This window comes from Nonomuraea sp. B208 (genome assembly GCF_057536035.1).
The window spans coordinates 842,774-900,444 of the sequence record NZ_BAAJOU010000028.1 but is presented as its reverse complement, the minus strand read 5'-3'; the positions used below and the strand labels follow the sequence as shown (position 1 = coordinate 900,444).

The 57,671-nt window shown below is 70.7% G+C and carries 46 protein-coding genes and 3 rRNA genes (2 of these 49 running past the window's edge); 12 read left to right on the top strand and 37 right to left on the bottom strand.

Annotated features, from left to right (window positions below; all coding sequences use genetic code 11):
* Together AC27IY_RS40440 and uvrA are read right to left on the bottom strand one after the other, a co-directional pair.
* Positions 1-37 carry the beginning of a Rieske (2Fe-2S) protein gene (locus AC27IY_RS40440; RefSeq protein ID WP_487181192.1) on the bottom strand. Its footprint begins 464 nt before the window's first position, so the window shows 37 of its 501 coding nt (coding positions 1-37); its start codon is at positions 35-37; the stop codon falls past the left edge of the window.
* Positions 38-173: 136 nt separating this feature from the next.
* A complete protein-coding gene (gene uvrA / locus AC27IY_RS40435) occupies positions 174-3,014 on the bottom strand; it encodes an excinuclease ABC subunit UvrA (RefSeq protein ID WP_344215830.1) in 2,841 nt (946 codons plus the stop codon).
* 369 nt (positions 3,015-3,383) lie between these two features.
* Here uvrA and AC27IY_RS40430 point away from each other — a divergent pair, with 369 nt between their 5' ends.
* The gene (locus AC27IY_RS40430; protein ID WP_364453131.1) at positions 3,384-4,040 is read left to right on the top strand and encodes an MBL fold metallo-hydrolase; all 657 of its coding nucleotides are present in this window, start codon (positions 3,384-3,386) and stop codon (positions 4,038-4,040) included.
* 174 nt (positions 4,041-4,214) lie between these two features.
* Here the strand turns inward: AC27IY_RS40430 and pssA are convergent, their stop codons facing one another.
* The 12 genes from pssA to AC27IY_RS40370 form a co-directional block, all read right to left on the bottom strand.
* Positions 4,215-5,039 (bottom strand): CDP-diacylglycerol--serine O-phosphatidyltransferase, encoded by an 825-nt coding sequence (gene pssA, locus AC27IY_RS40425; protein WP_344215837.1) that lies wholly within the window; start codon positions 5,037-5,039, stop codon positions 4,215-4,217.
* On the bottom strand, positions 5,026-5,667 hold the full coding sequence (locus AC27IY_RS40420; protein WP_344215904.1) for a phosphatidylserine decarboxylase: 642 nt from the start codon (positions 5,665-5,667) through the stop codon (positions 5,026-5,028). Before AC27IY_RS40420 ends, pssA begins: the two co-directional genes overlap by 14 nt.
* 109 nt (positions 5,668-5,776) lie before the next feature.
* Positions 5,777-6,757, bottom strand: a complete 981-nt coding sequence (locus AC27IY_RS40415; protein ID WP_487181227.1) for a TerC family protein — start codon at positions 6,755-6,757, stop codon at positions 5,777-5,779.
* A gap of 215 nt (positions 6,758-6,972) precedes the next feature.
* Entirely contained in the window at positions 6,973-8,274 is a 1,302-nt protein-coding gene (locus tag AC27IY_RS40410) for a glycosyltransferase family 4 protein (protein WP_487181190.1), read from the bottom strand.
* A gap of 276 nt (positions 8,275-8,550) precedes the next feature.
* Complete coding sequence (gene murJ / locus AC27IY_RS40405) at positions 8,551-10,161, bottom strand: murein biosynthesis integral membrane protein MurJ (protein ID WP_487181189.1); 1,611 nt, start codon at positions 10,159-10,161, stop codon at positions 8,551-8,553.
* Between the two features lie 112 nt (positions 10,162-10,273).
* On the bottom strand, positions 10,274-11,128 hold the full coding sequence (locus AC27IY_RS40400; protein WP_449951441.1) for a hypothetical protein: 855 nt from the start codon (positions 11,126-11,128) through the stop codon (positions 10,274-10,276).
* A 1-nt stretch (position 11,129) separates the two neighbouring features.
* Entirely contained in the window at positions 11,130-12,107 is a 978-nt protein-coding gene (locus tag AC27IY_RS40395; protein ID WP_344215847.1) for a copper transporter, read from the bottom strand.
* Entirely contained in the window at positions 12,104-13,300 is a 1,197-nt protein-coding gene (gene steA / locus AC27IY_RS40390; RefSeq protein ID WP_344215906.1) for a putative cytokinetic ring protein SteA, read from the bottom strand. Before steA ends, AC27IY_RS40395 begins: the two co-directional genes overlap by 4 nt.
* A 73-nt stretch (positions 13,301-13,373) precedes the next feature.
* Positions 13,374-15,092, bottom strand: coding sequence for a DNA repair protein RecN (gene recN, locus AC27IY_RS40385; protein ID WP_423470406.1), 1,719 nt, complete (start codon positions 15,090-15,092; stop codon positions 13,374-13,376).
* Between the two features lie 95 nt (positions 15,093-15,187).
* Complete coding sequence (locus tag AC27IY_RS40380; protein WP_364453147.1) at positions 15,188-16,090, bottom strand: NAD kinase; 903 nt, start codon at positions 16,088-16,090, stop codon at positions 15,188-15,190.
* Entirely contained in the window at positions 16,087-16,899 is an 813-nt protein-coding gene (locus AC27IY_RS40375) for a TlyA family RNA methyltransferase (protein ID WP_487181188.1), read from the bottom strand. Before AC27IY_RS40375 ends, AC27IY_RS40380 begins: the two co-directional genes overlap by 4 nt.
* Entirely contained in the window at positions 16,896-17,189 is a 294-nt protein-coding gene (locus AC27IY_RS40370; protein ID WP_487181187.1) for a hypothetical protein, read from the bottom strand. The genes AC27IY_RS40375 and AC27IY_RS40370 overlap by 4 nt, the downstream gene beginning before the upstream one ends.
* 127 nt (positions 17,190-17,316) lie before the next feature.
* Between AC27IY_RS40370 and AC27IY_RS40365 the strand changes: the two genes are divergently transcribed.
* Positions 17,317-17,673 (top strand): SCP2 sterol-binding domain-containing protein, encoded by a 357-nt coding sequence (locus AC27IY_RS40365; RefSeq protein ID WP_344215853.1) that lies wholly within the window; start codon positions 17,317-17,319, stop codon positions 17,671-17,673.
* A gap of 228 nt (positions 17,674-17,901) precedes the next feature.
* On the opposite strand, the gene AC27IY_RS40360 is transcribed toward AC27IY_RS40365, so the two are convergent.
* The gene (locus AC27IY_RS40360; RefSeq protein ID WP_449951431.1) at positions 17,902-18,876 is read right to left on the bottom strand and encodes an HAD-IIA family hydrolase; all 975 of its coding nucleotides are present in this window, start codon (positions 18,874-18,876) and stop codon (positions 17,902-17,904) included.
* A gap of 246 nt (positions 18,877-19,122) precedes the next feature.
* Positions 19,123-19,545, bottom strand: coding sequence for a tetratricopeptide repeat protein (locus AC27IY_RS40355; RefSeq protein WP_344215857.1), 423 nt, complete (start codon positions 19,543-19,545; stop codon positions 19,123-19,125).
* Between the two features lie 95 nt (positions 19,546-19,640).
* On the opposite strand from AC27IY_RS40355, the gene AC27IY_RS40350 reads away from it, so the two are divergent.
* Positions 19,641-21,236 carry a DUF1015 family protein gene (locus AC27IY_RS40350; protein ID WP_487181186.1) on the top strand — a complete coding sequence of 532 codons (1,596 nt, stop codon included), beginning with the start codon at positions 19,641-19,643 and terminating at the stop codon, positions 21,234-21,236.
* A gap of 694 nt (positions 21,237-21,930) precedes the next feature.
* Here AC27IY_RS40350 and AC27IY_RS40345 read toward each other — a convergent pair.
* Positions 21,931-22,368, bottom strand: a complete 438-nt coding sequence (locus AC27IY_RS40345) for a single-stranded DNA-binding protein (RefSeq protein WP_487181185.1) — start codon at positions 22,366-22,368, stop codon at positions 21,931-21,933.
* 111 nt (positions 22,369-22,479) lie between these two features.
* Here AC27IY_RS40345 and AC27IY_RS40340 point away from each other — a divergent pair, with 111 nt between their 5' ends.
* On the top strand, positions 22,480-23,406 hold the full coding sequence (locus tag AC27IY_RS40340) for an MBL fold metallo-hydrolase (RefSeq protein WP_344215863.1): 927 nt from the start codon (positions 22,480-22,482) through the stop codon (positions 23,404-23,406).
* Between the two features lie 506 nt (positions 23,407-23,912).
* Here the strand turns inward: AC27IY_RS40340 and AC27IY_RS40335 are convergent.
* Entirely contained in the window at positions 23,913-25,058 is a 1,146-nt protein-coding gene (locus AC27IY_RS40335) for a hypothetical protein (RefSeq protein ID WP_423448993.1), read from the bottom strand.
* Between the two features lie 1,615 nt (positions 25,059-26,673).
* Here AC27IY_RS40335 and AC27IY_RS40330 point away from each other — a divergent pair.
* The gene (locus AC27IY_RS40330; protein WP_487181184.1) at positions 26,674-27,420 is read left to right on the top strand and encodes an SAM-dependent methyltransferase; all 747 of its coding nucleotides are present in this window, start codon (positions 26,674-26,676) and stop codon (positions 27,418-27,420) included.
* Positions 27,421-27,469: 49 nt separating this feature from the next.
* On the opposite strand, the gene rrf is transcribed toward AC27IY_RS40330, so the two are convergent.
* The 4 genes from rrf to AC27IY_RS40310 form a co-directional block, all read right to left on the bottom strand.
* Positions 27,470-27,586: ribosomal RNA gene (gene rrf, locus AC27IY_RS40325) — 5S ribosomal RNA — on the bottom strand.
* Positions 27,587-27,675: 89 nt separating this feature from the next.
* Positions 27,676-30,783, bottom strand: a 23S ribosomal RNA gene (locus AC27IY_RS40320).
* Between the two features lie 309 nt (positions 30,784-31,092).
* A 16S ribosomal RNA gene (locus AC27IY_RS40315) occupies positions 31,093-32,615 on the bottom strand.
* Together the 16S, 23S and 5S rRNA genes form the textbook arrangement of a ribosomal RNA operon.
* 516 nt (positions 32,616-33,131) lie before the next feature.
* Entirely contained in the window at positions 33,132-33,617 is a 486-nt protein-coding gene (locus AC27IY_RS40310) for a MarR family winged helix-turn-helix transcriptional regulator (RefSeq protein WP_487181183.1), read from the bottom strand.
* Positions 33,618-33,719: 102 nt separating this feature from the next.
* Between AC27IY_RS40310 and AC27IY_RS40305 the strand changes: the two genes are divergently transcribed.
* Both AC27IY_RS40305 and AC27IY_RS40300 read left to right on the top strand, forming a co-directional pair.
* On the top strand, positions 33,720-34,124 hold the full coding sequence (locus AC27IY_RS40305) for a PPOX class F420-dependent oxidoreductase (protein WP_344218596.1): 405 nt from the start codon (positions 33,720-33,722) through the stop codon (positions 34,122-34,124).
* Between the two features lie 291 nt (positions 34,125-34,415).
* A complete protein-coding gene (locus AC27IY_RS40300) occupies positions 34,416-35,861 on the top strand; it encodes a glycosyltransferase family 39 protein (protein ID WP_487181182.1) in 1,446 nt (481 codons plus the stop codon).
* 135 nt (positions 35,862-35,996) lie between these two features.
* Here AC27IY_RS40300 and tyrS read toward each other — a convergent pair whose 3' ends face one another.
* Positions 35,997-37,262, bottom strand: a complete 1,266-nt coding sequence (gene tyrS / locus AC27IY_RS40295; protein ID WP_344218590.1) for a tyrosine--tRNA ligase — start codon at positions 37,260-37,262, stop codon at positions 35,997-35,999.
* Positions 37,263-37,354: 92 nt separating this feature from the next.
* Here tyrS and AC27IY_RS40290 point away from each other — a divergent pair, with 92 nt between their 5' ends.
* Entirely contained in the window at positions 37,355-37,756 is a 402-nt protein-coding gene (locus tag AC27IY_RS40290) for a PH domain-containing protein (RefSeq protein WP_364445145.1), read from the top strand.
* Here AC27IY_RS40290 and AC27IY_RS40285 read toward each other — a convergent pair.
* The 8 genes from AC27IY_RS40285 to argC form a co-directional block, all read right to left on the bottom strand.
* Positions 37,696-38,388: a DNA-3-methyladenine glycosylase gene (locus tag AC27IY_RS40285; protein WP_487181181.1), complete on the bottom strand. Its 693-nt coding sequence runs from the start codon at positions 38,386-38,388 to the stop codon at positions 37,696-37,698. The two genes, AC27IY_RS40290 and AC27IY_RS40285, sit on opposite strands and share 61 nt — an antisense overlap.
* Positions 38,370-39,791 carry an argininosuccinate lyase gene (gene argH / locus AC27IY_RS40280; RefSeq protein ID WP_344218584.1) on the bottom strand — a complete coding sequence of 474 codons (1,422 nt, stop codon included), beginning with the start codon at positions 39,789-39,791 and terminating at the stop codon, positions 38,370-38,372. The genes AC27IY_RS40285 and argH overlap by 19 nt, the downstream gene beginning before the upstream one ends.
* Positions 39,792-39,878: 87 nt before the next feature.
* The gene (locus AC27IY_RS40275) at positions 39,879-40,373 is read right to left on the bottom strand and encodes an arginine repressor (protein WP_449946435.1); all 495 of its coding nucleotides are present in this window, start codon (positions 40,371-40,373) and stop codon (positions 39,879-39,881) included.
* Positions 40,374-40,381: 8 nt separating this feature from the next.
* Complete coding sequence (gene argF / locus AC27IY_RS40270; RefSeq protein ID WP_487181180.1) at positions 40,382-41,329, bottom strand: ornithine carbamoyltransferase; 948 nt, start codon at positions 41,327-41,329, stop codon at positions 40,382-40,384.
* Positions 41,326-42,492, bottom strand: a complete 1,167-nt coding sequence (locus AC27IY_RS40265; RefSeq protein WP_487181179.1) for an acetylornithine transaminase — start codon at positions 42,490-42,492, stop codon at positions 41,326-41,328. Before AC27IY_RS40265 ends, argF begins: the two co-directional genes overlap by 4 nt.
* Positions 42,492-43,364, bottom strand: coding sequence for an acetylglutamate kinase (gene argB / locus AC27IY_RS40260; protein WP_344218577.1), 873 nt, complete (start codon positions 43,362-43,364; stop codon positions 42,492-42,494). Before argB ends, AC27IY_RS40265 begins: the two co-directional genes overlap by 1 nt.
* On the bottom strand, positions 43,361-44,512 hold the full coding sequence (gene argJ, locus AC27IY_RS40255; protein WP_423476364.1) for a bifunctional glutamate N-acetyltransferase/amino-acid acetyltransferase ArgJ: 1,152 nt from the start codon (positions 44,510-44,512) through the stop codon (positions 43,361-43,363). Before argJ ends, argB begins: the two co-directional genes overlap by 4 nt.
* Positions 44,509-45,531 (bottom strand): N-acetyl-gamma-glutamyl-phosphate reductase, encoded by a 1,023-nt coding sequence (argC, locus tag AC27IY_RS40250; protein ID WP_344218573.1) that lies wholly within the window; start codon positions 45,529-45,531, stop codon positions 44,509-44,511. The genes argJ and argC overlap by 4 nt, the downstream gene beginning before the upstream one ends.
* A 140-nt stretch (positions 45,532-45,671) precedes the next feature.
* Between argC and AC27IY_RS40245 the strand changes: the two genes are divergently transcribed.
* The gene (locus AC27IY_RS40245) at positions 45,672-46,214 is read left to right on the top strand and encodes a hypothetical protein (protein WP_423476366.1); all 543 of its coding nucleotides are present in this window, start codon (positions 45,672-45,674) and stop codon (positions 46,212-46,214) included.
* Positions 46,215-46,263: 49 nt separating this feature from the next.
* Here AC27IY_RS40245 and AC27IY_RS40240 read toward each other — a convergent pair whose 3' ends face one another.
* The 4 genes from AC27IY_RS40240 to AC27IY_RS40225 form a co-directional block, all read right to left on the bottom strand.
* Positions 46,264-48,324 (bottom strand): bifunctional aldolase/short-chain dehydrogenase, encoded by a 2,061-nt coding sequence (locus AC27IY_RS40240; RefSeq protein ID WP_423476367.1) that lies wholly within the window; start codon positions 48,322-48,324, stop codon positions 46,264-46,266.
* A 7-nt stretch (positions 48,325-48,331) separates the two neighbouring features.
* Positions 48,332-49,483 (bottom strand): L-rhamnose isomerase, encoded by a 1,152-nt coding sequence (rhaI, locus tag AC27IY_RS40235; RefSeq protein WP_344218567.1) that lies wholly within the window; start codon positions 49,481-49,483, stop codon positions 48,332-48,334.
* Positions 49,484-49,493: 10 nt separating this feature from the next.
* Positions 49,494-49,811 (bottom strand): L-rhamnose mutarotase, encoded by a 318-nt coding sequence (locus AC27IY_RS40230; protein WP_344218565.1) that lies wholly within the window; start codon positions 49,809-49,811, stop codon positions 49,494-49,496.
* 63 nt (positions 49,812-49,874) lie between these two features.
* Positions 49,875-51,830 carry a beta-galactosidase gene (locus AC27IY_RS40225; RefSeq protein WP_487181178.1) on the bottom strand — a complete coding sequence of 652 codons (1,956 nt, stop codon included), beginning with the start codon at positions 51,828-51,830 and terminating at the stop codon, positions 49,875-49,877.
* 323 nt (positions 51,831-52,153) lie between these two features.
* Here AC27IY_RS40225 and AC27IY_RS40220 point away from each other — a divergent pair, with 323 nt between their 5' ends.
* The 3 genes from AC27IY_RS40220 (at position 52,154) to AC27IY_RS40210 (ending at position 55,293) form a co-directional block, all read left to right on the top strand.
* Positions 52,154-53,158: a LacI family DNA-binding transcriptional regulator gene (locus AC27IY_RS40220; protein ID WP_487181177.1), complete on the top strand. Its 1,005-nt coding sequence runs from the start codon at positions 52,154-52,156 to the stop codon at positions 53,156-53,158.
* Complete coding sequence (locus AC27IY_RS40215; RefSeq protein WP_344218559.1) at positions 53,155-54,576, top strand: rhamnulokinase; 1,422 nt, start codon at positions 53,155-53,157, stop codon at positions 54,574-54,576. Before AC27IY_RS40220 ends, AC27IY_RS40215 begins: the two co-directional genes overlap by 4 nt.
* Positions 54,577-54,756: 180 nt before the next feature.
* Positions 54,757-55,293 carry an NUDIX hydrolase family protein gene (locus AC27IY_RS40210; RefSeq protein ID WP_344218557.1) on the top strand — a complete coding sequence of 179 codons (537 nt, stop codon included), beginning with the start codon at positions 54,757-54,759 and terminating at the stop codon, positions 55,291-55,293.
* A 15-nt stretch (positions 55,294-55,308) separates the two neighbouring features.
* Here AC27IY_RS40210 and AC27IY_RS40205 read toward each other — a convergent pair whose 3' ends face one another.
* Positions 55,309-56,931: an arylsulfatase gene (locus tag AC27IY_RS40205; RefSeq protein WP_487181176.1), complete on the bottom strand. Its 1,623-nt coding sequence runs from the start codon at positions 56,929-56,931 to the stop codon at positions 55,309-55,311.
* Between the two features lie 39 nt (positions 56,932-56,970).
* Positions 56,971-57,671, bottom strand: partial view of a MurR/RpiR family transcriptional regulator gene (locus tag AC27IY_RS40200; protein ID WP_344218553.1) — the 3' portion only. It continues 178 nt past the right edge of the window; the window shows 701 of its 879 coding nt (coding positions 179-879); its start codon lies beyond the right edge, outside the window; its stop codon occupies positions 56,971-56,973.

Genomic DNA, 57,671 nt, shown 5'->3' with positions numbered 1-57,671 from the left:
CTCCAGGCATGGCTCCGCCCCGCTCCGTAGCTGTCATGATCGCCTCGACCCTTCGCGTCGCCGCTGACCCCCTGCAGGTCAGGCCGTTACCCGTGCCACAACTGTATTGCCGCACCCCGCCGGTCCCGCTTCCGGGGCGGGACCGGCGTCGGCTCAACCAGCTCTCAAGGCGCTCAGACGGACAGGATCTTGCGCAGGAACCGCCCCGTGTGGCTCTCCTCGACCAGCGCGACCTCCTCGGGCGTGCCGTTGGCGACCAGCGTGCCGCCCCGCGAGCCGCCCTCGGGCCCCATGTCGATGATCCAGTCGGCCGTCTTGATGACGTCGAGGTTGTGCTCGATGACGATGACGGTGTTGCCCCCGTCGACCAGCCGTCCGAGCACGCCCAGCAGCCTGCGGATGTCCTCGAAGTGCAGACCGGTGGTGGGCTCGTCGAGCACGTAGATCGTCCGGCCGGTCTGCCGCCGCTGCAGCTCGGAGGCGAGCTTGACGCGCTGCGCCTCGCCGCCGGAGAGCGTGGTGGCCGGCTGCCCGAGCCGTACGTAGCCGAGACCCACGTCGTGCAGGGTCTGCAGGTGACGCCGGATCGCCGGGATGGCGTCGAAGAAGCCGAGCGCCTCCTCGATCGGCATGTCGAGCACCTCGGCGATCGTCCTGCCCTTGTAGTGGACCTCCAGCGTCTCCCGGTTGTAGCGGGCGCCGTGGCAGACCTCGCAGGGGACGTAGACGTCCGGCAGGAAGTTCATCTCGATCTTGATGGTGCCGTCGCCCGCGCACGCCTCGCAGCGGCCGCCCTTGACGTTGAAGCTGAAGCGCCCGGGCTGGTAGCCGCGCACCTTGGCCTCGGTCGTGGCCGCGAACAGCTTGCGGATGTGATCGAAGACGCCGGTGTAGGTGGCCGGGTTGGAGCGCGGGGTGCGCCCGATCGGCGACTGGTCGACGTGGACGACCTTGTCCACGAGGTCCATGCCGTTGATCCGCGAGTGCCGTCCCGGCACCGTACGCGCCCCGTTGAGCTCCTTGGCCAGCGCGTTGTAGAGGATGTCGTTGACCAGCGTCGACTTGCCCGACCCCGACACGCCGGTGACGGCGGTGAACAGGCCGAGCGGGAAGTCGATGTCGACGCCCTTGAGGTTGTGCTCGCGCGCGCCCTTGACGGTGATCTGCCGCTTCTTGTCGCGCTTGCGCCGGCCGGACGGCACCTCGATGCTCCGCCGCCCCGACAGGTATTGCCCGGTCAGCGACTCCTCGCTGCTCAGCAGGTCCTGTACGGTGCCGGACACGACGACCTGGCCGCCGTGCTCGCCCGCGCCCGGACCGATGTCGACCACCCAGTCGGCGGCGGCGATGGTGTCCTCGTCGTGCTCGACCACGATCAGCGTGTTGCCCATGTCGCGCAGCCTGACGAGCGTGTCGAGCAGCCGCAGGTTATCGCGCTGGTGCAGGCCGATGGAGGGCTCGTCCAGCACGTAGAGGACGCCGACCAGGCCGGAGCCGATCTGCGTGGCCAGCCGGATGCGCTGCGCCTCGCCGCCGGCCAGGGTGGCCGCGGCGCGGTCCATGGTGAGGTAGTCGAGGCCCACGTCGAGCAGGAACCCGAGGCGCGCGTTGATCTCCTTGACCACCCGCTCCGCGATGTGCATGTCGCGGTCGGACAGCTTGAGCTCGGCCAGGAACTGGGCGCACTCGCCGATGGACATCGACGCGACGTCGGCGATCGACCTCTCGGCCACCGTGACGGCCAGGGTGACCGGCTTGAGCCGGGCGCCCTTGCAGGCCGGGCACGGGATCTCGCGCATGTAGCCCTCGAACCGCTCGCGGCTCGAGTCGCTCTCCGCCTCGGCGTGGCGGCGCTGCACCCAGGTGATGACGCCGGTGTAGTCGGTGTAGTAGGAGCGCTGACGGCCGTAGCGGTTGCTGTAGCGGACGTGGACCTGCTCGTCGTAGCCGTGGAGCAGGGCCTTCTGCGCCTTCTTCGGCAGTTGCTCCCACGGGGTGTCGAGGCCGAAGCCCATGGTGTTGCCCAGGGCCTCGATCATCCGTACGAAGTATTCGCTGGTGTGGCCGCCGGACCACGGGTGCAGCGCGCCGTCGCGCAGCGTGCGCTCCGGGTCGGGCACCACCAGGTCGGGGTCGACCTCCATCTTGGTCCCGAGGCCGGTGCACTCGGGGCAGGCGCCGAACGGGGAGTTGAAGGAGAACGAGCGCGGCTCCAGCTCCTCGAACGACAGGTCGTCGTAGGGGCAGTAGAGGTGCTCGGAGTAGAACCGCTCACGGCCCGGGTCGTCCTCGGGCAGGTCGACGAAGTCGAGGGTGATCGTGCCGCCGGACAGCTGCAGCGCCGTCTCGACCGAGTCGTTGAGCCGGCGGCGCGCCGACTCCTTGACCGACAGGCGGTCGACGATGACCTCGATGTCGTGCTTCTCGTACTTCTTCAGTGTCGGCGGCTCCTCCAGCCGCACGACCGTGCCGTCGACCCTGGCCCGCGCGAAGCCCTTGGTCTGCAGCTCGCGGAACAGCTCGGCGTATTCGCCCTTGCGCCCGCGCACGACCGGCGCGAGCACCTGGAAGCGGGTGCCCTCGTCGAGGTCCATCACGCGGTCGACGATCTGCTGCGGCGTCTGGCGGGCGATGGGCCGCCGGCACACGGGGCAGTGCGGCTTGCCGATGCGAGCCCACAGCAGGCGGAGGTAGTCGTAGACCTCGGTGATGGTGCCGACGGTCGAACGGGGGTTCTTGCTGGTGGACTTCTGGTCGATCGACACCGCGGGCGACAGGCCCTCGATGAAGTCGACGTCGGGCTTGTCCATCTGGCCGAGGAACTGGCGGGCGTACGCCGACAGCGACTCGACATAGCGCCGCTGGCCCTCAGCGAAGATCGTGTCGAAGGCCAGGCTCGACTTGCCCGAGCCGGATAGGCCGGTGAAGACGATCAGCGAGTCTCGCGGCAGATCGAGCGAGACGTCCTTGAGGTTGTGTTCTCGTGCACCACGCACGATCAGGCGGTCGGCCACGGCGATCCCGGTAGTCGAAAGGCGGATAGGTCCACGGGGGATGGTAGACGGGGGCTCCGACAATTTCGGCGGCCCGCAGTGCGTCCTCCGAAAACCCGTCCCTCTCAGATTACGGCCATCTGCCGGCTCGGCAGGATGCCTTCTGATGTGAACGCCTTGACCTGGAGTTTTATGCCCTGGTAAGGCACGGGCGGGCCGCCTGCCGACATGCCGGTCCGGCACCCCGGGAGATCGGAGGGCGAGGCGTTAGGCTGGTGCTCGTGGGGCGGACGTTCCTGCCCGGCCGCGCGGGATGGTCTTCCCGCCGCCGTCGTGGCTGACGATGCCGGCCCCCGCTGATCTGCCCGCGACGCCCCCGAAGGACTGTTCATGACCTACACAGGTGACGTCCAGGTCGGCGGTCCCGCCGACGTGCGCGAGCTGCCCGCGCTGACCGTCTCCAAGCTCGCCGTCGGCCCGTTCGACAACAACGCCTATCTGCTGCGCTGTACGGAGACCGGTGAGGGCCTGCTCATCGACGCCGCCGCCGAGCCCGACCGCCTGCTCGCGCTGATCGGCGACCAGCCGCTCGGCGCGATCGTCACGACGCACCAGCACGGCGACCACTGGCAGGCGCTGGAGCAGGTCGCCAAGGTGACGGGCGCGCAGGTGATCGCGCACCCGCTCGACGCCCCCGCGCTCCCGGTGCCGGCCGGCCGCACGGTCGAGCACGGCGAGACGATCCCGCTGGGCCGCGTCTCGCTGGAGGTCATCCACCTGCGCGGTCACACGCCCGGCTCCATCGCCCTGCTGTACGACGGCGGCGAGGCGGGCCCGCACCTGTTCACCGGCGACTCGCTGTTCCCTGGCGGCGTCGGCAACACGTGGAAGGACGCCGAGCGCTTCAACCAGCTCTACGACGACGTGGTCACCCGCGTCTTCGACCGCCTGCCGGACGAGACCTGGGTCTACCCGGGCCACGGCAAGGACACCACTCTCGGCGCCGAGCGTCCCTCCCTGCCGGAGTGGAAAGCCCGGGGCTGGTAGTCCCGCCGGCTCCGAGGTCAGGTCGGCGGCGGGCGGGCAGGCGCGGAGCGTCGCCGTCAGCCCGCGCGCTGCTCCGGCTCCATGGCCGGCTCGCCGGGATGCCGCGTACGCGGGTGCGCTCGCGGCGGGTCGCCGACCTGGGGCTTAAAATCCGAAATATGCCGAAAAATCCCGTTAGTTGTGGATTCGCTCGGCTACCCGGCGCTGCTCCCGCTTGTAGAACATCATCCGCAGCGGGATCGCCGCCACGAGCGCGATCTGCATGGTCGCACCGATCTTGATCGGCAGGTCACCGCCCTCGGGCCAGGCCACCCAGAAGGTGAGGAAGGCCACGTTGACCATGATCCAGCCGAGGACGACCGCAGCGAGCTGCCCCTTCGGCTTGGGGTACTCGATCCGGCTGACCATGAGCCAGGCCACGCCGAGAACGCCGACCAGCGTCCAGATGCTCGGCTGGAACAGCAGCACGATCGAGATCACCGTCATGGCGCCCATCGGGATGGGCAGCCCCATGAAGTCGCCGCTCTTGGTCTTGACGCAGGCGAACCTGGCCAGCCGTACGACGCCGGCGACCAGCACGGACGCCGCCGCCACGAGCACCGCCGCGAACGGCACCTGGTCGGTGAACCCGCCCCAGATCACCACCATGAACGCGGGGGCGAACCCGAAGCTGATGACGTCGGCGAGGTTGTCGAGCTCGGCGCCCATCGCCGAGGCGCGGAAGCGCCGCGCCACGAGGCCGTCGAACAGGTCGCACGTGGCGCCGATGAGCAGCAGCACGATCGCGGTGGCGAAGTAGCTCGGATCGGGCTTGAAGGGCCCGCCCGCGACCTGGAGCTGCTGGATGGCGGAGTAGGCGAGCACGCACACGGCGAGGAAGCCGCAGACCGCGTTGCCGAGCGAGAGCGAGTCCGCCGCGGAGAGGCGGAAGGCCTTGCCGACCGGGCCCCGCGGTTCTTCCTCGCTCGCCTGCCAACTGCCGGCGTCAGCCGCGGTCAATTCTGGTCACCCCCGCAACCGTCTTCTCGCCCACGGACACCGCGGGCGAGATCCCTTCGGGAAGGTAGATGTCGACGCGCGAGCCGAACCGGATGAGCCCGATCCGGTCGCCCTGGGCGACCTTCGCGCCCGAGGTCAGATAGGGCACGATCCTGCGCGCGACCGCGCCCGCGATCTGCACCATCTCGATGTCACCAAGCGCGGTCTCGAAATGCCACACCACACGCTCGTTCTGGTCGCTGTCCTTGTTGAACGCCGGCAGGAACCCACCTGCCACATGCTGCACGGAGGCGACATTTCCCGCAAGAGGGGCGCGGTTGACGTGGACGTTCAGCGGACTCATGAAGATCGCGACCCGGGTGCGGCCGTCGGGCCAGGGGTCGATGCTCTGCACCACGCCGTCGGCGGGCGACAGGACGCGCCCCTGCCCGAGGGTCCGGTCGGGGTCGCGGAAGAACCAGAGCATTCCCCCGGTGAGCGCGCTCAACGGCACCGCCGCGAACGCCCATCGCCGGTCCTTGCGCGTCAGCAGCGCGGTGGCGGCCGCCGAGACCGCCGTCGGGAGAAGCCACGGGGAGACCCCGCGTGCGAGCCGGATACCGCTCGACTTAGCAGAATCGTCTGACACGTACAACCTTTGGTGGTGACTGGACTGGGCGCTTTGCCATGATGTTACAGAACTCGCAACTATTACACGGCACGGCTACACAAAGCAAAGCGCCTCGAAGCCCATCGCGCTAGACCTGCTCAGGATGCGGCTGCTCGCCCCTCCGCGCGTCGATCCGCGCCTTGATCAGGCTGGCCCCGGTCGTGATGACCATGGTGGTGCCGATGACCGTGAGCGAGACCCAGATGGGAATTTCGGGCGCCCAGGAGACATTGCTGGAGTGCAACGCTTCCAATACCAGCTTAACCCCGATGAACCCGAGGATGAACGCCAAACCGTAGCTGATGTACACCAGCCGCTGCAGCAGGCCGCCCAGGAGGAAGTACAGCTGACGCAGCCCCATCAGGGCGAACGCGTTGGCCGTGAAGACGATGTAGGGGTCCTGCGTGAGCCCGAAGATGGCCGGAATCGAGTCGAGCGCGAACAGCAGGTCGGTGGTGCCGATGGCGATCATCACGATGAGCATCGGGGTGACCATGCGCCGGCCGTCGATCTTGACGGTGATCTTCGATCCGGCGTAGCCCTCGGTGGTCGGGAAGGCCTTGCGCACCCAGCGGAGCAGGAGGTTCTCGTTGAACTCCTCCTCCTCGTCCTTGAGGTGCTGGCGGACAATGTTGATCGCGGTGTAGACGAGGAAGGCGCCGAAGACGTAGAACAGCCAGCTGAAGCGCTCCAGCGCCGCCGCGCCGAGCGCGATGAAGATGCCGCGCATGACCAGCGCCAGCAGGATGCCGACGAGCAGCACCTTGTGCTGGTAGGCCCGCGGGACCGCGAACCTGCTCATGATGATGAAGAAGATGAAGAGGTTGTCGACGCTCAGGCTGTATTCGGTGATGTAGCCGGCGAAGAACTCCCCGGCCTTGTCGCCGCCGAGAGTGGCCCACAGCCCCACCCCGAACGCGACGGCCAGAATGACGTAGAACGTCACCCAATAACCGGCCTGCCGCATGGAGAACTCTCGCGCTTCTCCGCGGTCCACGATCCACAGGTCGAGTGCGAGCACGACGAGGAGCCCGCCGATCACGGCCAGCCAAGCCCACAGGGGTACCATTACGTTCCAACCCTCCGGCATGCACGACTCATTGCCGGAGGTCTCTCCCGCCCGCGAACCGCGGACCGGCAGCCCCGGGGGCCCCGTGGAGCGGGGCTGCACCGTGATGACGAGGCTGTCGCGAAGGGATACTCCCCTCCCTAACCCAGGCAGTATACGAGAACGCCTTAACCCCGCCTAATCATCCCGTGGCATCCGCACTGTCTCGCCCGTATTTAGGGCGCTTCGTACACATTCAGGACACTCTCCACCGCTTCGTTGCCGTCCGGCATCTCCTGCCCGCGCCGCACAGCCGCCGCCGCCAGCCGCTCCGCGGTCCCCGGCTCCTCCAGCAACATCCGTACGGCCGCGCGCAGCGCGGGAACGTCCCCGTACGGAACGAGAATCCCGGCATCACCCACGATCTCCGGGATCCCCCCGACGGCGGTGGCAATCACCGGTTTCCCGGCCATGAGAGCCTCCCTGATGCTGAGCGGCTGACCCTCCCAGCGAGTGGCGGTCACCACGGCGGTCGCCGCACCGAGCAGATCGGGCACGTCGTCACGATTACCGAGCAACATCACCGGCAGCCCTTCGGCCGCGATCCGCCGCTCCAACTCCCCACGCAACGGCCCTTCACCAGCGACAACGAACAACGGCCTCCCTACCCCCGTCCTGCCCTTGCCGTCGTCCGGGGCCTCTTCCCATGGCCCTGCAGCAACGCCGGGTTCGGCCGGAGCGTCCTCCCGTGCCTCAGCAGCGACGCCGAGCTCGGCCGGAGCCTCCCCCCGTGGCCCAGTCGCGACGCCGAGCTCAGCCGGAGCCTCCTCCCACGGCCCGGCGGCGACATCGAGCAGGGTCTCCAGGCCCTTCTGCTGGGCGAGCCGCGCGACCGTCAGCAGGATGGGCCGCTCCCCCGCGCCCAGCTCGTCCGCGACCTCGCGCGGGGTGCGCTTGGCCGGGCGCAGCGGCGGCGCGGGCACCAGGGCCGCCCGGACGTCCCGCGCCCCGAGCCGCGTCATGCGCTCGCCGAGGTCGGGCGAGACCACCAGCACCCGGTCGGCTCGCCGGGCCACGATCCGCTCCAACACCCCGTAGACGAAACCGACGAGCCCGCCCGCGGTCAACGCGTTGTGCAATGTCACCACCAACGACCGGCGCCGCCCCGATGCGCCGAGCGCCACCAGTGACCGACGCTGCCTCGATGTGCCGGCCGCCACCGGCGACCCGCGCCGCCCCCATGTGCCGAGCGCCGCCAGTGCCCCGGCGCGCAGCCCGTGGGCGTGCACGACGTCGGCGTCCCGCGTCACCCGCCGCAGCGCGAGCACCGCGCGCACGTCAGCCATGGGACGAGGCCGGTCCGCCACGGCCACCTCCACGAAGCGCGCCCCTGTCTCGCCGTACGCGAACTGCTCCTCCACGCTGCGCGGCCCCGCCACCAGCACCTGATGCCCCCGCCGCGTCAGCCCTTCGGCCAGCATCCGCACATGCCGCCCCGTACCGCCGGACGTGGTGCCCAGCACGAACGCCACCCGCACGCCCACCCCTCCCTCAGTTCCAACACTCACCTGTGACCAGCCGGCTCCAACCCCTCAGCCCACCGGCCCCACGCCAACAGCCTTCCAGCTCCAACGGCAAGCCAGTCCGATGACCTTCAATCCCGACCGCCCTACAGGTCTCCCGAGCGCCGGTCAGCTCCGACGGGCCTCCCATCTTGCAAGCCTTCAGCCCGACGGCTCTCCTTCCCGAAGGCCCCCGTCACCATCCCGACGGCCCTCCATCCCGAAAGCCCCCATCACCATCGGGACGGCGGGTCAACCTCGGCGGCGACGCAGCAGCGCGATCACCACGCCTGCGTCAGCCCGGTCCACCACCGCCACGACCGCACCGCCCACGCCCGCCGCCACCACGGCGGCGAGCACCGCGGCACCGACGTTCGCCCAGATCCCCTCGGCCCCGAGCCACCCGGCCACGGCGTCCCCGGCGAGGTAGCCCAGCACCCCGCCACCGGCCGCCGCCCCCAGGGCCCGTCCCAGCCCGGCCGCGGCAGCGCCGCCGCGCGCCCGTACGACGGCGGCCAGCAGCAGCGCCCCGCCCGCCGTCATGCCCACGCTCATGCCGAGCGCCATCCCGCCGACCTCCCACCCTCTGGGCAGCGCCAGCGCGAGAACGGTCTGCGCGACCATGGTCACAACCCACCCCGCCACGGTGCCGGCCGCCGCCTCCCGCCCGCGCCCGGCCGCGTACAGCACCCGGCTGAGCTGCGCGATGAGCCCGTAGCCCACCAGCCCCGGCGCGAACAGCGCGACCGCCCGCGCCAGATCCACCGCAGGCACCTCGCTCTTCATCCCGAGGAACACCACCGCCCCCGGCCCGGAGGCCGCCGCCAGCACGCCGGCCGCCAGCCCCGACACCAGCACCACCGCCCGCGTGGTGCGCGCCGCCAGCCCCGCGAACGCCTCGGGCTCCCCGGCCTGCGCGGACAGCCGGGGGAACGCGCTGGTGGCGATGGGCACGGCCAGCACCGCATACGGCACCAGATAGATCGCCCACGCGTAGTTGTAGACCGCGATCGCCCCGGTGCCGACCACGTTGTTGGCCAGCAACACCACCACGATCATGGCCGCCTGCTGCGCCAGCAGCGCCGCGACGCCCGCGAGCGCGAGCCGGCGCACCTGCCCGGCCACCCCGTCGGGGAAGCGCAGCACCGGCCGCCACCGCAACCCCAGCCGCGCCGTCGGCCCCAGCACGGTGAGCACCAGCGACAGCACCCCCAGGCTGGTGCCTATCGACAGCGCCAGCTCAGCCGGCCCGGGCACGGTGGCCGGATTGCTGTCGCCTCCGCTGAGCGGCACGAACATCAGATACGCCACGATCACCACGATGCTCGACACGAGCGGCGCCACCGCCGGCCCGGCGAACCGGTTGTGCGCCTGCAGCACGCCGTAGAGCACGACGGCGACGCCGTACAGCGGGATCTGCGGCGCGAACACGGCGAGCATCCGTGCCGCCACGGCCGTGACCGCCCCGACGTCGCAGCCCCCCTTGAGCTGCGACCCGAAGAACAGCCCGATGACCGGCCCGGCGAACACGGCGGTGAGCACCGCCAGCGGCACCAGCACCACGACCACCCAGGTCAGCAGCGCTGAGCCGATCTGACCGACCCGCTCACGGTCGCCCTCGCCGCCGCCCGCGTGCCGGGCCAGCACCGGCACGACCATCCCGGCCAGCGCCCCGCCGACGACCACCTCGAAGACGATGTTGGGGATCTGGTTGGCCGTCATGTAGGCCGAGGCCAGGCAGTTGGTGCCGACCGTCTGGGCGAAGGCGTACTGCTTGGCGAAGCCCGCCACGCGCGCGAGCACGGTGATGGCCCCGATGAGCACGGCCCCGCCGGCCACGCCCCGCGCCGTCACGACTCCCATCCGGCCTCCCTCGCCCCCGCGCGGGTTTTCCGCGCGGACATCATCCTGGCAGGCCACGCCGACACTCGCGCGTCAGGAGGGGTCACCTGTGGATAACGCGGGACCGGCCGGGTCAGGCGGGCGCGACGGGCCGTCGGCCGAGCATGTCGATGCGGTTGAGCACCGGGTTCCCGGCGATGACCTTGGTGAAGCTGATCTTCTCCGAGGCGGCGGTGAGCGCTGCCACGGTGCCGAGCAGGGCGTAGCGGCCGGGCCGGCCGAGCCGGGTGACGGCGGCCAGGCCGAGCAGCGCGCCCAGGGCGTTGGCGCCGGCGTCGCCGAGCATGGCACGCTCGCCGAGGTCGTCGGGCAGCAGCGCGGCGGCGGCGCCGAGCGGCACAGCGGCCAGCGCCGCGGCGGCGGGCGAGCCGCGCAGCAGCGAGGCGGCCAGCAGCGGCCCGCCGGTCAGCAGGGCGACCTTGATGGCACGGCCGGGGCGCAGGTCGAAGAGATTGGCGAGGTTGGCGGCGCCGGCGATGGCGGCCCCGTTGACCACCACGTCGAGCGGGCCGCCGCCGGCGAGCGCGGCGGCGCCGAGCCCGGTGGCGCCGATGCCGAGGATCTTCACCGCGCCGCTGGTGACCTCGCCGCGGGCCAGCGCGGTCAGGTGGCCTTTGAAGCCTTTGGAGGACGTCGTGCCGTACAGGTCGTCGTAGGCGCCGAGCGCGCCGCTGCCCGCGCCCGCGACGAGGGCGGCCAGGCGCAGCCGGCCGGGCAGGCCGGGCGTGAGCGCGGCCGCCGCGCTCGCCCCCGCGACGAACGCGGGGCCCTCCAGGAGGGTGATGGGCTCGCCGCGGTGGTTCTTGCGCGTCCAGCGGCCGGTCAGGTCGTCGGGCTGCCGGTTACGGGTGAAGGCGGCGTAGGCGGCGCGGGCCGCGACGGCGCCGATGGCGGCGCCGGCGAAGGCGTGGAGCAGTCCTCGGGCCATGTCAGCTCCCTGACTGGGCGGATGGGGTCGGGCTGGGGGTGACGGCCGCCGGCAGGGGCGCGGTGGCGCCCTTGCCGATGCCGTACTGGCCGGCGTGCCCGGCCAGTTGTTCCCGCAGAGCGTAGACCATGACGACGCGGCCCACGGGCATGTCGGCGGTGTCGACGGTGGACACGCGCTTGGCGACCTCACTGTCGTCGCGGACGGCGCCGATGAGGTCGCCGGGCAGCGCGATGTTCGCGGCGGTCCCGGCGAGCACGGTGCCGCCGCCCGCCGTGTCGAACCCGTCGGCGACCGAGACCAGCGCCCCGGCCAGGGTCTCGGCGGTCTCGCCCTCGAACGGCTTCTCCGGCGCGAACATGACGGCGAGCGTGGCCCGTTCGGCCGGGTTGTCCTCGACGTTGAGCAGGCCGCCGGTCTCGAACGCGTCGAGCACGCCGGCGGTGGCGGTGTTGGCGGTGCCGGCCTGGGCGGAGTCGTTGGTGACGAGGGCGCCGGCCAGCAGCGAGGCGGCCCGGTCGTAGCTGGTGGCGGTGGCGGGGAAGACCATGTTGGCCGGTTTGAGCTGATCGACCAGCCCGTCGATGACGCCCTTGCTCTCGGGGTCGAGGAACTTCTCCGTCAGCGTGACCCGCCCGCTGACCTTGGCGCCGGCCTCGTCGAGCACCTGCTGGGCGGCCTCGCGCACGCTCGTGCTGGAGCCGGGCGCCTCGATGAGCAGCACGCGCTGCCCGGCGAGCTCGGAGGCCACCATCTGCGGGGTGCGCGCGGCGATGAACGCGTCGTTGCCGGCCTGCCGCCCGCGCAGCGCGTCGAGGTCGGCGCGCAGGCCGTTGTTGGCGCTGGTCAGCTCGTCGCTGGTGCGCTTGGCCAGGTCGAGCGCGGGGTCCTGGAGCAGGGTGGTGCCCAGGATGATGCCCACCGCCAGCGCCAGGAAGATCGCGACGATGGAGACGAGGTGATAGCGGAAATCGATCACGAGAAGAGTCCGACCAGCCAGAAGATGAACGCGTTCCAGACGTCTTGCAGGCCGTTCAGCCAGGTCTTGCCCAGCGGCGAGAAGACCAGCGCGACGCCCATCGTGAACAGCGCGGTGAGCACGAGGAGCAGCAGCTGTGAGGTGGAGATACGGCTGCGGTAGAGCCTGCTGACGCCCTTGGCGTCGATGAGCTTGCTGCCGATGATGAGCCGGGTGAGGAAGGTGCTGGCCATGCCGGAGCGCCCCTTGTCGAGGAACTCCTCCAGCGTGCCGTGCGTGCCGACGGCGACGATCAGCTCGGCGCCCTTGTCGTCGGCGAGGAGCATCGCGATGTCCTCGCTGGTGCCGGTGGCGGGGAAGATCACCGCTTCGCGGCCGAGCTGGTGGACGCGCTCCAAGCCGGGGGCCCTGCCGTCGCGGTAGGCGTGGACGACGAGCTCGGCGCCGCAGGTCAGCGCCTTGGTGGAGACCGAGTCGAAGTCGCCCACGATCACGTCGGGCAGGTAGCCGGCCTCCAGGAGCGCATCGGCGCCGCCGTCGACGCCGACCAGGACGGGCCGGTATTCGCGGATGTAGGGGCGGAGGGTGGCGATGTCCTCCTTGTAGTGGTATCCGCGCACCACGATGAGGACGTGCCTGCCCTCCATCTCCGTGCGGATCTCGGGCACGCCGACGCCGTCGATGAGCAGCTTGCCCTCGCCACGGACGTACTCCATGGTGTTGACCGCGAACGCCTCGATCTGCACCGAAAGCCCCGCCCGCGCCTCGGCCATGGCCGCCTCGACCGCTTCGAGGGTCTGCTCCTCGCCCTTGCCGACGACGTCGTCGTCCAGGTGGACGACACCGTCGCAGAGCCGGACGACGTCGCCGTCCTTGATGCGCTCGAACAGCTCCGGGCTGGCGTTGTCGACGAACGGCACGCCGGCTTCGAGCAGGATCTGCGGCCCCAGGTTGGGATAGCGGCCGCTGATGCCGGCCGCGACGTTGACCACGGCGGCGGCACCGCATGCGACCAGGGCCTCCGCGCTGACCCGGTCCACGTCGACATGGTCGATGATCGCGATTTCACCGGGCCCGAGGCGCTTGGTGAGCCTCTTGGTGCGCCGGTCGATCCTCGCCACTGCCGTGATGCCGGGAAGGTCACCGACCTTCCTGCCGCGGAGGCCCGGCAATCTGCTTCCCGGAACCTTCATCATGACCATCCTGCCAGAGCGAAACAGCGGAGAGGCCACGCATCACGTGGCGTGTCCACTATGTCACCCACGATCACCTGTCCGCCGCGGCGAGCCCCAGCAGCTCCTCAGCGTGCGCCCGGCCGAGCTCGGAATCCTCCAGACCCGCCAGCATGCGCGACAGTTCGCGTACGCGGCCCTCGTGGTCGAGCGTGGTGACGCCACTGCGCACCACGCTGCCGTCACTGGCCTTCTCGACCACCAGGTGCTGGTCGGCAAAGGCCGCCACCTGCGGCAGATGTGTGACGACTATCACCTGCGCGGTGCGGGCCAGGCGGGCCAGGCGGCGCCCGATCTCGACCGCCGCCTTGCCGCCGACGCCCGCGTCCACCTCGTCGAAGACGAACGTCGGCACCGGATCGGCGCCCGCGAAGACGACCTCGATGGCGAGCATGACGCGGCTCAGCTCGCCGCCGGAGGCGCCCTTGGTGAGCGGCAGCGGCGGCGCGGCGGGATGGGCGGCCATCCGCAGCTCGACCTCGTCGACGCCCTCCGGCCCGAACTCGGCGCTCCGCGTGAGCTGCACCACGACCCGGGCGTGCGGCATGGCGAGCGCGGTCAGCTCCTCGGTGACGGCCTGGCCGAACCGCTCGGCGGCGGCCTCGCGCACCCGGGTGAGCTCGGCGGCGAGGTCGGTGAGCTTGTCGGTCAGCTCGTCGTGCTCGCGGGTCAGCTCGTCGATGCGCTCGTCGTCGCCCTCCAGCTCGGCGAGGCGGGCGGCGGCGCGCTGCGCCCAGGCGAGGACGCCGGCGCTGTCAGCGCTCTGCTCGCCGTATTTGCGGATGAGCCCGGACAGCACCGAGCGGCGCTCCTGCACGACCGCCAGCCGGGACGGGTCGGCCTCGATCGACTCGGCGTAGGAGGCGAGGTCGGTGGCGACGTCGGAGATGAGGTAGCCGGCCTCGGCGAGCCGGTCGGCGACCCCGGCGAGCTGGGGGTCGAAGTCGCGCACCGCCTCGACGGCCGCGCGGGCCTCGCCGAGCAGGGAGATCACGTCGTGGGCGCCGCCCGCGGCCTCCATGGGGTCGCCGAGCAGCGCGGTGTGGGCCGTGGTGGCGGCGCTGCGCAGCGCGTCGGCGTGCGAGAGCCGCTCCTCCTCCTCGCGCAGCTCGACGTCCTCGCCCGGCTTGGGGTCGACCTTCTCGATCTCCTCCAGGCCGAAGCGGAGCAGGTCGGCCTCCTGGGTCCGCTCCCTGGCGCGGGTGGTCAGCTCCTCCAGCTGCACGGCGACCTGCTTGTGCCGTTTGTACGCCTGCGTGTACGCCCGCAACGGCTTGACCAGCTCCTCACCGGCATAGCGGTCGAGCGCGGCGCGCTGCCTGGCGGGCTGGAGCAGCCGCTGCTGGTCCATCTGCCCGTGCACGGCCACGAGGTCGTCGGCGAGGTACGTCAGAGTGCCGACGGGCACCGTGCGCCCGCCCAGCCAGGCCCTGGAGCGGCCCTCCGCCGAGACGGTGCGCGAGATGATGAGCTCGCCGCCCTCGACGTCGCCGCCGGTGTCCTCGACCTGCTGGGCCACCCGGCCGCCTGGCTCGACGACGAGCGTGCCCTCGACCCTGGCCCGCTCGGCCCCCGGCCGGATCCTGGACGGGTCGGCCCGGCCGCCGAACAGCAGCCCGAGCCCGGTCACGACCATCGTCTTGCCCGCGCCGGTCTCACCGGTCACCACGTTGAAGCCCGGGCTGAGCTCTAGGACGGCCTCGTCGATGACGCCGAGCCCCTGGATGCGGACCTCCTCGACCCTTGGTCGCACTGCCCACTCCCGTCACTGCTGTGCCTGCCGATCACACGGCCCGTTCCCCGAACACGTGTGCCCACGCGATCCTACGCGGTCCTGCTTCCATTCACTCAGGGTCGCACCCTTCCGCGCCAGCCCTGGACGGGTAGCTCGAACTTGGCGACCAACCTGTCGGTGAACGGCGCGCCGGTGTCCTCGACGCCGTGCAGCCGCGCCAGCCGGACCGGCTCGGCTCCCCTGCGCACCTCCACCCTCGTGCCGGACGGCAGCTCGAAGCGGCGCCGCCCGTCGCACCACAGCACCCCGCCGGGAGTCTCCGGCAGGATCTCCACGGCCAGGGTGGACCGCGGCGAGACCACCAGTGGCCTGGCGAACAGGGCGTGGGCGCTGATGGGCACCATGAGCAGCGCCTCGACCTCAGGCCACACGACCGGCCCGCCCGCGGAGAAAGCATAGGCGGTCGAGCCGGTCGGCGTGGCGCAGATCACGCCGTCGCAGCCCCACCGCGACAGCGGCCGGCCGTCGATCTCGGCGACGACCTCCAGCATGCGCTCCTGCTTCTCGACCGTGGCCTCGTTGAGCGCCCACGTGTCGGCCAGGATCTTGCCGTTCTGCCGGGCGAGGACGTCGATCGTCATGCGCTCCTCGACGTCGTACCGGCCGGCCACGACGGCGTCGACGGCCCCGGCCAGGTCGTCGACCTCGGCCTCGGCCAGGAACCCGACATGCCCCAGGTTGACCCCCAGCAGCGGCGTGCCGGCCGGCCTGGCCATCTCGGCGGCGCGCAGCAGCGATCCGTCGCCGCCGAGCACGATCATGACCTCGGCGTCCTTGGCCGCGCCGGGCTCGTCGCCGGGCACGGCCTCGACCCCGGCACAGCCGATCTCGGCGTACTCGGATTCGAGCACCCGCACGGCGATGCCCGCGTCCACCAGCCGGTTGATCACCAGACGGGCGCTCTCGACGGCGGCGCCCCGCCCGGTGTGTACGGCGACCAGCACGGTCCGTTTCATTGCGGCCCTTCCGCCACGGCACGCTCGATCTCGGCCTCCAGGTCGGCGACCGGAGGCTCGCCCTCTCCCTTGCCCAGCCAGAGCAGGTATTCCACATTGCCCGACGGCCCCGGCAGCGGGCTGGCGGTCACCCCGCGCACGCTCAGCCCCAGCTCCTGAGCCTTGGCGGCGGCGTCGCGCACGGCCTGCGCGCGCAGCGCCGGATCGCGGACCACGCCGCCCGCCCCCACGAGCTCCTTGCCCACCTCGAACTGCGGCTTGACCAGCATCACGAAATCGGCGCGCGGCGCGGCGACGGCGGCCAGCGCGGGCAGCACCAGCCGCAGCGAGATGAACGACAGGTCGCCCACGACCAGCGTCGGCGGCTCCCCCACCATCTCCGGGGTGAGGTCGCGGACGTTGACCCGCTCCATCACCGTCACCCGCTCGTCGGTGCGCAGCGACCAGGCGAGCTGGCCGTAGCCGACGTCGACGGCCAGCACGTGGGCCACGCCGCGGCGCAGCAGCACGTCGGTGAACCCGCCGGTGGACGCGCCGGCGTCGAGGCACCTGCGCCCTTCGACGGCGAGCGCCGGGAACGCCTCCAGCGCGCCGAGCAGCTTGTGCGCGCCGCGCGAGACGTAGTCGGGACCGTCGGGGGACGTGGCGACGACGATGGCGGAGGCGGTGTCGACCTGGGTGGCGGGCTTGCGCGCGGTCTGGCCGCCGACCATGACCCGGCCGTCGTCGATGAGCTGGGCCGCCTGCTCGCGCGACCTCGCCAGGCCGCGGCGCACCAGCTCGCTGTCGAGGCGGATGCGCCGGCTCACCGCTCTCCCCGCGCCACCTGGCCCACCTGAGCGGCCCACGCATCACCCGGTCGGGGGGCGTCGGCCTGGTGAACCGTTTCCCGGCGTTCCGGCTGGTGGGCCGCGCCCGCCATCTCGTGCAAGGCCCGCGCCGGGTCGTCGTCCACGGCCCCCAGTGCGGCCTCCAGCGCCGAGAACGCCTCCTCGAAGATCCGCGGATGCTCGCCCACGGGCAGCTCGCCCAGGCGGCCCAGGCCGGCCACGATGGCGTCGACCCGGTCGTCGCCGGTCTCGTGCGGCAGCTCACTCATGACTCGACGGTAACGCCTCCCGCGAGCACCCGGGACCTTGGCAGGCGTGTCACTCGTTGTAGGTCGTACGGGGGTGCTAGTCATGTGGAACGCTACGGTCCGCATAGGCCCGACCAAGAAGGAGAGGATGCTCACCATGGCAAGCGTCGAGGAGTGCCGGACGGCACTGGCCAAGCTCGTCGCGCAGTTCGACGAGATCGACGAGCAGGACCGTGCCAAGCATGTGGTCGAACGCACGGTCAGCTGCCGGATCTCCGATCTCGACGTGACCTTCTACGGGCGGCTGCACCACGGGGGGCTGGATCCGTTCACGGAGCAGCCGCCGCCGGGCGGCAAGCCCGCCGACGTCAAGCTCACGATCGTGAGCAACGACCTGATCGCGCTGGTGGACGGCGAGCTGGACCTGGCGCGGGCGCTGCTCGGGGGCCGGGTGAAGGTCGACGCCAGCTTCGGCGACCTCCTCCGCCTACGCCGCCTGCTCTGACCGGCTCGCCCGGCCGCACCAATTTTTCGGCGACGAGCGAACAACGAAACCGCTCCGCCGCAGACGAGATTCCACCACACCCGGCGATGACCAGGCAGCCGGCGACAGTCGGCGAACCACCGATCCAGCCTCCCCAAGCACACAGCCACCCAAGGCGCCCGACCCTCAAAGGCGCTCGGTCATCAAAGGCACCCGGCCGTCGGAAGGGTCCCGGTCATCACGGGCAGCTCAACCGGCGATGCGCTCAAGGACCGGCTTCACGGCGTCCTCCTCCACCCGCCCTTCGCCGGCCGCCGCCCAGGCCGCGTCGCACGCCGCCCGCAGTCCGTCGATGCGGCTGCCGTCCCCCTCCAGATGCAGCACGCCGTCGCGCCACCGCGCCTGCCATCCACCGCACGCGCCGTCCCGCACCTCGGGATAGTCCGCGAGCAGGGCCCCCAGATCCTCGGCCACGAACGTCGGCCGGTGCCGCGGCTCGGCCGTCAGCACATCGGCCGCCGTGGCCACCCCGGTCAGCACCAGCAGGGACTCCACCCCGGCGTTGGACGCCCCTTCGATGTCGGTGTCCAGCCGATCCCCCACCACCAGCGGCCTCCGGGCCCCCGTACGGATCATCGACTCCCTGTGCAACGGCGGGTCCGGCTTGCCCGCGTACACCGGCTCAACCCCGGTCGCGGCCGCGATGACCCGCACCATGGCCCCGTTGCCAGGCAGTTCGCCACGCCCGGTGGGCATGGTGCTGTCCCCGTTGGACGCCACGAACCACGCCCCTTGCCGCACCGCCAGCGCGCCTTCCGACAGCAGCGCGTACGACAGCCCCGGCGCGATCCCCTGCACCACGGCGACCGGCGCCTCGAAGGCGGTCGAGACCGGCCGCAGCCCTCGGGCCCGTACGGCCATCCGGAGCCCCGACCCACCCACCACGAGCACCGCCGACCCCGGCGGCACCCGCTCCGCGATCAGCCGCGCCGCCGCCTGCGCCGACGTCACGACGTCCTCGGCGGTGGCCGGCGCGCCCAGTTCCCGCAGGTGCGCCGCGATGGCGGCGGGGGTCCGCGAGGCGTTGTTGGTGACGTACGCCAGCCGTACCCCCCGTGCCCGCGCCTCGTCGAGCGCGGCCGGCGCGCCCGGTACCGCGCGGGGGCCCAGGTAGACCACGCCATCCAGGTCGAGCAGCAAAGTGTCGTACCCGTCGATCAGCACCGCGCCTCTTCCCGTTCGACTCACATGCCGCGTGAGACTCTAGCGCCGCGCCCCGCCGCCCCCGCGGACTGCCCATGCCCCTGGCCAAGAACACCACCGGTGCTACACACGCACCTACGCCAGCCACCGCAGCCTCGGCGCTCTGTACGTCGCTCTGTACGTCACCGCCGGCACAGGGCCCAGACGCCGCCCACCAATGAGCCACCCGCCGACACGCGGGGGAACGAGCGAACCCTCCTCCTACGACTACATCTCCCGCCGAGCCCGCAGCGTGGCACGCACACTCTTCAACGCCGACACGTAATGCCGCTCATCAGGACGCATCGCAACAGCGATCGCCAGCGGTTCCTGCGCCCCTTCGATGTCCCCGGTACGCCACAACGCCAGCCCCAGCCCGAAGTACGCGTAGTCCTCAGCTGGATTGGCCTCGACGATCTGCCGGAAACTCGCCGCCGCCTCGGTGTACTGCCGCGAGTTGAACTGCGCCCGCGCCAACGCCTCACGGATGCTGCGCGACTCCGGTTCGACCTCCGCAGCCCGTTCCAGCAATGCGGCCGCCGCCGCCGGACTGCCGTCCTTCAGCAGCTTTACCCCACGCTGGTACCAATCGTAAACACTGCCCCGGGGAGTACCCGAGGTCTCATCATGGGCGTTTCCTTCTCCAACCATCGGCGAGACTCCCTCCATCGCTGGACGACGAACACGCCCTGTCCCGCCACGGAGGCAGGGCACGGTTGCAAACCGAGGGGCGATTTCCGGAAGGCATGACCATCTATGGCAGCATGCCCGGTATGGGGACTCCTGAACTGCCAGTGCCCGATGGACTGGTGCTACGGCCCTTCCGAGGCGTACGTTTCGCCGTCGAAGATCCCGCCAAGGTAACCTCCCCGCCCTACGACCTGATCTCCGACGCGGACGTCGACGCGCTCCTCCACCTGCACCCGAACAACGTCGTCCGCCTCATCCTTCCTCGCACCCCCCGCCTGGATTCCGCCCACACCACTTCTGCCACTCAACCCCTTCCCGATACCGCCGCCCCCTCTCCTGCCACCCACGCCCTTCCTGCCGAAGACGCCTTCCCTGCCGTTGACGAACTCCCACCGGAGACGCGTTACGCCGAGGCCCGGGACACCCTGCAGGCGTGGCTTCATGCAGGCATCCTGGTCCCGGACGAGCGCCCGGCCCTGTACGTGTACGAGCAGCACGGCCCGTACTTCCTGCAACGCGGCCTGATCGGCGACGTCGCCCTGACGGACCCCGGTCAGCACGTCATCCTTCCGCACGAGGACGTGATGCCCGGCCCCATCGCCGACCGCCTCGCCCTCATGAGCACCACCCAGGCGAATCTGGAGCCGATCTTCCTCCTCTACGACGGCGCCGGCGGCCCGACGACCCGCCTCGTGGAGAAGGTGGCCACCCGTCGTCGCCCCCTGATGTCGGCCACGACGGAGGACGGCGTCACCCACCGCCTCTGGGCGATCACCGACGCGTCCGAGATCGCCACCATCAACGCCGATCTCCGCGACCGCCAAGCTCTGATCGCCGACGGCCACCACCGCTACGCCACCTACCGCGTCCTCCAACGCCAGGAACGCCTGGCCCATCCTCCTGCCGAGCCCTCACCCACGCCCAGCGACACCGCCCCCAGAGGCGAGGCATCCGGCAACGCAGTGCCCGCCAGCGCCGTGCGCAGCAGCAGTGCTGCAGGGCCTGGTGACGCCGGCACCGACCCCACACCAGCACCTTCCTCCCCGGCGGACGGCTCGCACCAGCCTCCTTCCACCACTCTGGTAGCCCCCTGGGACTTCGGTCTGGCCTTGCTGGTCGACTCGACCGCCTATCCGCCCGACCTCAAAGCGATCCACCGCGTCATCCCCGGCCTCCCCCTGGCGAAGGCGGCCGCCCAGGCCCGCCAGTCCTGGCGGGTCCAGGAGTTCGGCACCCTCGCGGCGGGCCTGGCCGCGTTCGAGAACAGCCCGGACCCGGCCTTCCTCCTGGCTGACGAAGCCGGCGCATACCTGATCACCGACCCCGACCCCGTCCAACTGGCTCATGCCATGCCGGCTGACCACTCCGACCGCTGGAACTCTCTCAACACCTCCATCCTGAGCGAGTTCATCCTGCCGAAGGTGTGGGGTATGCGTGACGACGAGCAGGCGGTACGTATCGTGCACCATGACGTCGAGGCCGCCGCCAAGCTCGCGACCAGCACCAACGGCACTGCCGTGATCCTCAAGCCGCTAGCGACCGAGGACGTCCTGGCCGTCGCCGCCGGCGGCGAACGCGTCCCCCGCAAATCCACCTCCTTCGGCCCCAAACCCCGAACTGGTCTGGTCCTCCGCACCTTCGCCATCAACTGACAGACGAATAGCTGCCCAGACGAGACAGCGCTATCAGGCACGCCGCTCCCACCCGCCACCTCCCCGACCCCTCAGCTGACCCCACAACCAACCGGCCCACAACCACGGGACCACAGCCAACCGAGCGGCATAACCAACCGAGCGGCACAGCCAACCCGAGCGGCACAGCCAACCGGACCCACAACTAACTGGACCCACAACCAACTGGGCCTCCAGCCAACGCGTCGGCGCGGAAGCCGATGTCGGTGTTCTCCCGGCCGGGCGCGCGCGCGGAATCGGGCGAAGCACGGCCGCGCGATAGACCGGCGCAGAACCATCAGAGCCCAAGCTCGCTTGGGCTTGCAGCCAATCGGGCCTACGCCAACGCGTCGGCGCGGAAGCTGAAGTCGGTGTTCTCCCGGCCAGGCGGCGGGCGGAAGCAGATGAACCAGGGCCTTGCGACAGACCGGGCGCGAAACCACCGGAGCCCAAGTCGCTGCTGAGCCAGCCACTTACTGCTGAGGCAGCTCTCAACGCCTCTGAGCACGCACACCTCGCCGCCCCTAGGACGCCAGCGGCATGCGCCTCGTCGCCCGTAGGAACCCAGCGGTGTGCGCCTCGTCGCCGGCAGACGAGGCGCACGGGCTGGCGCGACAGCCCTAGCCCTTGGTCCGCGTGCTCTCATCCCCTCCGCCGCGTTGGATGAGGCAGGAGATCAGCTCGCTCGGGCGAGTTGCAGCACCCGCCTCGGCACCAATGGCGTCACCGTCCCCCTGGCCTCCTCGCCGACGCCGTCCCCGTCTCCATCCCCGTCCGGTGGATCTTCCGCAGCCACGACGACATCAACGGGTTTCGCGCTGGTCACCTCCACCTCGTACTTCCAGACCTTGGCTCCTGTCGGGCCGAAGATGCGGCAGCGGAAGGAGCCGGTGACCTGCAGATAGTCGCGTGGTTTGAGGCCGCGGACGACGTCTGCCGTCTCGGGGCTGAAGGTGACGCACGGGACACTGTCCGTCAGCGTCCCGCCGCGGCGCTGCCGCCGGCGGCGCCGTACGATGATGCGCCACTTCGTGACGGTGTCACCGCTCGGCAGGGTGTGGTCCTCGGGCGCCGCCGAGAGCCGTCCCACCAGCAAGACCTCGTTCCGGTCCATTCCTCGTCCCTCCTGTCGGTGCTCTGCCGGAGATCACTCTTTACGATGAAGAGGAGCCCGGAACGGCCGAGCGCCATTCTGGGGACAACGGCTGCACGCTCGGGAGTACCTGTGGACAACATCACCGCGCTGGGCGGCGACGTCTATGAGATCGACACCAGGATGGCCGGATACGCAGGCATCACCGCCGGATACCTGATCCTGGGCGACCGGCCATGCCTGGTAGAGACCGGTACCTCGACCTCCGCCCCGGTAGTCCGCGACGCGCTCGCGTCCCTCGGCGTCGGGCCGGAGGACCTCGCCACCGTCGTCGTGACCCACATCCACCTCGATCACGCCGGCGGAGTGGGGGACATCGCCAGGTTCTTCCCGTCCGCGCAGGTGGTCGTACACGAGAAGGGCGCGCGGCACCTGGCCGACCCCTCGCGGCTCATGGCGAGCGCCCGGATGGTGTGGGGCGACCGGCTCGACACCCTCTTCGGCGAGCTGTCACCCACCGAGGCCGAACGCATCGTCGCCCTCGGCGACACCGGCGCCATCGATCTCGGCAACGGACGCACGCTGAGCAGCCACTACTCCCCCGGTCACGCCAAGCATCACGTGGGCCTCGTCGACTCCGCGACCGGCGACCTGTACGTGGGCGACGCAGCAGGCGTGTACCTCCCCGAGACCGGCGACCTGCGTCCCGCCACGCCGCCGCCGGACTTCGACCTGCAGACCGCCCTCGATTCGATCGCCCTGTTCAAGGCGCTCGGGCCGCAACGTCTGCTCTTCAGCCACTACGGCCCGGTTGGTGCGGTTCAGGACACCCTCGACCGATCTGCCGAGGAACTCCGAGTCTGGGTGGATCTGACCCGGCAGGCCCACTCCGAGGGCCTGGACCTGGACCATGCCATCGCCATGGTTCGAGACCGTACGAAGGAGCGCTACACCGCGCTGAAGGCGGACGACGCGACGGCCGAGCAGTTCGAGCTGTTGAGCGGAGCTCCGTCAAACGTCGCCGGCATCCTCCACTGGCTCGACCGCGTGTCGCCATAACCTGCTGCCACCCGCCAATCCGCTGACCTGCAGCGCACAGCCATCGCGAGATTGGACAGCTCGACCGAACAAAGGGCTTGGAACGCACGCGACCAAGCTCATCGCACACGCCCGGAGGTCCCTCTGCTGTAGGTACGGGAACCGCCACCGGTACGCCGACGCTCGGCCAGCAGCCACGCTGCTGCTGCCAGAGGACCAACCGGAGCATGTGGCGCCGAACGGCCCAGCGCGACATCACAGGCATGCCCAGCACCGGGCTGCGGCGTCACAGGCGGACCTGGCACTGCTGTCGAACGGGCGAGGCCAGCGTCGGTAGTCGGACAGGGACGGACGGCACGAGCAGCCATGTCAACGGCGCACCGACACCGGTCTCACGTGCGGGCCTGACAGGGCAAGGCCCGGTGCAGGTGGCATTCGGCCGCAGAACGCACAAACTCCGCCGTCCCGCGCACATCGCGGCGGTACGGCGGAGCATGTGTCCAGCTTTCAGCGATCAGCGAGCGATGCTAGTCGTCCGCCTTCGGCCGCTTGGGAGCGGGCCCGTCTTCCTCGTCCAGGACATCGCCGAAGTTCGGCTCGATGAAAGCGGGCGTGATGCCGGGAGTCTCCGCCGGAGCGGCGACAGCGCCTGCGGAGCTACCCTGCTGCACAGCAGCGTCGCCGGCGCCTTCCTCCCCCTCCGAAACATCCGAGTCGTCGGACTCGTGAGCCTCGTTGGCGGTGTCGGCCCGCGGTGCCTCCGCGACCTCATCCCCGCGGCCGGCGGCCTCGTCCGACGTGACATCGGTGGCAGCGGCGACATCCTCGTCATCCGCCGCGCCGGCAGGCTCAGACCCCTCGCCCAGCAGGTCGTCGGCCTCGGCGAGAGAGGCGTCATCGTCCTCCGGCTCCTCGTCCACGGTCACGGCGCTCTCTCCGCCGTCCGCCGCACCGGCGTCGTCGAAGTCGTCCTCGTAGTCCGCGTCCTCCTCGACATCCTCGATGACGGAGCCGGTCAGCTCGGCGTACCGCTCGGCCGCGTCCGTCTCACCGTCCTCGTCGAACGCCATGGCCCGCGCGAACCACTCGGTCGCCGCCTCCGTCTGCCCGGCGTCGATGAGGGCGTCGGCGTACGCGAACGCCAGCCGCGCCGACCACGGCCGCGGCTGCGGGTCGCGCAGCTCCGGCAGGCGCTGGAGAGTGATGACGGCCGCGTCGTGCTGGCCCAGGTCACGGCGCGCGCCGGACTCGACGATGGTCAGCTCGATGCGTCCGGCCCGGTCGAGGCGCTCGGCCTCGGGCGAACGCACAAGGTCGATGGCCCGCTCGGGACGTCCCATGCCGCGTTCGCAGTCGGCCATGACCGGAAGGTACGCCTCGGACCCCGTCAGCCGCCGCGCCGCCCGCAGATCGCTCAGCGCCTCGGAGAAATGCCCGGCACGGTACGCGACGATGCCGGCAGCCTCCCGCACGACCCCGATCCGGGCCGCGAACCTGCGCGCCACCTTCGTGTGCTCGTGCGCCCTTTCGGGGTCTTCGTCCTCCAGGGCCCGCTCGGCGGCGACCAGGTGCCGACCGACCAGGTTGGCGAGGTCGTTAGGCAGGGAACGCAGCTCCTCGAGGACTTCCTTGTCCAGCTCGTCCGCGGTGATGTCGGGCGCGATCTCGGGCATCTGCTCGCGCTGCGCGTTCTCGGAGTCGCGGTCGGACCTGCCGTATCTGGCGCGGGTACCGGCTCCGCCGTGATCGTCACGCCTGGGGCGGTCGTCCCGGGAGAACGGCCGAGGACCCCGGTCGCCGCCTTCGCGACGCGGGCCTCGGTCATCACGGAAGCCACCGCCCTCACGACGCGGTCCGTACCCGGACCCCTCGCGACGCGGTCCACGGTCGTCCCGATCCCGGAACCCGCCGCCCTCGCGACGCGGCCCACGGTCGTCACGGTCCCGGAACCCGCCGCCCTCACGGCGCGGCCCGCGATCCTCGCGGAAGCCACCCTCACGGCGCGGACCCCGATCGTCACGGAACCCGCCCATGCGGCGCGGGCCCCGGTCATCCCTGAACCCGCCGCCCTCGCGACGGGGCCCACGGTCATCACGATCCCGGAACCCGCCGCCCTCACGGCGCGGCCCGCGATCCTCACGGAAGCCACCCTCACGACGGGGACCCCGATCATCACGGAACCCGCCGCCCTCACGGCGCGGGCCACGATCGCCGTAACCCGATCCCTCGCGACGCGGCCCGCGATCGTCACGGTCCCGGAACCCGCCGCCCTCGCGGCGCGGACCCCGGTCATCACGGAAGCCACCCTCGCCACGCGGCCCGCGGTCGCCGTAACCGCCCTCTCGCCTGGGACCGTAACCCGGCCCCTCGCGACGCGGCCCGCGATCGTCACGGTCCCGGAACCCGCCGCCCTCGCGACGGGGACCCCTGTCACCGTAACCACCTTCGCGCCGGTCGCCGCTGTAACCCCCACGGCCGCCGCGGCTCTCACCGTAACCGCCCTCTCGGCGCGGCCCGCGGTCATCACGGTCCCGGAACCCGCCGCCTTCACGGCGCGGACCCCGGTCATCACGGAAGCCACCCTCGCGACGGGGACCCCGATCGTCGCGGAACCCGCCGCCCTCACGACGCGGCCCACGATCGCCGTAACCCGGTCCCTCGCGACGCGGCCCACGATCATCCCGATCCTGGTACGTTCGCCGCTCTTCGCCACGCCCACCACGATCGTCCCGATCGCGGTACGGCCGACGGTCGTCACCGCGCTGCCCGCGGTCGAATCCTTCGCGGCCCTCGCGGCGCGGCCCGCGGTCACCATAACCGCCTTCGCGCCTGCCGCCATATCCGGAGCCGGCGCCCTCACGGCGCGGACCCCGATCCTCGCGGGAGCCGTCGTCCCTGCGCGGCCCGCGGTCGTCCCGGCCGTACGAGCGGCCCCTGTCACCGGAACGGAACGGACGGTCGCTGCCGGAGTCCCGCCCGCGCGAGGCGTATCCCCCGCTCCTGTCGCTCCCTCCGGAGCGCCTGTCCTCGAAGTCGCCGCGCCCGCGCTCTCCGCCGTCCGGTCCGTTATCTCTGTTCACTTCTGGTCCATTTCGTTGAGCTCACCCAGCGGACTCACAACGACGGTCCACCGTGGCTGGTCGCCGCCCGCCCTCGGGCCTTACGCGACGAAGGCCACCGTGGAGGTGGCCCGGTCCCTCCAGCCTAGCAAGCCGAAGTACGTCCACGAGACCGGCTCATGCGCATAAATGGGTTGCCGTAAATCCAGGACGCGCAAGACTTCTCGTCATGTCACTACGCTTTCACGAAATCGCCGAGGCCCGGCACCGCATTCTGAACCCGCTGACCGACGACAAGCTCGCCCTGCTCGGCGAGATCTGCCGCATCACTCCCGGCACCCGCCAGCTGGATCTGGCCTGTGGCAAGGGAGAGTTGCTTTCCCGCTGGTCCGCCGAACACGGCCTGGAAGGCGTCGGCGTGGACATCAGCAAGGTCTTTCTCGAAGCAGCGAGAGCCCGCGCGGAGGAGCTGGGCGTGTCCGGACGCGTGGAATTCGTGGAAGCCGACGCCGGCACCTACGAAACGGCTCCTGAATCGTTCGACATCGTTTCCTGTATCGGCGCGACGTGGATCGGCAACGGCCTCGAGGGCACCTTGTCCCTCATGCGCCGGCACCTCCGCCCGAACGGCATCGTCCTCGTCGGCGACTGCTATTGGCAGACCCCGCCTCCGCGCGAGGCCCGCGCGGCGGTGGGACTGGAGGACGACAACCTGGCGACCTCGCTCATCGGCACGAACGACCGCATCGAGGAGGCCGGCTTCGAGCTGCTGGACATGGTCCTGGCCAGCCCGGACAGCTGGGACAGGTACGTGGCCAGCCAGTGGTGGACGATCAGCGACTGGTTGCGCGACAACCCGGACGACCCTGACGCGCCTGCGATGCGCGACTTCCTGACCCAGGCACGCCGTTCCCACCTGGAGTACGGCCGCCAGTACCTGGGCTGGGGCGTCTTCGTCCTCCGTCCGAACCCGTAAATGCAGAAGGGCCCCGACTGAACCAGTCGGGGCCCTCCATATAAAGATTGTCCGGCGGTGACCTACTCTCCCACACCCTCCCGAGTGCAGTACCATCGGCGCAGAGAAGCTTAACTTCCGGGTTCGGAATGTAACCGGGTGTTTCCTTCCCGCCATAACCGCCGTAACCCTCCGAAACAAACAAACACAGCCGTGTTTGCAGTCTCAGAATTGCCTAGTGGACGCGAGCAAAAACTTAGAAAGTAAGTATGCTTTGAGGTCAAGTCCTCGGCCTATTAGTACCGGTCAGCTCCACACGTTACCGCGCTTCCACCTCCGGCCTATCAACCCGGTCGTCTACCGGGAGCCTTACCCACTCTCGTGGTGGGAGACCTCATCTCAAGGCGAGCTTCCCGCTTAGATGCTTTCAGCGGTTATCCCTTCCGAACGTAGCCAACCAGCCGTGCACCTGGCGATACAACTGGCACACCAGAGGTTCGTCCGTCCCGGTCCTCTCGTACTAGGGACAGCCCCTTTCAAGTCTCCTGCGCGCGCAGCGGATAGGGACCGAACTGTCTCGCGACGTTCTAAACCCAGCTCGCGTACCGCTTTAATGGGCGAACAGCCCAACCCTTGGGACCTACTCCAGCCCCAGGATGCGACGAGCCGACATCGAGGTGCCAAACCATCCCGTCGATATGGACTCTTGGGGAAGATCAGCCTGTTATCCCCGGGGTACCTTTTAGCCGTTGAGCGACACCGCTTCCACACGCCGATGCCGGATCACTAGTCCCAGCTTTCGCTCCTGCTCGACCCGTCAGTCTCACAGTCAAGCTCCCTTGTGCACTTACACTCAACACCTGATTGCCAACCAGGCTGAGGGAACCTTTGGGCGCCTCCGTTACCCTTTAGGAGGCAACCGCCCCAGTTAAACTACCCACCAGACACTGTCCCCGATCCGGATCACGGACCAGAGTTAGACGTTCAAAACGACCAGAGTGGTATTTCACCAATGACTCCACCCGAACTAGCGTCCGAGCTTCCCAGTCTCCCACCTATCCTACACAAGACGCTCCAAACGCCAATGTCAAGCTGTAGTGAAGGTCCCGGGGTCTTTCCGTCCTGCTGCGCGAAACGAGCATCTTTACTCGTAGTGCAATTTCGCCGGGTCTGTGGTTGAGACAGCGGGGAAGTCGTTACGCCATTCGTGCAGGTCGGAACTTACCCGACAAGGAATTTCGCTACCTTAGGATGGTTATAGTTACCACCGCCGTTTACCGGCGCTTAAGTTCTCACCTTCGCCAACTTACGCTGACTAAGCGGTCCCCTTAACGTTCCGGCACCGGGCAGGCGTCAGTCCGTATACATCGTCTTACGACTTCGCACGGACCTGTGTTTTTAGTAAACAGTCGCTTCCCCCTGGCCACTGCGACCCCCACCAGCTCCGAGTGCAAGACTCATCACCAGCAGAGGTCCCCCTTCTCCCGAAGTTACGGGGGCAATTTGCCGAGTTCCTTAACCACAGTTCACCCGATCGCCTTAGTATTCTCTACCTGACCACCTGAGTCGGTTTAGGGTACGGGCCGCCACAACACTCACTAGAGGCTTTTCTCGGCAGCATAGGATCATCCACTTCACCACAATCGGCTCGGCATCACATCTCACCCTGCATGTGTTGCGGATTTGCCTACAACACGGGCTACATGCTTACCCCAGGACAACCATCGCCTGGGCTGGACTACCTTCCTGCGTCACCCCATCGCTTACCTACTACCCGATCGGACCGAGCGTTCAGCCTGACACCCGCCCCGAAGGGCCGGCCGACTTAAGGACTCTTAGCATCACGAGGTTCAGTATGGGCGCATTGAAGCGGGTACGGGAATATCAACCCGTTGTCCATCGACTACGCCTGTCGGCCTCGCCTTAGGTCCCGACTTACCCTGGGCGGATTAGCCTGCCCCAGGAACCCTTGGTCATCCGGCGCGAGGGTTTCTCACCCTCGATTCGCTACTCATGCCTGCATTCTCACTCGCACAGCCTCCACGACTAGATCACTCTGCCGCTTCACCGGCTGCACGACGCTCCCCTACCCATCAACCCTCGCAAGGAGGATCAATGCCACGACTTCGGCGGTGTGCTTGAGCCCCGCTACATTGTCGGCGCAGAATCACTTGACCAGTGAGCTATTACGCACTCTTTCAAGGGTGGCTGCTTCTAAGCCAACCTCCTGGTTGTCTCTGCGACTCCACATCCTTTCCCACTTAGCACACGCTTAGGGGCCTTAGTCGGTGATCTGGGCTGTTTCCCTCTCGACTACGAACCTTATCGCCCGCAGTCTCACTGCCACGCTCTCACTTACCGGCATTCGGAGTTTGGCTGACGTCAGTAACCTTGTCGGGCCCATCGGCCATCCAGTGCTCTACCTCCGGCAAGAAACACGCGACGCTGCACCTAAATGCATTTCGGGGAGAACCAGCTATCACGGAGTTTGATTGGCCTTTCACCCCTACACACAGATCATCCCCCAGGTTTTCAACCCTGGTGGGTTCGGTCCTCCACCCAGTCTTACCTGAGCTTCAACCTGCCCATGCGTAGATCACTCCGCTTCGGGTCTACAGCATGCGACTCAAACGCCCTCTTCAGACTCGCTTTCGCTACGGCTCCCCCACACGGGTTAACCTCGCCACACACCATAACTCGCAGGCTCATTCTTCAAAAGGCACGCAGTCACATCACAGCCGATCCGAAGACCAGCTAAGCTCCTACGGCTTGTAGGCACACGGTTTCAGGTACTATTTCACGACCCCTCACCGGGGCACTTTTCACCTTTCCCTCACGGTACTCGTGCACTATCGGTCATCAGGGAGTATTTAGGCTTACCAGGTGGTCCTGGCAGATTCACACAGGATTTCTCGGGCCCCGTGCTACTTGGGATCCCCTCCAGAAGCCTTCAAGGTTTCGTCTACCCGGCTCTCACGGTCTACGGCAGCCCTTCCCAGAGCTTTCAACTACCCCAAAGGTTTATAACTTCTCGAAGCGGCGGCAGCCACTTCAGGAGGGTCCCACGACCCCGGACATGCAACGCCTGCCGGCTATCACACACGCCCGGTTTAGCCTCATCCGCTTTCGCTCACCACTACTCACGGAATCACTCTTGTTTTCTCTTCCTACGGGTACTGAGATGTTTCACTTCCCCGCGTTACCACCAACCGCCCTATACATTCAGGCGGAGGCAACACCACATGACTGGTGCTAGGTTTCCCCATTCGGACATCCCCGGATCAACGTCTGGTTGGCGACTCCCCGAGGCTTAACGCAGCCTCCCACGTCCTTCATCGGCTCCTGATGCCAAGGCATCCACCGTGTGCCCTTAAAAACTTGGCCACAAAGATGCTCGCGTCCACTATGCAAATCTCAAACAACAAACAGCAACCACCTCCCAGCCCGACAAGCGAGCTGTTCAGTGGCCCTGTGTCCGAAGAAGACGAGCACAACGTGCCCGTTCCTTCAGGACCCAACAGTGTGTCCGACCAGCCCCGGCCTTCTCGACGCCCGTTCCCACTCCCAACTCCCCGAAAGGAGATGGGCGGTACTAGCACGCAGACGACCAGACCTGATCGAGTAGCCAGTGCTCCACTAGTGAGCTGTCACCCCACCACACGTTCGGTGGTGACGGGTGAGAGTGCTCCTTAGAAAGGAGGTGATCCAGCCGCACCTTCCGGTACGGCTACCTTGTTACGACTTCGTCCCAATCGCCAGCCCCACCTTCGACCGCTCCCCCCAGCAAGCTGGTTGGGCCACGGGCTTCGGGTGTTGCCGACTTTCGTGACGTGACGGGCGGTGTGTACAAGGCCCGGGAACGTATTCACCGCAGCATTGCTGATCTGCGATTACTAGCGACTCCGACTTCATGGGGTCGAGTTGCAGACCCCAATCCGAACTGAGACCGGCTTTTAGGGATTCGCTCCACCTCACGGTATCGCAACCCTCTGTACCGGCCATTGTAGCATGTTTGCAGCCCAAGACATAAGGGGCATGATGACTTGACGTCATCCCCACCTTCCTCCGAGTTGACCCCGGCAGTCCCCCATGAGTCCCCAACCACCCGAAGGTGTTGCTGGCAACATGGAGCAAGGGTTGCGCTCGTTGCGGGACTTAACCCAACATCTCACGACACGAGCTGACGACAGCCATGCACCACCTGTCACCCAGCCCAAAAGGGAAGCCCCATCTCTGAGGCGGTCCGGGTGATGTCAAACCTTGGTAAGGTTCTTCGCGTTGCGTCGAATTAAGCAACATGCTCCGCCGCTTGTGCGGGCCCCCGTCAATTCCTTTGAGTTTTAGCCTTGCGGCCGTACTCCCCAGGCGGGGCGCTTAATGCGTTAGCTCCGGCACGGAACCCGTGGAAGGGTCCCACACCTAGCGCCCAACGTTTACAGCGTGGACTACCAGGGTATCTAATCCTGTTCGCTCCCCACGCTTTCGCTCCTCAGCGTCAGGTAAGGCCCAGCAAGCCGCCTTCGCCACCGGTGTTCCTCCTGATATCTGCGCATTTCACCGCTACACCAGGAATTCCACTTGCCCCTACCTACCTCTAGCCGGCCCGTATCCACCGCAGACCCGCAGTTAAGCTGCGGGCTTTCACGGCAGACGCGACCAGCCACCTACGAGCTCTTTACGCCCAATAATTCCGGACAACGCTTGCGCCCTACGTATTACCGCGGCTGCTGGCACGTAGTTAGCCGGCGCTTCTTCTGCAGGTACACGTCAACTTCGTCCCTGCTGAAAGAGGTTTACAACCCGAAGGCCGTCATCCCCCACGCGGCGTCGCTGCGTCAGGCTTCCGCCCATTGCGCAATATTCCCCACTGCTGCCTCCCGTAGGAGTCTGGGCCGTGTCTCAGTCCCAGTGTGGCCGGTCGCCCTCTCAGGCCGGCTACCCGTCGTCGCCTTGGTAGGCCACTACCCCACCAACAAGCTGATAGGCCGCGAGCCCATCCCCGACCGAAAAACTTTCCACCACCATCCGATGCCGGAGGCGGTCATATCCGGTATTAGACCCAGTTTCCCGGGCTTATCCCAGAGTCAGGGGCAGGTTGCTCACGTGTTACTCACCCGTTCGCCGCTCGAGTACCCCGAAGGGCCTTTCCGCTCGACTTGCATGTGTTAAGCACGCCGCCAGCGTTCGTCCTGAGCCAGGATCAAACTCTCCAAACAATGTCTGCGTAATACAGCTTGTCCGGATGAATCATCCAAGCAAGAATCCGTCAAAAATGACGGGGTCATACATGTGTGATGCACATGCACTGGCTTTTAACACACTGTTGAGTTCTCAAGAAACGGACGCGAACTTCCTCGACCAGATCCGTTCGGATCTCGCCTCGGAGGCGCTATCTCGTCTTCCGCAATCTTAGCAGTTCGCCCGATTCTGTGTCAAATCCGGAGACTTGACGACAGTCGAGGTGAACTGCCTAGTATTGCGCGCCCCGTTTCCGGGGCAACCCTCTCAACTTACCGTGACATCCACAGCTTGTCGAATCAACCGGTTTTCGGCTGCTTCGGCGCGCCCTGGAGGTCTCGGACCACGAGCATGCCGTAGCAGCTCTGCCGAGTGGCTCGTATTCGAGGGGCTTGCCCGGGGCCCGTCCGCCTGATCGGCGTCCGGCTCACTCCCGCGGCGAGGTCAAACATTAAGTGGCGATTCGCGACTCGTCAAATCGCCGGGCCCTGCGGTCACAGGTCCGCCGCGGCGCGGGCGATGGCAGTGCCGCAGCGTTCCAGGAGTTTCCGCAGCGTGGCGCGTTCCTCGGCGGTGAACTCGTCGGCGAGCGCGCGCTCGATCCGCACGGCTCGGGCGTCCGCCGTCGCGAGAGCGTCGCGGCCGGACTCCGTGAGGCGGGTCTCCAGGACGTTGCGGTGCCAAGGGTGGGGTGAACGCTCGACGAGGCCGCGCTCCTCCAGGTTCTTGAGTACGACGGTCATCGCCTGTGGGGTCACCAGGCAGGTGCGCGCGAGCGCCGCACCGGAGATGCCGGGATTGTCGGCGAGCGCGAACAGGGCGGCGTACTGGGGAACCGTGAGTCCGGCCGGGCGTACGGCGAGCTGCTTGGCGGTGATCAGAGCTTGCTCGGCTCGCTTGATGTCCATGCCGAGCCGTTCGCCCGGGGGCAGGCCCTTGGCCGGCTCCTCGGCAGGTTGCTCGTCTCTGTGTGACGCCATGAAGGGGATCGTACAAGGACGGATATGCATTCCAGGTTTGATGGTCGTCAAGGTTTTGATAAGTTGCCGTCGGCCGAAGTGACGATGGAAAGGATGGATGAGATGGGCGGAGAGAAGCGGGCGGTCGTTGTTCCGGAGAGTCATCTCGACCTGCTGGAGCGGCCGTTGTTCGCGCATCTGGCGACCCTCGGGGACGGCCGGCCCCACGTGAACCCGGTGTGGACGGTGTGGGACGGGGAGTTCCTGCGCTTCACGACGACGACGGACCGGCGCAAGCATCGGAACGTGGTGGAGGATCCGCGGGTGGCGGTCTCGATCAACGATCCTGAGCGGCCCTATCGGTATCTGGAGATCCGCGGCGTGGTCGAGCGGATCGAGCCGGATCCGTCGGGCGACTTCTTCGACGTGCTGGCGAGGCGGTACGGCCTGGAGTACGAGCGGCCGGTCGGTGACGCCGAGCGGCGGGTGGTGATCGTGGTGAGGCCGACGCATACCACCAGCCAGTAGGCGGGCCGGCGCCGGCGGCGGCGGAGTCCGGGGGTCGCGACGCGACCGCCTTCCGCGGACGCGAAAGCAGTGGCTCGGTTCTCGTCGAGGGGCGGCGGGTCCCAGCCGGGTGGCGGGAGCCGAGGGGTTGCCGCCGCACCGCCCTCGCCCACGCGCCGCCCTCGCCCACGCGCCGCCGCCGCCCACCGCCGCCGCCCACCGCCGCCGCCCACCGCCGCCTTCATCCTGGCAGGGGGCGCAGGGTCGGCGGGATGGGCGATCAGCCCGTGCGGGGCCGCGTATCCTGCCCCGGTGACCACTGCCGCCACCCTCGCACCCCCGGCCCGCCACGTCACCGCCCCCCGCGCGTGGAGCCCCTGGTGGATGGCGTTGCTCGCCGCCGCCGCGGCGTTCTCGGGCACGGGCTCCGCCACGCTGAACGGCGACGAGCTCGCCACGCTCAGCGCCGCACGGCGTTCGCTCGCGGGCATGTGGGAGCTGGCACTCAACATCGACGGTCATTTCCTGCCGTACTACCTGTTCATGCACTTCTGGACGATGGCCGGCACCGCGGAGCTGTGGCTGCGGCTGCCGTCGGCGCTGGCGATCGGCGTGGCGGCGTGGCTGCTGACGGATCTGGGCCGGCGGCTGAGCTCGGTCCGGGCGGGGGTGTTCGCGGCGGTGATCTTCGCGGTCCTGCCGTCCGTCTCCTACTTCGGGGCTTTCGCCAGGTCGTACGCGTTCGCGGCGGCCGCGGCGGTGCTGTCCTTCTGGGCGCTGCACCGGGCGCTCGAACGGCCGGCGGCGGCCAGGCGGTGGGTGCTGTACGGGGTGGCGGTCGCGCTGGTGTGCTCGACGCACCTGTTCGCGGTCCTCGTGCTGCCCGCGCAGCTCGCGCTGGCCCGGCGCGGGACCGTGGTGCGCATGCTGGGCGCGCTCGCGGTGGGCGGTCTCCCGGCCGTGGCGCTGGGGCTGATCGGGTTCGGGGAGCGGCACGCGATCAGCTGGATCCCGCAGCGCGGGCCGGAGGTGTGGCTGAAGTTCCCGAAGATGGCGGCGGGCACGAACGCGTTCGGGGTGGTGCTGTTCGCGGTCGCGGTGGCTGGGGCGGTCCACCTGTACGCGCGGCGGGGCGAGCGGCCGTGGGCCCTGGCGCTGGCGGGGTGGCTGGTGCTGCCGCCGCTGCTCCTGCTCGCGGTCTCGCACCTGGTGACGCCGGTGTACGTGGACCGCTACCTGTTCGTGACCGCGCCCGCGCTGGCGCTGCTCGCGGGCCTGGCGGTGGCGGCGATCCCCCGGTTCGCGGTGGCGGCGGCCGTGGCGGTCGTCGTGCTCGGGTGCGTGCTGTCGTTCCCCGACCATGTGGACGTCCGTGAGGAGAACGGGCGTTTCGAGAACATCCCGTGGGCGTTGCGGGTGATCAGGGCCGAGCGGGACGACGCGATCGTGTACGGCCAGAGCCAGCTGCGCACGGGCTTCGACTACTACGCCGACTCGCTCATGCCGGTGGACGTGCTCCGCTCCGGGGACGAGCCCTCCCCCACCGGGTTCGGCTATCCCGAGCGGGCGGACGTGGCCGCGGCGCTCGACGGGCGCGAGCGGGTGTGGGTGGTCTGGCGCGGCAGCAAGCAGTCGGGGCTGGAGGGGGACGCCGTGCCGCGGGTGGCGGAGGTCGAGCGGGCGGGGTTCGAGCTGAAGCTGGCCAAGCACTCGGCTGAGCTGCCGGGGCTCACGGTGGCGTTGTTCACCCGCGAATAGCCGCGGTCAGCCGCCCGGGCACTCGCGACCCGGCCGCGGTCAGCCGCCCGGGCACCCACGACCCGCTGCGGACTACGTGAAAGCGGGCCCCTCCGCGGATGGAGGGGCCCGCTTCTTCGTCCGCGGTCGTCGTGGTCAGCCGACCTCGACGCCGCCGATCGACTTCTTGCCGCGCCGCAGCACCATGAACCGCCCGTGCAGCAGGTCCTCGGCCCCCGGCACGTACGCCTCGTCAGTGATCTTGACGTTGTTGAGGTAGGCCCCGCCCTCCTTGACCGCCCGCCGGGCGGCCGACTTGGACTCGACCAGGCCGCTGTCGGCCAGCAGGTCGACGAAGGACGCGCCGAGCGCGGGCACCACGGCCTTCGGCACCTCGGCCAGCGCCGCGCCGAGCGTGGAGGCGGGCAGCTCCTCCAGCGTGCCCTGGCCGAACAGCGCCTTGGAGGCGGCCACGACGGCGTCCAGCTCCTGCTTGCCGTGCAGCAGCTCGGTGAGCTCCTCGGCCAGCGCCCGCTGCGCCTCGCGGGCGAAGGGCCGCTCGGCGACGGCCTTCTCCAGCGCCTCGATCTCCTCGCGGCCGCGGAAGGTGAACACCTTGAGGTAGTGGATCACGTCGCGGTCGTCGGAGTTGAGGAAGTACTGGTAGAAGGCGTACGGCGAGGTCATCTCGGGGTCGAGCCAGAGCGCGCCGCCGGCGGTCTTGCCGAACTTGGTGCCGTCGGACTTGGTGATCAGCGGCAGGGTCATGGCGTGCACGTGGGCGCCTTCGATGCGGCGTACGAGGTCGACGCCCGCGGTGATGTTGCCCCACTGGTCGCTGCCGCCGATCTGCAGCGCGCAACCGTAGCGGCGGTGCAGCTCCAGGTAGTCGTTGGCCTGGAGGATCTGGTAGCTGAACTCGGTGTAGCTGAGCCCTTCGCCGGCCAGCCGGGCCGAGACGGACTCGCGGGCCAGCATGCGGTTGACCGGGAAGTGCTTGCCGATGTCGCGCAGGAAGCCGATCGCGCTCATCTCGCCGGTCCAGTCGAGGTTGCTCACCATGAGAGCGGCGTTGGACGGCGCGTCGAAGTCGAGGAAGCGGCCGACCTGGCCGCGCAGGCGCTCCACCCACTCCGCCACGGTCTCGGTCGCGTTGAGTGAGCGCTCGCTGTTGCGCCCGCTCGGGTCGCCGATGAGGCCGGTGGCGCCGCCGACCAGGCCGATCGGGCGGTGCCCGGCGAGCTGCAGCCGGCGCAGGGTGAGCAGCGGCACGAAGTGACCGACGTGCAGGGAGGGGGCGGTCGGGTCGAACCCGGCATAGACCGTGATCGGACCCTCGGCCATGGACGCGCGCAGGGCGTCGAGGTCGGTGGACTGCGCGATCAGGCCCCGCCAGGCGAGGTCATCGAGAATGTCGGTCACGGTGCGGGCTTTCCAGGAGAGTGAGACGGGTCGGATGAGTACAGCGTGCCCGATCGGCCGGGTAGCCCGCCACTTGGATACGCTCTGTGCCCATGTGGAGGGTCCGTCGCGAGCTGGCCGTTTTCAAGATCTTAGGGGCTCTCGCGTGCGCGGGTCTCGCCGTCTACTGGTGGATCGGCGGCGATCACCGCGGCGTGATCCTGGCCGTCCCTGGGGCGGTGCTCCTCGGCGGCATGGGGCTGCGGGACCTGCTGGTGCCGGTGCGGCTGGCGGCCGACGAGAGCGGGATCACGGTGGTGCACGGGTTCGCGGGACACCGGCACGTGCCCTGGGACGAGATCCGGGACGTCACGGTGGACGTACGCAGGCGCTGGGGCCGGCGCAGCGAGATGCTGGAGATCGACACCGGCGACCACCTGCACCTCTTCAGCCCTCACGAGCTGGGCGCCTCTCCGACGGAGGTGGCGGCGGCGCTGCGCCGGCGCGGCACGTGAGCCCGGTAGGGCGACACGGTCGGGTCGCCGTCGATCCAGAACCGCCACGGCACCTCCTTGGCGGTGGAGATCCCGGTGCGCGGCCCGGCTTTGACGAGCCCGGGTGCGGGCGGACGGCCTTCGAGCACGGCGGCCGACTCGTGGGGCCGCCCGGCGGGTGAGCCCTCCAGCACGGCGTCGAGGCCGTTGTGCTCGCGGGCCAGGCCGAGGGCGACGGCGAGCCGTGCGGGACCCCGGGCGAGGTCGCGGTCGGGCGGCGGCTTGCCGCGCGAGGAGCGGCGGACGCGGGCGACGCCCACGCCGTCCAGCACCTCGCCGGCCCGCAGCAGCACCGCCGAGCCCGATCCCTCGGGCAGGCAGACGAGGTTGGCGCAGAAGTGCATGCCGTAGGTGAAGTAGACGTACAGGTGGCCGGGCGGGCCGAACATGACCGCGTTGCGCGGCGTCCTGCCGCGGTAGGTGTGCGCGGCGGGGTCCTCGCCGGGGCCGCCGTACGCCTCGACCTCGGTGAGGCGCACGGCGACGGGCCCGTGCACGAGGACGCGCCCGAGCAGGTCGGGCGCGACCTCGTGGGAGGGCCGGTCGAAGAAGCTCCGCGGCAGCGGCGCGGGGCTCAGCTCTGCGCCGCCCATGCCGCCTGCGCGTCGACCGCCTCGCGCAGCGCGACGAGCTGGTCGCGTACGCGGTCGGGAGCGGTGCCGCCGTGCGCCTTGCGGGCGGCGAGCGCGCCGGGCACGCTGAGCACGTCGCGCACGTCGGGGGTGAGGTGCGACGAGACCTTGAGCAGCTCGTCGTCGCTGAGCTCGCCGAGGTCCTTGTCGTTGACCTGGCACCACACGACCAGGTGGCCGACGGCCTCGTGCGCCTCGCGGAACGGCACGCCGCGCCGCACCAGCAGCTCGGCGAGGTCGGTGGCGAGGGCGAACCCGTCGGGGGCCGAGGCCTCCATGCGGGCGGTGTTGACCCGCATCGTGGCGACCAGCCCGGCCATGGCGGGCAGGACCAGCAGCAGGGTGTCGACGGCGTCGAACACCGGCTCCTTGTCCTCCTGCAGGTCGCGGTTGTAGGTCAGCGGCAGGCCCTTGAGCGTGGTCAGCAGCGACATGAGATTGCCGATGAGCCGGCCGGACTTGCCGCGGGCCAGCTCGGCCACGTCGGGGTTCTTCTTCTGCGGCATGATCGACGAGCCGGTGGAGTAGGCGTCGTCCATCTCGATCCAGCGGAACTCCTGCGAGGCCCACAGGACGATCTCCTCGCCCAGCCGCGACAGGTGCACGCCGATCATGGCCGCGTCGAACAGGAACTCGGCGGCGAAGTCGCGGTCGGCGACGGCGTCCATCGAGTTGGGCGCGGCGGCGGCGAAGCCCAGCTCCTCGGCCACGGCCTGCGGGTCGAGCGGCAGCGACGAGCCGGCCAGCGCGCCGGAGCCGAGCGGCGAGACCGCGGCCCGCTTGTCCCAGTCGGTGAGCCGGTCGACGTCGCGGGCGAAGGCGTGCACGTGCGCCAGGAGCTGGTGGCCGAACGACACCGGCTGCGCGTGCTGCAGGTGGGTCATGCCGGGCGCGGCGGTCTCGGCGTGCTGCTCGGCCTGGGCCATGAGCGCCGTCTCCAGCTCGACCACCCGGGAGACGACCATGCGGACGTGGTCGCGGAGGTAGAGGCGCAGGTCGGTGGCGATCTGGTCGTTGCGCGAGCGGCCGGCGCGCAGCTTGCCGCCGAGCGAGCCGAGCCGTTCCAGCAGGCCGCGCTCCAGCGCGGTGTGCACGTCCTCGTCGGCCACCGTCGGCCGGAACTCGCCCTCCTTGCAGGCGCGGTCCAGGTCGTCGAGGGCGCCGATCATGCGCCCGAGCTCCTCGTCGCTCAGCAGCCCCGCCCTGTGCAGCACCCGCGCGTGCGCCCTGGACGCCGCCAGGTCGTACGGCACGAGCCGCCAGTCGAAGTGCACGCTCACCGACAGCCGGGCCAGCGCGTCGGACGGGCCGCTCTCGAAGCGTCCGCCCCACAGCCGCATCGGCTTGCCTTCACTCACCGTCATCTCCTTCGTGTCCCCCGCGACCATAGTGCACGTCGGCCCCCGTTCGCGTCACGGGCGGCGCGATCTTCAGCGGGGCTTCTTCCGTTTTCAGCCGCGCCGGTCGGCGACCTTCAGCAGCGCCTCGGCGACCGCCTGCCCGCCCTGCGGGTCGCGGGTGATGACGAGGATCGTGTCGTCGCCCGCGACGGTGCCGAGGATGGACTCCCAGTCGGCGTGGTCGATGGCGGAGGACATGAACTGCGCCGCGCCGGGAGGCGTCTTCACGACGACCAGGTTGGCCGAGGCCTCGGCGCTGACCAGCAGCTCCTCCGCCACGCGCTGGAGGCGGGCGGAGGGGGGCTCGCCGGCCCCGACCCGGGCGACCGGGATGCGGGCGCCGCCCTCGCCGGGCAGCGCGTAGATCAGCGAGCCGTCCTCGGCGCGCAGCTTGAGCGCGCCGAGCTCGTCCAGGTCGCGGGAGAGCGTGGCCTGGGTGACCTCGACGCCGCCGTCGGCGAGCAGCTTGGCGAGCTCCGGCTGGGAGCGCACCACCTGCCGCCGCAGCAGGTCGGTGATCCGCGCCTGCCGGGCCGCCTTGGTCATCGGGATGGTCACGGCCTGGTCACCAGCCAGTGGAGCAGCGCCTTCTGGGCGTGCAGGCGGTTCTCGGCCTGGTCCCACACGACGCTGCGCGGGCCTTCGAGCACGTCCTCGGTGATCTCGTAGCCGCGGTAGGCGGGCAGGCAGTGCAGCACGATCGCCTCGGGGGCGGCGCGCGCCACCAGCGCGGCGTCCACCTGGTACGGCATGAGCGCGGCCACCCGCTCCTCCTTGCCGCTCTGGCCCATCGACACCCACGTGTCGGTGGCGAGCACGTGCGCGCCCTCGGCGGCGGCGGCCGGGTCGGCGACGACGCTCACCGATCCGCCGGTCCGCTCGGCGACGGCCGCGGCCCGGTCGAGCACGGCCGGGTCGGGCAGGTAGCCGTCGGGGGCCGCGACGCGTACGTGCATGCCGGCGGTGGCGCCGCCGAGCAGGTAGGAGTGGGCCATGTTGTTGGCGCCGTCGCCGGTGTAGGCGAGCGTCAGGCCGGCGGTGCGGCCGAGGTGCTCGCGCACGGTCTGCAGGTCGGCGAGGATCTGGCAGGGGTGGTACTCGTCGGTGAGCGCGTTCACCACCGGGACGCGGGAGTGGGCGGCCATCTCCTCGATGAGCTCCTGGCCGTTGGTACGCCAGACGATCGCGGCGACCTGCCGGTCGAGCACGCGGGCGAGGTCCTTGGCGGGCTCGCCGCGGCCCATGAGCGCCCCGACGTTGTCCACGACGAGCGGCAGGCCGCCGAGCTCGCCGATGCCGGTGTGGAAGGAGACGCGGGTGCGGGCCGAAGGCTTGTCGAACAGGACGGCGACGCTGCGCGGGCCCTCGAAGGGGCGGTAGCCGAAGCGGTCCTTCTTCATGGCCTCGGCCAGGTCGAGCACCTCCGCCTGCTCGGCGGGCGAGAGGTCGTCGTCCTTGAGGAAGTGCCGGACGCTCGCGGAGTCCTGGCTCTGGCTGCTCACTTCGACGCCTCTTCCACGATCGCGGGGAACGCCGTCACGAAGGCGTCCACCTCCTCTGCCGTCACCACCAGCGGGGGCGCGATGCGCACCGCGTCCGGCTGGAGCGCGTTGACCAGGAACCCGGCCTTGGCCGCCGCCTCCTGGAACTGCGCCGAGCGCGGCTCGCGCAGCACGGCGGCCAGCCACAGGCCGCGCCCGCGCACGCCCTTCAGCAGCGGGTGGCGTACCGACTCCAGGCCGGCGCGCAGCCGGGCGGAGACCTCGCGCACGTGGGCGAGGTCGACGTTGTCGAGCACCGCCAGCGCGGCGGCGCAGGAGACCGGGTTGCCGCCGAAGGTCGAGCCGTGGTCGCCCTTGCCGAACAGCCCGCCGATCTCGCCGAAGCCGACGCAGGCGCCGATCGGCAGGCCGCCGCCGAGCCCCTTGGCCAGGGTGAGGATGTCGGGGGTGACGCCGTCGGCCTGGTGGGCGAACCAGTGGCCGGTGCGGCCGATGGCCGACTGGATCTCGTCGGCGACCAGCAGCGCGCCGGTGGAGTCGCAGATCTCGCGGGCCGCCTCGAAGTAGCCGTCGGGGGGCGGGACCACGCCGGCCTCGCCCTGCGTGGGCTCCAGGAAGACCGCGATGCAGTCGCCGGTCACGGCCTCCTTGAGCGCGTCGGCGTCGCCGTAGGGGACGAAGCGCACGTCCACGGGGAACGGGCCGAACGGCTCGCGGATGGCCGGCTTGCCGGTCAGCGACAGCGCGCCGATGGTGCGGCCGTGGAAGCCGTTCTCGGCGGCGACGAAGTAGGAGCGGCCCTCGCGGCGGCCGTACTTGAGCGCCAGCTTGTACGCCGCCTCGTTGGCCTCGGTGCCGGAGTTGGCGAAGAAGATCCGCGCGGGGGCGTTGAGCAGGCCGCGCAGCCGCTCGGCGAGCAGCACCTCGGGCTCGTGCAGGAACAGGTTGCTGGTGTGCGCGATGGCCGAGACCTGCCGGGTGACGGCCTCGACCAGGGCCGGGTGGGCGTGGCCGAGCGAGCTGGTGGCGATGCCGGCGATGAAGTCGAGGTATTCCCTGCCGTCGACGTCCCACACGCGGCTGCCCTCGCCGCGGGCCAGGGCGACCGGCGGGACGCCGTAGTTGGGCATGAAGGCGTCTTCGAACCTCTTGAACAGGCTCATCAGGGCATCACCATCGTTCCGATTCCTTCATTGGTGAAGATCTCCAGCAGCAGGGAGTGCGGCACCCGGCCGTCGAGGACGTGGGCGCGCGGCACCCCGCCCTGCACGGCCGTCAGGCACGCCTCCATCTTGGGCACCATGCCGCTGGACAGCGTGGGCATGAGGGTCTCCAGCTCGTCGGCCGCGAGCTGGTCGATCACGTCGGTGTCGTCGGGCCAGTTGGCGTACAGGCCCTCGACGTCGGTGAGCACGATCAGCTTCTGCGCCTGGAGCGCGACGGCCAGCGCGGCGGCGGCCGTGTCGGCGTTGACGTTGTAGACCTCGCCGTCGTCGCCGCGGGCGACGCTGGAGATCACGGGGATGCGGCCGTCGGCGATGAGGGCGCGTACCGCTCCAGGGTCGACCTTGATGATCTCGCCGACCTGGCCGATGTCGACCAGCTCGCCGTCCACCACGGCGTGCTTGCGCACGGCGGTGAACAGGTGGGCGTCCTCGCCCGACAGGCCGACGGCGAACGGGCCGTGCCGGTTGATGAGGCCGACGATGTCGCGGTTGACCTGGCCGACCAGGACCATCCGCACCACCTGCATGGCCTCGGGCGTGGTGACCCGCAGGCCGGCGGTGAAGGTGGAGGCGATACCGAGCCGGTCGAGCGCGCTGCTGATCTGCGGGCCGCCGCCGTGCACGACGACCGGGCGCAGGCCGGCGTGCTGGAGGAAGACGACGTCCTCGGCGAAACCGGCCTTCAGCCCCTCGTCGGTCATGGCGTTGCCGCCGTACTTGATGACGACGGTCGCGCCGTGGAAGCGGGTGAGCCAGGGCAGCGCCTCGATGAGCGTGCCCGCCTTCGTCTCGGCCGCGCTGCGCCTCATGAGCTGTACGCCGAGTTCTCGTGGACGTAGTCCGCGGTCAGGTCGGTCGTGTGGACGGTCGCGGTGTGCGGGCCCGCCGACAGGTCGACGGTGATCGTGACGTCCCTCGGGCGCATGTCCACCTTGGAGCGGTCGTCGCCGACCGCGCCGCCGCGGCAGATCCAGATGCCGTTGATGGCGACGTTGAGCCGGTCGGGCTCGAAGACGGCGTCGGTGGTGCCGACGGCGGCGAGCACGCGGCCCCAGTTGGGGTCCTCGCCGTGGACGGCGCACTTGAGCAGGTTGGAACGGGCGACCGCGCGGCCCACCGTGACAGCGTCGGACTCGGAGGCGGCGCCGACGACCTCGATGGCGATGGCCTTGGAGGCGCCCTCGGCGTCCACGAGGAGCTGGCGGGCCAGGTCGGCGCAGACCTCGTAGACCTTCTGCTCGAACTCGGCGAGGTCGGGCTTCACGCCGGCGGCGCCGCTGGCCAGCAGCAGCACGGTGTCGTTGGTGGACATGCAGCCGTCGGTGTCGAGCCGGTCGAAGGTGCGGGAGGTGGCCTTGCGCAGCGCGGCGTCGAGCTCGTCGCTGGTGAGGTCGGCGTCGGTGGTGATCACGCAGAGCATGGTGGCGAGGGCGGGGGCGAGCATGCCCGCGCCCTTGGCCATGCCGCCCACCATGTAGCCGGCGGCCCGCTTGAAGGAGATCTTGCTGACCGTGTCGGTGGTGCGGATGGCGTCGGCCGCGGCCAGGCCGCCGTCGCGGGAGAGCTGGCCCGCGGCGGTCTCGACGCCGGACAGCAGCTCGTCCATGGGCAGCCGCTCGCCGATGAGGCCGGTGGAGCAGACGGCGATCTCCCCGGCGGAGTCCTGCAGCGCCTCGGCGACCTTCTCGGCGGTGGCGTGGGTGTCCTGGAAACCCTCGGGGCCCGTGCAGGCGTTGGCGCCGCCGGAGTTGAGCACCACCGCCCGCAGCCGGCCGCCCGCGAGGACCTGCTGCGACCACAGGACGGGGGCGGCCTTCACGCGGTTGGCGGTGAAGACGCCCGCGGCGGCGCGGCTGGGCCCGTCGTTGACGACGAGGGCGAGGTCGCGGGCGCCGCCGGGCTTGATGCCCGCGGCGACGCCGGCCGCTCGAAATCCAAGTGGAGCAGTAACGCTCACGGTGCGACTCCTGTCAGGGGAAGGCCGAGCTCTTCCGGCAGGCCGAGGGCGAGGTTGACGCTCTGGATCGCGCCCCCGGCGGTGCCCTTGGTGAGGTTGTCGATGGCGATGACGGCGACCACGCGGCCGGCGCGTTCGTCGAGCGTCACCTGGAGGGCGGCGGTGTTGGCGCCGTAGGTCATGGAGGTGGCCGGCCAGACGCCGTCGGGCAGCAGGTGGACGAACGGCTCGTCCTTCAGCGCCACCTCGTACGCCGAGCGCAGCGCCTGCCGGGTGAGGCCGGGCGCGGCGGGGGCGGTGCAGGTGGCGAGGATGCCGCGGCTCATGGGGGCCAGCGTGGGGGTGAAGGAGACGCGCACCGGCGTGCCGGCGACGGCCGACAGGCCCTGCTCCATCTCGGGGGTGTGGCGGTGGACGCCGCCGACGCCGTACGCGCTGACCGACCCCATGACCTCGCTGCCGAGCAGGTGCGCCTTCGGGGCCTTGCCCGCGCCGCTGGCCCCGCTGGCGGCGACCACGACGACGTCGGGGCCGGCCAGGCCGGCGGCGAAGGCGGGGAAGAGGGCGAGCAGGACGGAGGTCGGGTAGCAGCCGGGCACCGCGACGCGCCGCGCGCCGCGCAGCCTCTCCCGCTGTCCGGGCAGCTCGGGCAGGCCGTAGGGCCAGGTGCCCGCGTGCTCGCCGCCGTAGAACTCCTGCCAGGCGGCGGGGTCGGCGAGCCGGTGGTCGGCGCCGCAGTCGACGACCACGGTGTCCTCGCCGAGCTGGGCGGCGACGGCGGCCGAGTGGCCGTGCGGCAGGGCCAGGAAGACGACGTCGTGGCCGGCGAGCGTGGCGGCGCTGGTCTCCTCGATGACCCGGTCGGCCAGCTGCGGCAGGTGGGGCTGGTGGGCGCCGAGGCGGGCGCCGGCGCTGGAGGCGGCGGTGAGCGCGCCGATCTCGAACTCGGGATGGCCGAGCAGGAGGCGCAGCAGCTCTCCGCCCGCGTAGCCGCTGGCTCCCGCTATCGCCGCTCTCATTCTCGCCCCTCCTGCATATTCATGCATCATAGCTCATGACCTTGCTTGTGAGAATGATGCACGTCGCGGCGGGGATGCGCAAGCCGCCCTTCCCAGCCGGATGCAGGTGAACACCAAGTGGCGGCCTGAATGATGAGCTTATGAGCGATTTCTTGTCCGATGTGCCCTTCGTCACACCGCAGCCGGGGCCGGGGCGGGACCCGGGGCGGTGGGGCCGGGCCGTGCTCGTGCTGCTCTGGCTGGCGGTCTGCCTGCTGCCGATGTGGCTGGCCGTCGGGGACCTGGAACTCGCGACCGGGCGCGTCGGCACGCCGGGGACGCTGCGCGTGATCTCGTGCGAGGACCTGGGCGAGGGCCGCTACGACTGCGACGGGCAGTTCACTCCGGACGGCGGGGGCGCGCCGGTGCCGGTGGACGCCTCGCCGGACTCCTCGGCGGGCGACGTGCTGCGGGCGCAGCTCACGCCGGAGGGCGACCGGGCGGCCCCGGCGGGGACGAAGGGGGTGCTGGCGGCGCTGGCGCTGCCGTCGGTCGGGTTCGGCGGGCTGGGCTTCCTGCCGTACGTGCTCATGTACTGGGCCGGGGCGCGGCGCGGGCGGCGGGCCGCCGTGATCGGCGGGTGGCTGGTCACGGCCGCGGGCACCGCGGGGATGCTGGTCGGGGTGGTCGCGGCCTACGCGTGAGAAGCCGGGGTCCCCCGCCGGCCCGGGAGCCGGCGGGGGACCCGCGCGCTCAGCGCAGGAACGCGGCGGCCACGCCCGCGTCCACCGGCACGTGCAGGCCGGTGGTGTGGGAGAGGTCGCTCGCGGCCAGCACGAAGACGGCGGCGGCCACGTGCTCGGGCAGCACCTCGCGCTTGAGCAGGGTGCGCTGGGCGTAGAACTCGCCGAGCCGCTCCTCCTCCACGCCGTACACCTTGGCCCGGTTGGCGCCCCAGCCGGAGGCGAAGATGCCGGAGCCGCGGACCACGCCGTCGGGGTTGACGCCGTTGACCCGGATGCCGTGCTCGCCCAGCTCGGCCGCGAGCAGCCGCACCTGGTGGGCCTGGTCGGCCTTGGCCGCGCCGTAGGCGACGTTGTTCGGGCCGGCGAAGACGGCGTTCTTGGAGGAGATGTAGACGATGTCGCCGCCCATCGCCTGGTCGATCATGACCCTGGCGGTCTCCCGCGCGACCAGGAACGAGCCGCGCGCCATGACGTCGTGCTGCAGGTCCCAGTCGGCGAGGCTGGTCTCCAGCAGCGAGCGCGACAGCGACAGGCCGGCGTTGTTGACCACCAGGTCCACGCCGCCGAAGGCGAGCACGGCGGCCCGTACGGCGGCGGCGATCTGCTCCTCGGAGGTGACGTCCACGCCGACGGCCACGGCCACGTCGGAGGGGCGGTAGGCGTTCGCGCCGATCTCGGCCGCCACCTTCTCGGCCGCGCCGAGGTCGCGGTCGGCGACCACGACGCAGGCGCCCTCGGCGGCGAGGCGGCGGGCGGTGGCCGCGCCGATGCCCGAGCCGCCGCCGGTGACCAGCGCCACCCGGGTGGCGAGCGGCTTCGGCTTCGGCAGGCGGCGCAGCTTGGCCTCCTCCAGCTCCCAGTACTCGATGCGGAACTTCTCCGACTCGGGGATGGGGGCGTAGGAGGAGACGGACTCGGCGCCGCGCATGACGTTGATGGCGTTGACGTAGAACTCGCCTGCCACGCGGGCGGTCTGCTTGTCCTTGCCGAAGGAGAACATGCCGACGCCCGGCACCAGCACGATCGCCGGGTCCGCGCCGCGCATCGCCGGCGAGCCCGGCTCGGCGTGCCGCTCGTAGTAGGCGGTGTAGTCGGCGCGGTAGGCGGCGTGCAGCTCGCGCAGCCGCTCGGCCGCCCGCTCCAGGGGCGCGTCCGGCGGCAGGTCGAGCACCAGCGGCGCGACCTTGGTCCGCAGGAAGTGGTCGGGGCAGGACGTGCCGAGCGCGGCGAGGCGCGGGTGCTCGGCCCGGGCGACGAAGTCCAGCACCTCGGGCGTGTCGGTGTAGTGGCCGACCACGCGCACGTCGGTGGAGGCCAGGCCGCGCACGATCGGGAACAGCGCGGCGGCGCGCGCGTGCCGCTCGGCCTCGGGCAGCGGCTCGTGCACGACCGGGCCGAAGGGGTCGGGGCGGCCGTGCTCGGCGAGGTACGCCTCCGCGGTGCGGATGATCTCCAGGGATCGGCTCTCGCACTCCTCGGAGGTCTCGCCCCAGGCGGTGATGCCGTGGCCGCCCAGGATGCAGCCGATGGCCTGCGGGTTGGCCGCCCTGATCGCGGCGATGTCCAGGCCGAGCTGGAAACCGGGCCGCCGCCAGGGCACCCACACCACGCGCTCGCCGAAGATCCGCCGGGTCAGCTCCTCACCGTCGGCGGCGGTGGCGACGGCGATGCCGGCGTCCGGGTGCAGGTGGTCGACGTGGCCGGCCTCGACCAGGCCGTGCATGGCGGTGTCGATGGACGGCGCGGCTCCTCCCCTGCCGTGCAGGCAGTAGTCGAAGGCGGCGACCATCTCGTCCTCGCGCTCGACGCCGGGGTAGACGTCCTTGAGCGCGCGCAGCCGGTCCAGGCGCAGCACGGCGAGGCCGGACTCCTTGAGCGTGCCGAGGTCGCCGCCGGAGCCCTTGACCCACAGCAGCTCGACGTCCTCGCCGGTGACCGGGTCGGGCGCGAGGCCCTTGGCGGAGGTGTTGCCGCCGGCGAAGTTGGTGTTGCGGGGGTCGGCTCCGAGGCGGTGCGAGCGTTCCAGCAGCTCGTTGACGGTGTCGGTGGGCGTGTTCTTGTCAGACATGATCTCGTCAGGCTCCCCAGCCCGCCTGCTGACCGCCGACGCGCTCGGCGGCGATCTTCTCGAAGTAACCGGACCCGGCGTAGGCGGCCATCGGGTCGGGGGCGAGGCCCATCTCCTCGCGCAGCTCCGCGAGCAGCGGGCGCACGTCCGTGTTGTAGGCGTCCATGAGGACGGCGTTGGAGCCGAGCACGTCACCGGCGGCCTGCGCGGCGGCGAGGGCGTCCTGGTCCACGAGCAGCGCCTTGGCGGTGGCCTCCTGGACGTTCATGACCGAGCGGATCTGGCCCGGGATCTTGGGCTCGATGTTGTGGCACTGGTCGAGCATGAACGCGACCTCGTCGGTGAGCCCGCCGCCCCTGATGACCTCGTACATGATGCGGAAGAGCTGGAACGGGTCGGCCGCGCCGACCATCAGGTCGTCGTCGGCGTAGAAGCGGGAGTTGAAGTCGAACCCGCCGAGCTTGCCCTCGCGCAGCAGGAAGGCGACGATGAACTCGATGTTGGTGCCCGGCGCGTGGTGGCCGGTGTCCACGACGACCTGGGCCTTCGGGCCGAGCTTGACGCAGTGGGCGTAGGCGGTGCCCCAGTCGGGCACGTCGGTGGCGTAGAAGGCGGGCTCGAACAGCTTGTACTCCAGCAGGAAGCGCTGGCCGTCGCCGAGCCGGTCGTAGACCTCGGCCAGCGACTCGGCCAGGCGGTCCTGGCGGGCGCGCAGGTCGTCCTGGCCCGGGTAGTTGATGCCGTCGGAGAACCACAGCTTGAGCGTGTCGCTGCCGGTGGCGTCCATGATGTCGACGCATTCGAGCAGGTGGTCGGTGGCCTTGCGGCGGACCCGGGGGTCGGGGTTGGTGACGCTGCCCAGCTTGTAGTCGTCGTCCTGGAAGACGTTGGAGTTGATGGCGCCGATGGCGACGCCCAGCTCGCGGGCGTGGCGGGCCAGGTCGGCGTAGTCGTCCACCTTGTCCCACGGGATGTGCAGGGCCACGGTGGGCGCGATGCCCGTGTAGGCGTGGACCTGGGCGGCGTCGGCGAGCTTCTCGTACGGATCGCGCGGCACGCCCTGCTGCGCGAAGACCTTGAAGCGGGTGCCGCTGTTGCCGTACGCCCAGGACGGCGTCTCGATGCGCTGCGACCGCAGCGCGGCCTTGATGTCAGTCATAGCTCCCCGATCAATCCAGGTGGAACACTTCGGTCAGCGGCGTCATGCCCTCGTCGGGACGCCCGTCGAGATCCTCGAAGAACGGCGCCATCTCGGCCTGCCAGCGGGCGTTGACCTCGGTCTCGGCCATGGCCTTCTTGGCGGCCTCGAAGTCGTCGGTCTCCAGGTAGCCCACGAGCAGGCCGTCGTCGCGGAGGAAGAGCGAGTAGTTGTGCCAGCCGGTGCGTGACAGCGCCTCTCGCATCTCCGGCCAGACGTCCTGGTGGCGTTCGCGGTACTCCGCCAGCCGCTCTGGGCGGACCTTCAGGAGGAAGCAGACCCGTTGCACTGGCACTCCCTTCAAAACGTTTTAATCCTTCGGGCAGGAAACTATGGTTCCCGCTCCACGCTGTCAATGCGTCCCCTGCTCCCCGCCCGGCTCCTCGGGCAGGATCAGCACGTCGCCGGCGGGCACGGTGACCCGGACGCCGGCGGGCGTCGTCACCTCGGCGTCCGCGCCGGTGTGGTTGATCGCGAACAGGAACGCGCGGCCGTCCTCACGGGTCCGGCGCACGACCTCGACGCCCGGCGGGGCCGTGGCGGCCGGGCGCACGCCGGCCTCGGCGCAGACCGCCGCGAGGACGCGGGCCAGCGTCGCGTCGTCCAGGCGGGTGGTCAGGTAGTGGGCCGCGCCGCCGCCCTGCTCGTGGCGGGTCCAGGCGGGCTCGCCGGTCGCGTACGCGTCCAGCACCTTGGCCCCGGTGACGTGGGCCAGCTCGCTCCAGACCGTCCCGGTGCCGCCGGACTCCAGCGCGATCGGCCCCTCCAGCGGGAAGAACTCCTCGACGCTCACCCCCAGCAGCTCCCGCCAGGCGCCCGGGTAGCCGCCGAGGCGGACCCGGTCGTGCTCGTCCACGATCCCGCTGTACGGCCCGACCAGCGTCACGCCGCCCGCCCGGGTGAAGTCCGCCAGGCCGGCCGCCCCCGCGTCGCTCACCAGGTAGAGCATGGGGACCAGGACCAGCCGGTAGCCGCTCAGGTCGCCCTCGGGGTGGGCCAGGTCGCAGGTGATCCCCGCCCGCCACAGCGCGGCGTGCCAGCGCTTGGCCTCCTCGACCGGGTCCAGCTCGGAGGTCGGCTGGGCGGGGTGGTCCTGCGCCCAGACGCTCGCGTGGTCGAGCAGGATCGCGACCTCGGCCGTCACCCGGCTGCCCGGCACGCCGTCCAGCGCGGCGAGCTCGGCCCCGAGCGCCTTGACCTCGCGGAAGATCTTGGTGTCGGGGCCGGCGTGCGGCAGCATCGCCGAGTGCCACTTCTCGGCCCCGGCGCGGGAGGCCCGCCACTGGAAGAACATGATCCCGTCCGCGCCCCTGGCCAGGTGCTGCAGGGAGTTGCGGCGCAGCTCGCCGGGCGCCTTGGCGAGGTTGCGCGGCTGCCAGTTGACGGCGCTGGTGGAGTGCTCCATCAGCAGCCAGGGCCGGCCGCCGTTCAGCGAGCGGGCGTAGTCGGCGGCGAAGGCCAGGTCGACGTGCGGCTCGGCGCGCGCCCCGATCAGGTAGTGGTCGGTGGAGACCACGTCGACCTCGGCGGCGAAGGCCCAGCAGTCCATGTCCCAGTGGGCGCCGGCCATGAGGTTCGTGGTGGCGGGGACGTCGGGGGTGACGGACTTCAGCAGGTCGCGCTCGGCGGTGTAGAGCTCCACCAGGGCGTCGGAGCTGAAGCGGCGGAAGTCGAGCTGCTGGCCGGGGTTGGTGAAGCTGGGGGTGGCGCGGGGCGGCAGGATCTGCGCCCAGTCGCCGTAGCGCTGGGACCAGAAGGCGGTGCCCCAGGCGTCGTTGAGCGCGTCGAGCGAGCCGTAGCGGGCGCGCAGCCAGGCGCGGAAGGCCTCCGCCGAGGTGTCGCAGTAGCAGCGGGCGTTGTGGCAGCCGTACTCGTTGTGCACGTGCCAGAGCGCCAGCGCCGGATGGCCGGCGTAGCGGGTGGCGACCCGCTCGGCGATGCGCAGGGCGCGGTCGCGGTAGATCGGTGAGCTGGGGCAGAAGCCCTGCCTGCTGCCGTGGTGGAGGCGGCGGCCGTCGGCGTCGACCGGCAGCGCCTCGGGGTAGGAGGCGCCGAACCACGGCGGCGGCGAGGCGGTGGGGGTGGCCAGGCCGGCGCGGATGCCGTGGGCGGCCAGCAGGTCCATGGCCCGGTCGAGCCAGCCGAAGTCGAACACCCCCTCGGCGGGTTCCAGCACGGACCAGGAGAAGATCCCGAGGCTGACCTGGTTGACGCCGGCCTCGCGCATGAGCGCGACGTCCTGCTGCCACGTCTCCTCGGGCCACTGCTCGGGATTCCAGTCGCCGCCGTAGGCGATGACATCCGGCATGAGCCTGCCTTTCGTCCTTGGAGTTCACCGGGGATTAAAACGTTCCTGGGCATCGTGGCACAAGGGCGGGCGCGCCTCGCGCGGCTGTCGGTGCTGCTCGGCGGGCGGGAAACGGCCGTTTCCCGATGGGCGCAGTACGGTGGACGCGCGACGTGCGGCGGCTGGGGTGAAGAACGATTCAATGCCACCGTTCAATGGAGGGGGCGGTTCTTCCCGGGAGGTAGAACGTTTTACCAGCAAGACGGCGACGTCGGTGCGCGGCGCGGTCCGGTAGCCGCGCGCTGACTGGCGTCCCGCCGGTTGGTACGTTTTAATGAGGCGTCATGGCCATGGTCAGCATCAAGGATGTCGCCGCGCACGCCGGCGTCTCCCCCGGCACGGTCTCCAACGTCCTGAACCGGCCGGGCAAGGTCGCCCCCGCCACCAGGGAGCGCGTGGAGGCGGCCATCAGGGAGCTGGGGTTCGTCCGGCACGGCTCGGCCTCGACGCTGCGCGCCGGGCACAGCAGGACGATCGGCCTGAGCGTGATCGACATCGGCAACCCGTTCTTCACCGAGGTCGCCGCCGGTGTCGAGGACGTCGCGAGCGAGCTGGGCTACGCCGTGATCCTCGGCAACTCGGCGGGCTCCCCCGACAAGGAGGACCGCAACCTGCGGGTGCTGGCCGAGCACCGGGTGCGCGGCGTGCTGATCACCCCGTCCGGCGAGGACTCCGGCCGGCTCGACCGGCTGCGCGAGCACGGCATCAGCGTGGTGCTCGTGGACCATCCCGCGCACCGGCCCGACCAGTGCGCGGTCGCCGTGGACGACGTGGCGGGCGGCCGGGCCGCCGTGGCGCACCTGCTGGCCAGGGGCGCGCGGAGCGTCGCCTGCGTCACCGGCCCGCTGACCATCCGCCAGTGCGTGGAGCGCCGCGACGGCGCGCGGGCGGCGCTGCGCGGCGCCGGGCTCGACCCGGCGGAGCTGCGCGTCGTGGAGGCGGCCACGATGACGGCCCGCGGGGGCGAGAAGGCCGCCGCCGAGCTGCTGGCCGGCGAAGCCCTGCCCGAGGCCGTCTTCTGCGCCAACGACCTGCTCGCGCTCGGCGTGCTGCGGGCGCTGCTGCGCGCCGGCGTGCGGGTGCCCGAGGACGTGGCGCTGATCGGCTACGACGACATCGACTTCGCCGCCGCCTCGACGGTGTCGCTGAGCTCGATGCGGCAGCCGACGTACCAGCTCGGGCGCATTGCCACCGAGCTGCTGCTGGACGAGTGCGACAACCCCGACACGCACGCGCACCAGCACATCATGTTCCAGCCTGAGCTCGTCGCTAGGGAGTCCACCCAATGACCCGTTTCGCCGCCGTGGACCTCGGCGCCTCCAGCGGCCGGGTGATGCTGGCCGACCTGTCCGACGGCCTCACCCTGACCGAGGCCCACCGCTTCCCCAACGGCCCGGTCCGCGTGGCCGGCCGGCTGCACTGGGACGTCCTCGGCCTCTACCGGGAGATCCTGGCCGGGCTGCGGGCCGCCGGGCCGGTCTCCTCCATCGGCGTCGACTCCTGGGCCGTCGACTACGGCCTGCTCGACGAGAGCGGCGCGCTGCTCGGCAACCCGGTGCACTACCGCGACGACCGCACCCGGGGCGTGGCCGAGCGGGTGGCCGCCGAGGTCGGCGCGGAGACGCTGTACGAGACCAACGGGCTCCAGGTGCTGCCGTTCAACACGGTCTACCAGTTGCTCGCCGACCGGCTCGACCGGGCGGCCACGATGCTGCTCGTGCCGGACCTGCTGGCGTACTGGCTGACCGGCGAGATGGGCGCGGAGGTCACCAACGCCTCCACCACGGGCCTGCTCGACGTGCGGGGCAGGACGTGGGCGTACCCGCTGATCGAGCGGCTGGGGCTGCCCGCCCGGCTGTTCCCGCCGCTGCGGCAGCCCGGCGAGGACATCGGCGGGCTGCGGCCCGACGTGGCCGCCGAGCTCGGCTGGTCGGCCCCGGTGCGGGCGGTCGGCTCGCACGACACCGCCTCGGCCGTGGCCGCCGTGCCCGCGACCGGCCCCGCCTTCGCCTACGTCTCCTGCGGCACCTGGTCGCTCGCCGGGGTGGAGCTGCCTGAGCCGGTGCTGACGCCGGAGAGCCGGGCCGCGAACTTCACCAACGAGGCCGGCATCGACGGCACCGTACGCTACTTGCGCAACGTGATGGGCCTGTGGCTGCTGCAGGAGTGCCTGCGCGCCTGGCAGGGCGCCGACCTGGGGCAGCTGCTGAAGGCGGCGGCCGGCGAGCCGCCCTTCGCCGCCGTGGTCAACCCGGACGAGCCGGTGTTCCTGCCGCCGGGCGACATGCCGGCGCGGATCGCCGCCGAGTGCCGCCGCACCGGGCAGACCCCGCCGGTCACCGAGGCCGGCTACGTGCGGTGCGTGCTGGAGAGCCTGGCGCTCGGGCACCGGCGGGCGGTGCGGCAGGCCATGGAGCTGTCGGGGCGCGAGGTCGAGGTCGTCCACCTGGTGGGCGGCGGCTCGCGCAACGAGCTGCTGTGCCGGCTCACCGCCGACGCCTGCGGGCTGCCGGTGGTGGCCGGCCCGGCCGAGGCGACGACGTTCGGCAACGTGCTGGTGCAGGCGCGCGCCGCCGGGCTGGTGTCCGGCCTGGACGAGATGCGGGCGCTCGTGGCCGCGGCCGGGCCGCTGCGCCGCTACGAGCCCTCGGGCGACGCCCGCGCCTGGGACGAGGCCGCCGCCCGCGTCTTCCCCGGGGCGCTCTGACCGGCCGTTTCCCGCCGCGAGCCGCCGGGCAGGAGTCGGAGCATGAGCAAGAAGATCGTCCACTATCTGCCGTTCCTCGGCATCGTGCTGGCCGTCTGCACGGCGTCGTGGCTGGCCGGGCGCACCCTGCTGCCACCGGTCAGGGCACGGCGCTGAGAACCTAGGCCGTACGATCAAGCAATGACCGAAAAGACCGAAACGACGCCCGCCTGGCTGTCACCGGAAGAGCTGGAGTCGGTACGCGGCCGCATGCCGATCCTCTACGTCGACGCCGTGCCGGTGCGGGTCGACGAATACGGCGTGGTCACCCACGTCGGCCTGCTGCTGCGCATCGCGTCGGACGGCACGGTCAGCAGGGCGCTCGTCTCGGGCCGGGTGCTGCACCACGAGCGGGTCCGCGACGCGCTGCTGCGCCACCTGGAGAAGGACCTCGGCCCCGTGGCGCTGCCGCGCATCCCGGCGTCGCCGCAGCCGTTCACGATCGCCGAGTACTTCCCGACGCCGGGCGTCACGCCCTACCACGACCCGCGCCAGCACGCGGTGTCGCTGGCCTACATCGTGCCGGTCGCGGGCGACTGCCGGCCCCGGCAGGACGCCCTCGACCTGGTGTGGTTCACGCCGGAGGAGGCGGGCTCCCCGGCGGTGCAGCAGGAGATGACGGGCGGGCAGGGCGTGCTGCTGAAGCAGGCGCTCGCCCATGTGGGCCGGCTGACCTGACCGGTCGCGGGCAGGTCAGCGGGAGGCCAGGGCGCTCCTCGCGTGCGGGCGGCGGAAGAGCTGCGAGCGGCCGAGCGCCCTGAACGCGGCGCGGGCGACCGCGCGGCCGGGGCCGCCGGCGGGCAGCGGGAAGCCGACCGAGATCGCCATGCCGGGCTCGACCCGCTCCACCTTGCTCGCGCGGGCCTTGCGCGGGCCGTCCACGCCGAGCACGACGTCGTTCCAGGGCACGCCGGAGCCGTTCTCCAGGGTGACCACGAGCTCGTCGCCGACGACCTCGCTGCGCAGCCCGTACGGGATGCGTGGATCGTCCCCGATCTCGGCGTCGAGCGTGGCCGTGAGCTCGGCGGCCAGCTCGGGGCGGGCGGCGGCGAGGTCGTGCCGCTCCCCCGGGTCGGCGGTCAGGTCGTACAGCTCGACGCGCTCGGGCCGGGTCCCGGCGGCGTCCGGGGCGATGCGCACGGCCTTCCACCGGCCGCGGCGGATGGCCTGCGCCTTCTCCGGCCGGTTCCAGACGAGGTGCTTGTGCCGGGGCGCGCTCGCGCCGGTGAGCAGGCCGCGGAAGGAGACGCCGTCCAGCCGGGCGGGCACCGGCACCCCGGCGAGGTCGGCCAGCGTCGGCATCAGGTCCCAGCCCGCCACCGGCTGGCGGACGACCCGGGGCCGCAGCGCGGGCGACCAGGCGATCATCGGGACGCGCAGGCCGCCCTCGTACATCGCGCGCTTGCCTGACCGGTAAGGGCCGTTGGCGTCGAACAGGTCGGGCGTCACGCCCTGCTCGTGGTGCGGGCCGTTGTCGCTGAGGAACAGCACCAGCGTGCGCCCGGCCAGCCCGTTGTCGCGCAGCGCGCCCGTCAGCGCGGCGACGTCCCGGTCCAGGCGGGTGATCTGGGCGGCGTGCCGGCGGTTGGCGTCGCTCCAGGGGCGGCTCTCGTAGGGGCCGGCGTCGCCGGGGACCGCGCTCGGCGCGTGCGGCAGGTTCGTCGGGTAGTAGAGCAGGAACGGCTCGTCGCGGTGCTGCTCGATGTAGCTGACGGCGCGCCGGCGGAACAGGTCGGGCGCGTACTGCCGGCCGTCGAGTCCGACCTTCTGGTCGTTGTGCCAGAGGTACTTCGGGAAGTACTGGTGGGCGTGCTTGTGGCCGATGTAGCCGTAGAACTCCTCGAAGCCGCGCTCGTTGGGGTGCGAGGGCTGCCCGGCGCGGTCGGGGCCGAAGCCCCACTTGCCGATGCAGGCGGTGCGGTAGCCGGACAGGTTCAGCAGCTCGCCGAAGGTGAGGTCGGCGGCGGTGAGCGCGTGCTGGGGGCCGCCCCCGGGGTTCTCGCGTACGGTGCCGTGACCCGCGTGCAGCCCGGTGAGCAGCGCGCAGCGGGAGGGCGCGCAGATCGGGGCGCCCGCGTAGGCGTCGGTGAAGCGCACGCCCTCGGCCGCCATCCGGTCCAGGTGCGGTGTCCTGATCAGGCGCTGGCCGTAGCTGCCGAGCTCGCCCCATCCCAGGTCGTCGGCGAGGATGACGAGGATGTTGGGACGGAAGGGTAACCCTCCCCTGGCCGCCGCGGAGGCGGGGGACGACGGGGAGGCGGCGAGGCCGGCGAGGGTTCCGGCGAGGAGAGCGCGGCGGGAGGGCCCGTTGATCACGACGGGACCATATCGGACATGGCGGTCCGCCGCCCACCGCTAGCCGCGCTTGACCGCCCTCGGGTGCACCACCGCGTACGTGTCGCGCAGCGCCGCCATCGACGCGTCGTAGGACGCCTGGGCGACCCCGGTGAACAGGCAGTCCACCACCATGAGCTGGGCGATGCGGCTGCCGAGCGCCCCGGAGCGGAACGCGGTCTCGCGGGCGGCCGTGGTGAGGGTCACATCGGCCGCGCGGGCCAGCGGCGAGTCCAGGAAGTTCGTGATCGCGACCGTGGCCGCGCCGGACCTGCGGGCGATGGCCAGGAACTCGGCGGTGTCCACGGTGGCGCCGCTGTGCGAGACCGCCACCGCGACGCAGGTGCCGTCCAGGACTGCGGCCGAGGTCCACGCGGAGTGGGCGTCGTGCCAGTTGATCGCGGTGCGGCCGATGCGGGAGAGCTTCTGCTGCAGGTCGAGGCCCACCAGGGCGCTCGCGCCGACGCCGAAGGTGTCGATGCGGCGGGCGGCGCCGACCATCTCGACCGCGCGGGCCAGGGCGTCCAGGTCGAGGGAGCGGGCGGTGTCGGCGATGGACAGCGTCTCGTTCATGGCGACCTTGGAGACGATGCCGGCCAGGCTGTCGTTGCGGTCGATGTCGCCGGGCGCCTCGGCCAGGCCGGAGGTGGCCAGCTCCTCCCTGGCCAGCGCCCTGGTCAGGTCGATGGTGAAGTCCTTGTAATGGGCGTAGCCCATCCGCC

Bases quoted from the DNA above. Each gene is read 5' to 3' on its own strand.
- AC27IY_RS40430 (WP_364453131.1), top strand. From the start codon at position 3,384: ATGACCTACACAGGTGACGTCCAGGTCGGCGGTCCCGCCGACGTGCGC.
- AC27IY_RS40415 (WP_487181227.1), bottom strand. From the start codon at position 6,757: ATGGTACCCCTGTGGGCTTGGCTGGCCGTGATCGGCGGGCTCCTCGTC.
- murJ (WP_487181189.1), bottom strand. From the start codon at position 10,161: ATGGGAGTCGTGACGGCGCGGGGCGTGGCCGGCGGGGCCGTGCTCATC.
- AC27IY_RS40400 (WP_449951441.1), bottom strand. From the start codon at position 11,128: ATGGCCCGAGGACTGCTCCACGCCTTCGCCGGCGCCGCCATCGGCGCC.
- steA (WP_344215906.1), bottom strand. From the start codon at position 13,300: ATGAAGGTTCCGGGAAGCAGATTGCCGGGCCTCCGCGGCAGGAAGGTC.
- AC27IY_RS40380 (WP_364453147.1), bottom strand. From the start codon at position 16,090: ATGAAACGGACCGTGCTGGTCGCCGTACACACCGGGCGGGGCGCCGCC.
- AC27IY_RS40370 (WP_487181187.1), bottom strand. From the start codon at position 17,189: ATGAGTGAGCTGCCGCACGAGACCGGCGACGACCGGGTCGACGCCATC.
- AC27IY_RS40365 (WP_344215853.1), top strand. From the start codon at position 17,317: ATGCTCACCATGGCAAGCGTCGAGGAGTGCCGGACGGCACTGGCCAAG.
- AC27IY_RS40355 (WP_344215857.1), bottom strand. From the start codon at position 19,545: ATGGTTGGAGAAGGAAACGCCCATGATGAGACCTCGGGTACTCCCCGG.
- AC27IY_RS40350 (WP_487181186.1), top strand. From the start codon at position 19,641: ATGACCATCTATGGCAGCATGCCCGGTATGGGGACTCCTGAACTGCCA.
- AC27IY_RS40345 (WP_487181185.1), bottom strand. From the start codon at position 22,368: ATGGACCGGAACGAGGTCTTGCTGGTGGGACGGCTCTCGGCGGCGCCC.
- AC27IY_RS40335 (WP_423448993.1), bottom strand. From the start codon at position 25,058: ATGCCCGAGATCGCGCCCGACATCACCGCGGACGAGCTGGACAAGGAA.
- AC27IY_RS40330 (WP_487181184.1), top strand. From the start codon at position 26,674: ATGTCACTACGCTTTCACGAAATCGCCGAGGCCCGGCACCGCATTCTG.
- AC27IY_RS40310 (WP_487181183.1), bottom strand. From the start codon at position 33,617: ATGGCGTCACACAGAGACGAGCAACCTGCCGAGGAGCCGGCCAAGGGC.
- AC27IY_RS40305 (WP_344218596.1), top strand. From the start codon at position 33,720: ATGGGCGGAGAGAAGCGGGCGGTCGTTGTTCCGGAGAGTCATCTCGAC.
- AC27IY_RS40290 (WP_364445145.1), top strand. From the start codon at position 37,355: ATGTGGAGGGTCCGTCGCGAGCTGGCCGTTTTCAAGATCTTAGGGGCT.
- AC27IY_RS40285 (WP_487181181.1), bottom strand. From the start codon at position 38,388: ATGGGCGGCGCAGAGCTGAGCCCCGCGCCGCTGCCGCGGAGCTTCTTC.
- argH (WP_344218584.1), bottom strand. From the start codon at position 39,791: ATGACGGTGAGTGAAGGCAAGCCGATGCGGCTGTGGGGCGGACGCTTC.
- AC27IY_RS40275 (WP_449946435.1), bottom strand. From the start codon at position 40,373: ATGACCAAGGCGGCCCGGCAGGCGCGGATCACCGACCTGCTGCGGCGG.
- AC27IY_RS40265 (WP_487181179.1), bottom strand. From the start codon at position 42,492: ATGAGCCTGTTCAAGAGGTTCGAAGACGCCTTCATGCCCAACTACGGC.
- argB (WP_344218577.1), bottom strand. From the start codon at position 43,364: ATGAGGCGCAGCGCGGCCGAGACGAAGGCGGGCACGCTCATCGAGGCG.
- argC (WP_344218573.1), bottom strand. From the start codon at position 45,531: ATGAGAGCGGCGATAGCGGGAGCCAGCGGCTACGCGGGCGGAGAGCTG.
- AC27IY_RS40245 (WP_423476366.1), top strand. From the start codon at position 45,672: ATGAGCGATTTCTTGTCCGATGTGCCCTTCGTCACACCGCAGCCGGGG.
- AC27IY_RS40240 (WP_423476367.1), bottom strand. From the start codon at position 48,324: ATGTCTGACAAGAACACGCCCACCGACACCGTCAACGAGCTGCTGGAA.
- rhaI (WP_344218567.1), bottom strand. From the start codon at position 49,483: ATGACTGACATCAAGGCCGCGCTGCGGTCGCAGCGCATCGAGACGCCG.
- AC27IY_RS40225 (WP_487181178.1), bottom strand. From the start codon at position 51,830: ATGCCGGATGTCATCGCCTACGGCGGCGACTGGAATCCCGAGCAGTGG.
- AC27IY_RS40220 (WP_487181177.1), top strand. From the start codon at position 52,154: ATGGCCATGGTCAGCATCAAGGATGTCGCCGCGCACGCCGGCGTCTCC.
- AC27IY_RS40215 (WP_344218559.1), top strand. From the start codon at position 53,155: ATGACCCGTTTCGCCGCCGTGGACCTCGGCGCCTCCAGCGGCCGGGTG.
- AC27IY_RS40210 (WP_344218557.1), top strand. From the start codon at position 54,757: ATGACCGAAAAGACCGAAACGACGCCCGCCTGGCTGTCACCGGAAGAG.